Origin of the sequence: Snuella sedimenti (assembly GCF_016428595.1) — a bacterium.
GTDB classification, from domain to species: domain Bacteria; phylum Bacteroidota; class Bacteroidia; order Flavobacteriales; family Flavobacteriaceae; genus Snuella; species Snuella sedimenti.
This window is the reverse complement of the sequence record NZ_JAELVQ010000010.1, coordinates 1-57,671: the sequence shown is the minus strand read 5'-3', so window position 1 is coordinate 57,671 and position 57,671 is coordinate 1. Positions and strand designations below refer to the sequence as shown.

Sequence of the window (57,671 nt, the reverse complement as noted above, 5' to 3'; positions counted from 1 at the left end):
GATGGGTATAATAATGCAAACGCTAATAATGAAAATGCCCACAAACCAGCAGAAAGTTTTACTGATATAGATTTTGACGATATATAACCGACCCAAAATCAATGCAACCAACAAAAGCCGTTATCTTCTTGATAACGGCTTTTTTATTCATGTATATTTTATATTATCCTAGTACAAGCTTAAAAAAATGAAGACTTAGCCTTAAGAAACAGGTGTCCCATTTTTAACCCTATCTTCTGGGTTTAACAAAATAACATCTTTTCCATTAACTGCCCCCAATACCAAACAAGCACTCATAAAATTGGCTATTTGCTTTTTAGGGAAATTAACAATAGCTACTATTTGTCTATTTAATAATGCTTCTTTACTGTACAAAGTCGTTATTTGTGCCGATGTTTTTTTTACCCCTAAATCCCCAAAATCAATCGTTAGCTGGTAAGCAGGTTTTCTGGCTTTAGGAAAGTCATTTACATCTATTATAGTTCCTACCCGAAGGTCTACTTGTAAGCTCCCCTTAAAACCGAACTGTTTAAAAGTGTAAAAAAATATTAACTTTAAACAGTAATTATGAGAAAAAGTAAATTCAGTCCGCAGCAAATAGCCAAGATTTTAAAAGAGTTCGATAACGGGAAAAGTGTCGAACAGATAACCCGTGAACACGGGGTAAGCACTTCTGCCTTCTATAAATGGCGTGAGCGCTACGCTGGCATGAACGGTAAAGAACTCAAGCGCATCAAAGAGTTGGAGGAAGAAAACCGCAAACTCAAACAGATGTATGCCAATCTGGCCCTGGACCACCAAATGGCCAAAGAGATCATCGAAAAAAAGCTTTAAGGCCCTACCGTAAACGAGTAATAGCCCAAGAACTTATTCACTACGGTATCAGTAGGGCGTGCCGTGTTTTAAATATGAGTAAGAGCGTTTATTATTACACGCCATTGCCTAAAGAGGATAAAGAGATAGAGCGAGCATTGCTCCAAAAGGCAGAAGAACATCCAGAAGAAGGGTTTTGGAAGGCTTTTGACCGCTTAAAGGATGAAGGCAAGCCTTGGAACCACAAACGCGTTCACCGCGTATACAAAGCATTGGGATTACCGTTAAGGCGCAAAGCCAAGAAACGTTTACCGGCAAGAACAAAAGAACCTTTAGATGTTCCGCAAGCTCTTAATCATACTTGGAGCATGGATTTTGTAACGGATGTACTTGAAAACAAAAGACGTTTTAGAGCTTTCAATGTTATTGATGACTATAACAGGGAGGCCCTGCATATAGAAATAGATTTTTCCTTGACCAGCAACCGTATCGTTTGGGTTCTGAACCATTTAGTGAACAAAAGGGGCAAGCCCCAAAAGATACGCATGGACAATGGGCCTGAGTTCATAGCAAATATCACATCTGTGTGGAGTGAAATCCACGGCATAACGTTTCAATACATACAGCCTGGAAAGCCAACCCAAAATGCCTTTATAGAACGCTTTAATGGTTCTTTCAGGAGGGGCGTACTCAATCGATATATTTTTGAGAGCATTGACCAAGTCCGAGAACAAACCCAATTATGGATGCACGATTACAACCATTATAGGCCACATGATACATTGGGGAAAATGTCCCCGATAAAATATGCAGAAGTCAATTGTAATGGAGCTAGCTCCATTACAATTAAAAACAATAACTTTGTTGAAATTTTAGAAAATTAGACAGTTCTAATATGGGTGAGCCTACATACTTTAGTAAAATCTTCAAAAGATATTAAATCATTCATTTTTCAAAAATATAAATAATCACGAACTTTGCTAAAACAACATGGGTTCGACGTAATCCAACCGATATTCAAAAACTTATTTTCGATACTATTTTCTTCGAAAAATCACTCAAATTGACAGTTTTTGAATGGAAATTATGTCAGGTTGAGCGAAGTCAAATGATTTCCTTATATCGAACTTTGCTAAAATAATTTATTATGGCTCGTACTCCATCAAATATGTTGCCTCTGGGCACTATAGCTCCACCTTTCAAATTACCGGACACGGTAAGCGGCTCATTAATGTCCCTTGAATCCCTTAAAGGCAAACATGGCACTGTTATTATGTTTATTTGTAACCATTGTCCTTTTGTTATTCATGTTAATAAGGAATTGGTTGCAATTGCAAATAGCTATACAAAAAAAGGCATTCGCTTTATTGCCATTTCCAGCAACGACGTGAACCATTATCCCCAAGATGGTCCCGACAAAATGAAACAGCATGCGATAGCCGAAGGTTACCCTTTTCCATACCTGTACGATGAAAGCCAAGAAGTAGCAAAGGCCTACGACGCTGCTTGTACGCCTGACCTTTATGTATTTGACGCGAACTTAAAACTACGTTACAGGGGACAATTGGATGCATCAAGACCGGGTAACGGTATTCCGGTTACTGGTTCCGATTTAAGGCATGCATTGGACTGCTTATTAAAAGGAGAAGCCAACACAAGACCACAAAAGCCAAGTATTGGTTGTAATATAAAATGGAAACCTTAATCTAACTGTAATTGCCAAAAACCAACATCCAACCACTTGCCAAACTTTAAGCCCACTGCTTTAAAATGGGCTACCTTCTCAAAACCAAATTTTTCATGAAGCTTCACACTGGCCTCATTGGGTAGTGTTAAACTACCTAAAACCACATGGTAGTTACCTTGCCTTAATAAACGTAACAGCTCTGTATATAACTTAGAGCCTACCTGTTTACCCTGCGCATCTTGTCTAACATATACAGTAGACTCTACCGTGAAATTGTAAGCAGGTTTTTCGCGCCATTTACTGGCGTAAGCATAACCTAAAATTCTATCATTATCTTCAAAAACAATAAAGGGATAAGCTGCTGAGATGGCATGTACTTTTTCTTCGAACTCGGACAATGCAAAGGGCTTTAAATCAAACGTCACAATAGAATTTACAACGTAATAATTATAAATTCCCAAAAGCTGATCGCTATCCTCTGTACGTACAGGTCTAATCAACTCCATAATTTAAAGCCAATTATTACGCTTTAGTAAATTTTCAATATGTGCATAATGGTGATTGCTATGCCAAGCATAAACACCAATGTTTCTATTAAGTGGCACTTCCGTATTGGTTTCGGGGTGAATAAAACGCCTGCTCAAATCGTCTTCAGACAAATGCTTGAGCAAATACACCAATTTATAATGAATGACTTTTAAATGTAATAGCGACATAGTAATAGGTGCCTGTTTTGCATCTGGGAGTTCAGCCCACCGTTCTTCATAATAAGGTTTTATTACCGGTATATCCTCTGTTAATGTCCATTTAAAACGAATATAACTATTAAGGTGGCTGTCGGCTAAATGATGTACCACTTGCCGTACCGTCCAACCCTCAGGACGATATACAGTATCCAACTGTTCGTCCGTTAAATTACCTACAAGAGATTCCAACCTTTCTGGAAAATGTTCTAAAATAGCAATCCAATCCTTCACTTGGTTAGCTGTTATAGTGGTAGGGCATTCAAATTTACCAATGGGATACCTTAAATGTTCAAGTTCTAAGTTTGTCATGTATAAATATAAAAAAAGCACTTCAATCGAAGTGCTTTAGTTTATATAAAATGAACTGTTTATTTTACGTCCATCAATTCAACATCAAAGATTAGTGTTGCATCCGGCGGTATAACACCTCCGGCACCACGACTACCATATCCTAAACTACTAGGAATAACCAAACGTGCTTTATCGCCTACTTTCAGTAATTGGATACCTTCATCCCATCCAGAAATAACCTGCCCCATTCCTAAAGGAAAATCAATTGGTTGGTTGCGCTTGTATGAAGAATCGAATACCGTACCATCTGTTAATTGACCTTTATAATGTACCGATACGGTCTTTCCTTTTTCAGCTTTAGTTCCATTACCTTCTTGTATAATTTGGTAACGTAAACCACTATCCGTTTTGCTAAAACCAGCAGCTATTTTATCCAATTCAGCTTCTGCCTCTGCTTTAGCTTCTGCTAATCTTTTTTCTCTTGAACCTTCAAAAGTCCTAAACGCTTCAATAGCATTGTAAGCTTCAGCGTTAGTACCAACTCTTACTATCTCTATACTTTCAATAACATCACCTTGTCCTATAGCATCCACAACATCCTGACCTTCAGTAACACGTCCAAAGACGGTATGGTTATTATCTAACCATGGTGTTGCTACATGTGTGATAAAAAATTGACTTCCGTTGGTTCCTGGCCCAGCATTTGCCATAGATAATACACCAGGGCCATCATGCTTCAAATCAGGATGAAACTCATCGTCAAACTGATATCCTGGGTTTCCACTCCCTGTTCCCTGCGGACATCCACCTTGAATCATAAAATCAGGAATTACCCTATGAAATTTCAAACCATTGTAATAGGGTGTCCCTTGGGGTTTTGCTGAATTTTCTAAATTTCCTTCGGCCAAAGCAACAAAGTTACCTACCGTTCCTGGCGTTTTTTCATATTCTAAAGAAACGATAATTTCTCCTTTAGCTGTATTAAATTTTGCGTATAATCCGTCTTGCATAATGCTCTATTTTTTAAGAAAGTGCAAAGATAAGAAAGTCTATTAGAAGTTTGAAGCCCAGAGCAAGAAGTTTAAAGTATACCCCCAAGAGACCAACCCCAAAAATACGCTAGCCTACCACTGTATACTTTTTATTTTAAGATTGTAAAACTGAGTACCGAACACTGCATACCGAACACTGTATACTGAACACTGTATACTGAACACTGAACACTAATTCGCCACTTCACTAATAAATTTGATACGATACAGTCGAAGCTCCTCGTCATCATAATCACCATCAAATTCATCGATTGCAACATCTATACTATCTGAATCCGAATCCATAAAATAATCATGGATTTCTTCTTGTTGGTCTTCATCCAGTATTTCATCAATCCAATAACTAATATTCAGTTTTGTTCCGGAATAGACAATGGCTTCCATTTCTTTTATAAAATCCTTCATTTCCATTCCTTTCGAATCTGCAATATCATCTAGAGGCAATTTCCTGTCTATATTTTGAATGATATATAGTTTGAGTGCAGAATTACTTCCCGTAGACTTAACAACCAAATCATCAGGACGAATAATATCGTGTTCCTCTACATATTTTGCTATCAATTCCACAAAATCCTTTCCGTACTTTTTAGCTTTTCCATCGCCAACACCATGAACATTGGCTAGTTCTCCCATACTTATAGGATACTTAAGCGCCATATCTTCTAACGATGGATCCTGGAAAATCACAAATGGAGGTACTCCTAACTTTTTGGCGTTCTTCTTACGCAAATCCTTAAGCAAATTCATTAACAGTTGGTCGGCTACAGCCCCACCTCCTTTAGCAGACGTTACAATTGCCCCATCATCTTGTCCGTTTTCATAAACATGATCTTCGGTCATCATAAAAGATTCCGGTTTACCTATAAAATCAAGCCCTTCTTTGGTTAATTTAATAACCCCATAGGTTTCTATATCTTTTTTAAGGTAACCAGCTACCAAAACCTGTCTTAACAAAGCCATCCAATATTTTTTGTCCTGGTGCTTACCTAAACCAAAAAATGGCTGTTCATTTGTTTTGTGTGAATTTATGAGCGCATTTTCTTTACCCGTTATAACATTTACTAGATCCTTCGATTTATATTTTTCTTTTGTTTTCTTAATGGTTTCCAACAACAACTTTACATCATCTTTAGCTTCATGTTTCTTCTTTGGATGCCTCACATTATCATCCATGTCGCCCCCTTCGCCCGTTTCATTGTCGAACTCCTCTCCAAAATAGTGTAAAATAAACTTTCTTCTGGATATGGAAGTCTCTGCAAAAGCAACCATTTCTTGTAATAAAGCATGTCCTATTTCCTGTTCGGCTACTGGTTTTCCAGACATAAACTTCTCCAGTTTTTCGATGTCTTTATAAGAATAAAAAGCCAAACAATGGCCTTCTCCGCCATCGCGACCAGCACGACCTGTCTCCTGATAATAACTTTCAATACTCTTGGGTATGTCATGATGGATTACAAAACGTACATCTGGCTTATCGATTCCCATTCCAAAAGCAATAGTAGCCACAACCACATCGACATCTTCCATTAAAAACTTATCTTGGTAACTTGATCTGGACTTGGCGTCTAAACCAGCATGATAAGGCACCGCTTTTATACCGTTAACCTGGAGTACCTGAGCCAGTTCTTCAACACGTTTTCTGCTCAAACAATATACAATCCCCGATTTTCCTTCATGCTGTTTGACAAACCGTATAATATCGGCGTCTACGTTTTTTGTTTTCGGCCGCACTTCATAATATAAATTAGGGCGGTTAAAAGAAGCCTTAAAGGTTCTTGCATTACCTATACCTAAATTCTTAATAATATCTTCTTGCACCTTTGGAGTAGCCGTTGCCGTTAAACCTATAATGGGAATATTATCTCCAATACGGCCAATGATATGGCGTAAGTTTCTGTATTCTGGTCTAAAATCATGTCCCCATTCACTAATACAATGCGCTTCATCAATAGCCATAAAAGACACCTTTACCGATCGTAAGAACTCTACATTCTCTTCTTTGGTAAGCGATTCGGGAGCCACATACAACAATTTTGTAACACCATTAACAATATCTTCCTTAACGCGCTTAACTTCTGTTTTATTTAACGAAGAGTTTAACACATGGGCTATTCCTTCTTCATTAGAAACACCCCTTATAGCATCTACTTGATTCTTCATTAAAGCAATTAAAGGTGATACCACTATGGCCGTACCCTCTTGCATTAAAGCAGGTAATTGATAGCATAACGATTTCCCCCCTCCTGTTGGCATAATCACAAAAGTGTGATTTCCCGATATAATACTTTCTACTACATCCTCTTGAAGCCCTTTGAACTTATTAAACCCAAAGTATTTTTTTAGTGCTGAATGCAGGTCACTTTTTGCTATTAACATGAATTGTATAAAAAATTAATTTACTTATTAAAAACACAACAAATATTCAACATTCTATTAATTATTTTAGCTGTGTAATTAGAGAGCCCTCATTTTTTTTTCGTTAGTTTTGTAACGAATTTTCAAATTACACATGTGTGCAATTTGAGCAAGACTAAAGGTAACAAAATCTTTAAAAGCTTCAACTAAAAAAATTAATAAATTTTGAACAGCAAAAATACGATTATCAATACAGCTAAGCATACTATTGACATGGAAAGCAAAGCCATTTCAAACCTATCAAGTTTAGTAACTAATGATTTTGCCGAAGCTGTAGAACTCATATACAAGTCTAAAGGACGTGTTATTATTACGGGCATTGGTAAAAGTGCCATTATTGCCAACAAAATTGTAGCCACACTTAATTCTACTGGTACTCCAGCTATTTTTATGCATGCAGCCGATGCCATTCATGGTGACTTAGGACTTATTCTTAAGGACGACGTAGTGATTTGCATTTCGAAAAGTGGCAATACACCCGAAATAAAAGTATTGGTACCACTTATTAAAAGTGCCAATAATAAAATGATTGCCATTACAGGCAATACCGAATCGTTTTTAGGGCAACAAGCCGATTACATTCTAAACACCTTTGTAGAAAAAGAAGCCTGCCCTAACAACTTAGCGCCTACAACCAGCACAACGGCTCAATTGGTTATTGGTGATGCACTGGCAGTATGTTTATTGGAATTACGCGGATTTTCAAGCAATGATTTTGCCAAATACCACCCCGGTGGGGCTTTGGGAAAGAAATTATACCTAAGAGTTCACGATATTTCATCTGTTAACCAAAAACCAAAAGTAACTGCCAATACTAGTATTAAAGAGGTTATTATAGAAATCTCAGAAAAAATGCTCGGGGTAACTGCAGTAATCGAAAATGATAAAATTATTGGTATTATTACCGATGGCGATTTGCGAAGAATGCTTAGCAAGGTAGACAATTTTGCTTCCCTAACTGCCAAGGATATTATGAGTGCTAACCCTAAGCGCATAGCTGCCGATGCCATGGCTATAGATGCTATGGAACTTATGGAAAATAACGATATATCGCAATTGCTTGTAGAAGAAAATGGCCTTTATGCAGGCGTTGTTCATATTCATGATTTAATAAAAGAAGGAATTATATAATGGCGAAAAAACTACAAAAGAATATTAATGAGATGTCTTTTTTAGACCATCTTGAAGATTTACGGTGGCATTTAATTAGAATTGTATTAGGTATTGTAATCGTTGCCAGTTTGGCTTTTATTTTTAGCCGATTTATTTTTGATCAGATTATTTTTGCACCTAAGGAAATGAGTTTCCCCACCTACCATTATCTGTGTAAAATTGCGACGTTCATTAATTTAGAGACCAGTTTTTGCAATGACAAAATACCTTTGATTCTACAAAACAGAACCATGGCCGGACAGTTCTCTGCCGATATCTGGACAGCTATATTAGCTGGATTTGTTGTTTCTTTTCCCTATACTATTTATCAATTATGGAAATTTATTAGTCCCGGACTGCATGAAAATGAACGCAAACACTCTCGTGGTTTTATTATCATTTCATCCTTATTATTTTTTACTGGTGTTGTATTTGGCTATTACGTAATTACGCCTTTGTCTATAAACTTTTTAGCTAACTATAAAATTTCTGAAGCGGTAGATAACCAAATCGATATTGGTTCGTTTATAGGTTTAGTAAGATCATCTGTTTTGGCCTCTGGACTCATTTTTGAATTGCCTATTATTATTTATTTTTTAACTAAGGTAGGTTTGGTAACACCTGAGATTTTAAGGAAATACAGGAAATACGCTTTGGTTGTTGTATTGGTATTATCCGCTATTATAACACCCCCAGACATTGCCAGTCAGGTTATTGTTGCAATTCCTATTTTGATACTCTATCAAATAAGTATTTACATTTCAAAAATTGTTGTACGAAATGAAAAACGAAAAGCCAAGCAACATGCCTGATATTGTTTCCGAATTTAATGATTACCGTTCAAAAATGAACGATACAATTTTAGCCGATAACAATAAGGTTATAAAGCGCATCTTTAACTTAGACACCAATGCCTATGCCGAAGGTGCACTAGATGTTAAAACCAAAGAACTTTTAGGATTGGTTGCCTCAACGGTATTACGCTGCGACGATTGTATTAAGTACCATATGGAAACTTGCTACAAGCAAGGCATTCCTAAAGAACAAGTTGTAGAAGCCCTAAGCATCGCCACATTGGTTGGTGGCACTATTGTAATACCCCATTTACGACGTGCTTACGAATTTTGGGATGCCCTGGAACAACAACGTTAAACAAAACATAAATTTAATCTCCGCTACAATAGTCTATACGTTTTTACTATTTTTAGCGTTCATTACATAGCCTATGATCTTAAGAGCCGAAAATTTAATGAAGTCCTATAGCGGACGAAAAGTTGTAAAAGATGTTTCTTTGGAAGTTAACCAAGGGGAGATTGTTGGTTTACTAGGACCAAACGGTGCCGGAAAAACCACTTCCTTTTATATGATTGTTGGCTTAATTAAACCCAATGGTGGCACCATTTATTTAGACAACAAAAACATTACGAAGTACCCCATGTACAAACGCGCTCAAAATGGTATTGGCTACTTAGCGCAAGAAGCTTCCGTATTCAGAAAGTTAAGTATTGAAGATAATATTTTAAGTGTACTACAACTAACTAAACTCAGCAAAAAGGAGCAACATGATAAAATGGAATCTTTGATCGAAGAATTTGGACTGGGGCATATCCGCAAAAGTCGCGGTGATTTGTTGTCAGGTGGTGAACGCCGTCGTACTGAGATTGCACGTGCCTTGGCAACGGATCCTAATTTTATTTTATTGGACGAACCTTTTGCAGGGGTAGATCCAGTAGCCGTAGAAGACATTCAGCGTATCGTAGCCCAATTAACTAAGAAAAATATTGGCATACTAATTACCGATCATAACGTACAAGAAACCCTGGCTATTACAGACAGAACTTACTTAATGTTTGAAGGTAGCATTTTAAAAGCTGGAGAACCCGAAGAATTGGCCAACGATGCTATGGTTAGAAAAGTATATCTGGGACAAAACTTCGAACTACGTAAAAAGAAGATTCGGGATTAGGTTTCAGTTTCAATTATCCGTATGTAATAATTGCAGAACAATATTCTATTAGTCAATTATTTAACCCATTAAAACCTGCCACTTCTCTGTATTACACTACAACTACAGACAGGGTAAAATTCAATTCCGATTTCCTTTTTATAAGTCTTGTCATTCCTGCCTTGCTTCTTTGCTCAAGATAAACTGCGACAGGAATCCAATGGTTTAACAGAATAATCAATGTATAAAACCATGCATCAATACTATCTCTACATCTTAACCAAGAAAAGGCACTTTACAGATTGTCGTTACAAACAATTTAAAACGAAGAATATTTGAACACAAAAGTAAACTAATGGAAGGCTTTACCTAACTTAGTTAAAAGCCCTTAATATAAGCTCAACTCAAGAATGTGAATCACCCGATTCATCTATATTATTTCTTTTCTGCTCTGCCAGCAACTTCTTTTGGTAACGCCCTTGCACAATATCGGTAATCACCAAAATAGCGATCACAAAGTAAAAGGTTGTTTTGCTCATGTGTTCAATATGATTTCCAAAAAGTGTTAAATGCGCCAATTCGCCACCTTCGGTAACCAACATAACCCCCACTATAAACAAAATAAACAAGCCTAACACTTCATACATTCTATTTTTCGCCAAAAAACCAGACACTCTATCAGCTAGCCAAATCATTAGCAAACCACCAATAACAATGGCAGTCGCCATAACCCAAAACACATTGGTCAACGCCATAGCACTTAATATGGAGTCAAAAGAAAACACAACATTCATAACTACAATCATGCTAATAACCTTAGCTACCGAACTTTTTCTTTCCCCCTCAACGGCATGATCGACTTCTTTCGTTCCAATCATATGCCAAATCTCTTTCATGGCGGTATAAATAATAAATATGCCACCTCCCAACACAATAAAACTATGAATAGTAAACCGCCCTTCGGCAACACCTTCAAAAGCAAACTGCAATACAGGATCTTGGAAATAATCTATAAGTTCTATTAGTACGAACAGTAAAATAATACGCAAGACTATAGCCAATAAAATACCTACCTTTCTAACATAAGCCTGCTTTTCTTCTGGTGCGCGCTTACTCTCTAAAGAGATATACAACAAGTTGTCAAAACCTAAAACAGCTTGTAAAAGCACAAGCATTAACAGGGTGAAAATGTTTTCTAACATACATTAAATTATTTGGATATTACAGTGTCTAAAAGAGATATCCCTATATAAAGCAGAATAATTGCAGGAATGGCAGCAAATTGTAAAACAATCAAAAGCACGACACACAATATTACAAACACGTATCGAGACGCATTTGCCTTAAAGCTCCAATCCTTAAATTTTAATGCAAACAGCTTAATAGTTGAATTTAACAGATAGCAACTCAATAAAGTTAGCCCAATTAAAAACCAAGTATTCAAAATAACAGCATTCATAATGTCGCTATTTTGAAATTCTATAATAAGCGGCAAAGAAATAATCAATAAAGTATTTGCTGGAGTTGGTAAGCCTTTAAAGTAACTTTGTTGCGCTTCGTCTAAATTAAACTTTGCCAGACGATAAGCCGAAGCTAGGGTAATCAACAAACCCATAAAAGGCACGATAGATCCATTAAAGCCATCGCCATGCAATAGGGTGTTCCATTCGGCAGACTGGGCAGCTACCTCTGGTCTGTCGATCGTAACGCTCAATAACTTATACATAATAATCCCCGGCACCAAACCACTGGTAACCATATCGGCCAGTGAATCCAACTGCACTCCCAATGGCCCCTGTACACCTAACTTTCGAGCAGCAAAACCATCAAAAAAATCAAAAAAGATACCAGTAAATACAAACAGCGCCGCAATTGTAAAATTATTAGTAACAGCAAAAACAACTGCAATACTCCCGCATAATAAATTTAAAAGTGTAAGTGCATTAGGAATGTAACGCTTCATAAAGTCTATTTATAGTTTTTCGTTTTGTAAAAATAGTAAACTATATCAAATACTAGTTTCCTATTTTTGAATAAAGCAAATAGTAATTTATAAGGGGTTCATTGAGAGCGCAACGAAGTGAAGTGAAATGAAGAATCTCCTTCTTATTAACGATTTACAACGTACGATGTACGATTAATTATTGATGATTAATTCCCAATCAGGATGTATACTAAAAATTAAAAGACACTATCCCCAAAACCTTAAACCCTACACCCAAGACCTCTAAATTGACGATCTACGCATAACGATTTACGATTGCTCTTTGACAAACCAATATAAAAGATCTCTAAAAATCAAATGATACTATTTCCTTTATCCAAAACCCAAGAACCAAGAACCAAGACAATAGACACATAACTTTTTAACCTGTAACTTGAAACCTGTAACTTTTAATTTATCCCATAACCCAAGACCTTAGACCCTAGACCCTAGACCCTAGACAAAAGACAGATAACTTTTTAACTTGAAACTTGAAACCTGCAACTTTTAGCTTTTAACTTTGCCTCAATACCCAATACCCAACACCCAAAACCATAGACCCAACACCCAAAACCTCTAAATTGACGATTGATGAATAACGATTTACGATTGCTTATAACTACCCTCACCCATAACCCAATACCAAAGCCACATAACTTTCCAACTTCATAACTTGATAACTTGAAACTTGAAACTTGTAACTTGTAACTTTTAACTTTTAACTTTACCCCAAAACCCTACCCAAAACCCAAAACCCAATACCCAATACCCAACACCCAATACCCTAGACCAAAGCCACATAACTTTCCAACTTCATAACTTCATAACTTGATCACTTCATAACTTGATAACTTGATAACTTCATAAGAATAGAACACCTACAAACAATATCTCTTAACATTTCAAGTTTATAGCTTATAAATTATGTGCATATTTGTAAAAAAATATATTTGAGATTTTACTTAACCATACTGTTTTTTGTGCTTTCGCTAACCCTATTTGCACAAACTACCCGTAAATATTCCAATGAGTTTATGAATATTGGGGTGGATGCTGCTGCTTTGGGAATGAGCAGTGCCGTTACGTCACATACAAACGATGTAAATGCAGGATATTGGAATCCGGCAGGGCTATTGCATCTTGAAGACAATCAATTGGCTCTAATGCATTCCAGTTATTTTGCAAACATTGCAAACTACGATTATGCTGCGTTTGCCAAGCCGTTGGATGACCGCAGTGTTGTGGCACTCTCGCTTATTCGCTTTGCGGTAGATGATATTTTAAATACAACACAGCTCATAGACGATCAAGGCAATATTAATTACGATAGAATCAGTCTCTTCTCAACTGCCGATTACGGGTTAACATTTTCATATGCAAGAGACCTTCCCGTACAAGGACTTAGTTTTGGGGTCAACGCTAAAGTAATACGTCGTATCATTGGTGATTTTGCTTCCTCATGGGGCTTTGGTTTCGATGCTGGCATACAGTTTGAAACCGACAACGATTGGATGTTTGGTGTTATGGCACGAGATATTACGACTACATTTAATGCATGGAGTATTAATAAGGATGAATTTGCCAAGGTACAAAATGCCATAGAAGGTCAAAACCAAGAACTTCCAGAAACTACCGAAATTACCATCCCAAAATTACAGATAGGTATTTCCAAACTTATGACCTTCCATTACGATTACACACTACTAACCGCTATTAATTTAAATGTAAGGTTCGAAGAAAATAACGATATCATCTCATCCTCGTTTGCCAGTATCAATCCAGCATTAGGTCTTGAGTTTGGGTATATCGACATGATATACCTAAGAGCTGGTATGGGTAATTTCCAATACGAAAAACAAATAGGCAATTCAGAACAACTTAGCTTCCAGCCTAGCTTTGGCTTAGGCTTTAATCACAAAGGCATTCAAATAGATTATGCCTTTACAGATATTGGAGACCAGAGTATCGCCTTGTACTCTAATGTATTTTCTTTAAAACTCGATTTTAGTATCTTTAGATAATCTTATAGCACTATGTTTAAAAAGATTCTCCCTATTCTATTACTTTGCTTCTTTAACCTATTAAATGCGCAACAAATTGAGCTATCCCCAAAAGCTCAAATTAGTGTATTAACTGTGGATCCCGGTCCCTCGCTAAATGATGCATTTGGACATAATGCATTTCGGGTTAAAGATCCAACTCACAACATTGATCAAACATTCGATTATGGTCGCTTCGATTTTGAAGCTCCAAATTTTTATTTAAACTTTGCCAAAGGCAAGCTAAATTATTCTATAGGAGACACTGCTTTTTACGATTTCCTGAGACTCTATAGCTATTATAACAGGAGTGTTAAAGAACAAGTTTTAAATTTATCACAACCCGAAAAGCAAACCCTTTACAATTATTTATTAGAAAACAATAAGCCCGAAAACAGAAACTACCTTTATGATTTCTTTTATGATAATTGTGCCACAAAAATTAAGGATGTTGCTAATATAGCTGTAAATAACCAGTTGGAGTTTAATCTTCCCGAAGACTTTAAAGACGCGAGTTTTAGAACCCTAATCCAGAACAACCTAAACAAAAACTCTTGGGGAAGCTTAGGGATTGATGTGGCTTTAGGTGCTGTAATCGATAAAAAAGCAAGACCAGAAGACCATATGTTTTTACCAGAAAACATTTATAAATTCTTTCAGAATGCAACCATTAAAGGTCGTGGCCTACCTTTAGTAAAAGAAAGCCGTGTTTTATATGAGCAAAAACCCACATTACAATCAAATGCATTTTTCACAAGCCCTTTGTTTATTTTTGGCTTATTCGGGTTACTCATCATCTGGCTCACCTATAAAGATTATAAAACCAACAAGCCTCGTGTTTGGTTAAATGTTACACTATTTTCACTTACAGGTGCCATTGGTGTTTTTATCCTACTACTTTGGTTTGCCACCGACCATACTGGAACACACCAAAACTACAATCTGCTTTGGGCCTTTGCCCTTAACTTACTGGTAATCCCTCAACTTTATAAAAAACAGACAAACATTTGGTTTATAAAGTATTTAAAATTTTTAATTATACTACTATGCTTATTAACCCTGCACTGGATTGTAGGTGTCCAAGTTTTCGCCATAGGACTAATACCATTCCTAATCGCTCTAATGATTAGATATGTATTTTTGGTTCATTATTATAAATAGCGTTTGGTTGTTGGTTAAAATAAGCTATGAGAATTAATCCTAATCAACCCTCCTATTTTTACTCAAGTAAGTTGTTAACAGTTAGCAGTATCCAGTGTTCAGTATTCAGTATTCAGTATTCAGTAAAAAGTATACAGTTAGAGTCGGTAATCAGTGAGTTTCTAAACAGTAAATCCAAACACCCTAGACCCATTAACAGTTAGCAGTATTCAGTGTTCAGTGTTCAGTATTCAGTAAAGTATACAGTTAGAGTCGGTAATCAGTGAGTTTCTAAACAGTAAATCCAAACACCCTAGACCCATTAACAGTTAGCAGTATTCAGTGTTCAGTGTTCAGTGTTCAGTGTTCAGTATTCAGTAAAAAGTATACAGTTAAAGTCGGTAATCAGTGAGTTTCTAAACAGTAAATCCAAACACCCTAGACCCATTAACAGTTAGCAGTGTTCAGTGTTCAGTATTCAGTAAAAAGTATACAGTTAGAGTCGGTAATCAGTGAGTTTCTAAACAGTAAATCCAAAGACCCTAGACCCATTAACAGTTAGCAGTATTCAGTGTTCAGTATTCAGTATTCAGTATTCAGTAAAAAGCATACATTTAGAGTCAGTAATCAGTGAGTTTCTAAACAGTAAATCCAAACACCCTACACCCTAGACCTAAAACCTCATAACTTTTTAACTTGAAACTTGAAACCTGCAACTTTTCACTTTTAGCTTTTCACTTTTAGCTTTTAACTTCCCCTATTGCCCCCTAAAAAAGATCATGGTAGTAATGGTTTTTATTAGAATGTTTACGTCCAGAAAAAAGCTCCTATGTTTTATATAATACAAATCATATTGTAATTTAAGCAAGCTGTCATCTACCGACGACCCGTACCTGGTATTTACTTGCGCCCAACCTGTAGCACCCGGCTTTACAATATGCCGTGTTTCATAAAAAGGCAAAAGCTGTGATAGTTCTTTTACAAAATAAGGACGTTCTGGCCTGGGACCAATTAAACTCATATCCCCTTTAAGAATATTAAAGAATTGTGGAAGCTCGTCCAAACGGGTATTCCGTAAAAACTTACCAAACAAGGTTATCCTCTGGTCATCCTTCTTCGCCCAAACCGCTCCAGAAGGCTCAGCATTCTCGATCATCGTTCTAAATTTGATGATTTTAAAAGTTTCCCCGTTTTTACCAACACGCACCTGTGTATATAAAAGTGGACCCCGGTTGGCTATCAAATTACCTAAAAGGATAAATGGCACCAAAGCTATTGTAAACACAGTGCCTATTAAGGATATAACAATATCAAAAAACCGATGAAAGAACAAATACAGCTTATTTTGATTACTTCTACTAAACGGGAAGTACTTGTAAAAATCCTTACCAACAAACTGTACCGGCACCCTATATGTCATATCCTCATATACTTGCGTATACTCGCGTATAGGAAAACCCGTTTCTAAAAGCGAAATCAAAATGCGGTAAATACTAGGAGTTATGGTTTCAGAGTTATAACTAGCCACTACAATCTCCGATATATTTTCTTTCTTAACAACGCCGTCAATCTCATAGGGACTATACTCTTTTATACCTAAAAATTTAACACCATCATCCCGTTCCATTTCACAATTAACAAACCCTACAATTTTATAATTTGGATCTGCCACATTAAAAGCATGCACAATTGCTTCCATATTAGAAATCTCTCCGACCAACAAGACCTTTTTATAAAATCGAGGAGACACAATAAAAGCCAAGTAAAGCATACGCCAAGCAAATAAAGCGAAAAGAATAGCAAAATAAAAATAGAGTATCTGAAGTCTGTTATCCGGTAAAAAAGGCGTATAAAAAGGGGTTAAAAAATAAAACAATACCGTAATAGATACAGTTAAAACAATATTTGCCGACACTCTTTCCAACTTACTGGATTTTTGGAGATCGTACAATTCAAACACCGTCCCAAAAATGGAAATATACAACACCAATACCAACACCCATGTCCAACTGGCCTTAGTTATAATAAAATAATCAAAATCAAATATATTTCCAACTAAGTAGAGCACACCAAGAATACATAAAATATCGAATACCCTCAATAAAATTTTACGTTCAGAAATGTTAAAATGAATATTTTGATTGGGCATGTTAAGAAGAGATTAATAGCAATTATAAATATAATAAGTTAATTTGATTGTAGCATTATATTATCGATCTCATTTATATTTTTTGGATTAAACCAGTTTCAAAATATCAGTTCGAGCATTTTCTGTCAGACTGAGTGCAGTCGAAATCAAAGAAAACCGTATCGAAAACTATTTTCAAAGACTAAGATCTTATTCTCTATAGTTCTGCTGAGTCTATCGAAGTACAAATTTTACTCATTTCAATCGTAAAATGCACAACGGGTAGGATTTAACCATGGACTAATAATAGCGTGAACAATGGATAAGGAATTTATGTCAGTTTGAGTGCTAAATTCTTCCAAAAATTCACTCCGAAGTGACATCAGAACTCTTAAACATTATTCACGTTAATAATAAGCCATTTTTGAATTACTGACTAAAAAACAGCAAACTTAGGACAAAGAGTGGTCATTTACCCAATTTAAAAAAGTTTAACGCGTTCACTGTAAAACATTACGCCACAGCTGTCTTACCTGCTTCCAATCTATCTTTTCAACAACCATACGAGCCTGCTTAGCCATTTGCAAAGCATTTTGTGGTCTTGAATAGATAGCCAATAAAGCATTGGTAAAGGCTTTTTCATCATTAGGAGGCACTAAAATGCCGTTAACTTTATTATCAATTAAAAATGGCATACCTCCTACATTAGTAGATACCACTGGAAGCCCTAAAGCCATAGCTTCCATAACACTAACAGGCATATTATCAAAATTGGACGTATTGATAAACACATTGTAATCCTCAGACAAAGCAATCCATGCTTCCTTGGTCAGTTTTCCCGTAACACGTACATTTACACCAAGCGTTTCAGCTAAGGTTTGTGTTACCTGCAAACTCCTGTCACCACTATCTGGCCCAACCATACACAGCGATGCTTTAACACCCTGTTCTTGTATATTTTTCAATATTTTTACGGCTAACTCCGGATGGTATATCCTAGCGAACGAACGTACCCACAACAAATTAATTTGCTCAAAGCCTCTATCTTTAAAAGGATACATCGCAAGTGACAATGTATTAGGAATATGTCCTACATTGGTGTAACCATGTGTTTCAAAGGCCTTTTTTAAATAAGCCGACGGTGCAACGTACTTATACGCATAACAAAATAGCAAGCGGCTTAAATATGGATTGGTTTCCAAACGCTTTGGCAAGTTACCCCCATGAAGTATCGGTATATATTTTAATTTAAGTAACCGGCATAATTGCGACACGCAAAGCGCATACCAGAAATTCAAAGTACTATAAGTATCGATCAACACCATATGGACTGTATGCCTATAGCGCCAGCAGGCCCAAAGCATATCCAGTAATCGCCCTATTTTATTCAGTTTAGAAGAAGCATAATATACCCTATAACCTTCTCCTTCCAACAATGGACCCAAACAATCTATGGCTGATGCATTACGCTCTTCACTTGCTAATTTATTTCCTATATAAAGGATATGTGTCATAGAGTTAGGATTGGGTCTTAGGTGTTGGGTTCGATGAATTTAAGCTAGGTTATTTTTATAACACTGCAAAGGAAACAAATAGTAATAACTTTTCTTTGCCAGATATAGCCAAAAATGAATGACAAAAATAGGAAGGTAGGGCTGAAATTTATCTAAATACCAATCGTAAGTATTATTACGGTAATTACATATTAAAAATGGCATCCGTTCGGTATGTAGATAATAATCTTTAATCAACTTATAATCAATAGGATTTGAGCTTAGGAAGGACCTGAAAACAATCCGTTTCTTCTCTTTATTATTTTCGAACAGTTCTAATACCGACAAGGGCTCTTCAGAGTCTTCCTCATAAAACATTAAAGACTTAGCGACATCTATTAACACCCACTTATTATGCTTGTCTGAATAAAATTCGTTTACTGCATGTCCGCCAAATTTGTTCTTATACGGTAACGATGTGATACCCCACTCTCGTACCTTAATATCGTTTAGCACGCAAAAGTTATTGAATACCTGGGCAATGTCGCTACACACCCCCCCTTCCCCCTTAAGCATCTTTTTAAGTGCTTTTTCAGAGGACAAACTAAGCCCCGATCCTCCTTTAATATGCATGCGTAACCACTTTGCCAGATACAGCGTCTTATCAAAATCACTCAAAAACTGAGTTTCTTCAAATATCTTTAAATTAATAGTTTTGAAATAGGTCGGAAGGTTTTCTCTTTGGTTAATGGTATTGTAACTATAATCCCAAGCTTCGTCGGCAGCTGCCTTTTTTGACAATAATTTAAACCTTGTATAATACAAATAAGGATGCCGTTTAACGATCCAGCGTATTTTTTGTATCGGTTTTAGCATAACTTTCTGTAGGGTGTCTTTAAAAATAAGAAAAAAAAACAACTATCCTTGAATGTTTTGCTACAGATACTTAAAATTTAGCTAAGCACTATTTTAACTTTCTGTTCGTACCACTTTTCCTTATGGTTTTCAAATAATACCCCTCGGGCACCACATTCAGCAAGGCAAAAGCATACAATAGTCCAGGCGCAGCAATACGCATGCCCGAATGGTTAATGGTGGCAAACCAAAAGGCCAAAAAAGCATAAAAAAAGTAATTGCGTTTATTACCTGTTCTATACCCTATAGGTTTAATTATTAAGATCATAATGATAATGATCCCTAAAAGACCATGCTCTGATAATAAACGTCCTATCTCATTATGTGAAGGCAAAGAAGTTCCACTGGTTTCCACCCGGATATCCTTGACCCGACTGGCACCAATTCCTAAAAAAGGACTACTTAAAAAGCCATCTATTTCTTCCATAAACAAGTCGATACGTCCGGTAGTAATATCTCCTTTTTTTATACCTTGCGCATTTTCATTGGCATAACGCTTATCTATCAGGCCATGCGTTTGGCTCGAGCTAACCACCCAACTCACCATAAGGGTCAATCCCAATAGCAGAAAAGAGATTACAATTTGGTTTTTCATTTTATGTGAGGAACGATAAAACAAACTTCCCAAAAAAGCTGCAATTACAATAACGGCTGCAAACACACCTCCACGACTAAAGGTAACAATAGCTCGAAAGGTCATAGCACCAAGAATGACTATATTCAAAATTTTCAAGAACAGATTAGGTGATTTCAAAAACAAGCGTACCACCATAGCAAACATACCCAATCCCAAAGCCGTTGCTACCTGATTAGGCCCAAAACCTCCAGACGCTGCTGCATTGGAAGCCGTTCCCGAAAGCGTATCTTTAATACTGGGATTATATAAAAACAAGTAAGTAGTCATGCTTATAGAAGGTAATGCCAGACACATTATAATATCTAGCACTTGCCGATTGGTCACCATTCGATTATAGCAAAACAAAGCGGCAATCCCCAGACACACAGGACCACTTAACACAAAAGCAATGTTGGTTCTAAAATTGGCAAAAAAACTAAGCGTAGAAGAAGCCACTAATATGGAGGGAACCAGTAAAATCAAGTACAAAAAGTAAGGATATCCTTTACCATTAACCCCTTTAAAAAACATTCCTATCAACATAAACAGAATAACCAGATATTTAGAAGCCTCATATGCAATAGCTCCATCGGTCATACGCAACAACACCTCTGCCCCCGCAAAATAAGCACAAGCTAAAAATACCTGTTGGGCCTTTTTAGAAGCCGGAGACAATATGATACGAAACATAAAATACCCCAACAAAACAAAAAAATAAATTTTTGATAAGGGTTCGAAAGCATACAACACAATCCCTATACCTATATGTGCGAATACCAAGGGTATATAATGATCGTGGTATGTACGTACGCGGGGACTCAAACCGATAGTATTTTTTTAATTTGTTCGTTGTAATGGGCGTAGGTAAACTTTAAAACGAGTGTATCAAAAGTAGTCAACATCTTTTTATATACCGAAGGTTCTAAATATAAAGCACGCTGCAAACACCCCATTAGGTTCTCTATAGTAACCGGATCCAACAAAAACCCGTTCTCGTCATTTTTAATATAATGACCAATGGCAGATAGCTTTGATACTACTGGCAAACATCCAAAATTCATGGCCTCGACAATTACTTTCGGGAAACCTTCCGAAGCCGTTGTAGGCAACACAAATACCTCACACGATCTATATATATCAAATACATCCATCCTCGACAAAGCACCATGAAATATGTATTTAATCGAACCCTTAGCTGCCAAAGCTTTAAAATACGGCATTTCAGTTCCTTCACCAACCAAATGTACAGTTCCCACCCGTAAACTATCCGCCTCCGACAAACCATTAAACGCTTTAATAATACGCTCTACACCTTTCTCTTCTTCCAATCGTCCCACAAAGCAAAAGTTCAAGGCACCTGTATACTTTTTTTGCGATCTTATACGCTTTCCAATGGCAATGTCTTCCATGGTCAAGCATGGATTTTCAAAACTTATATGATGATCTGGCTGGTCAGGCCATTTACCATTAATAGTGACTTTCCTACCTTGTAACTTCAACATCCAACGTTGCAAGGCGTACCCCAAGGGCGCCTGTTTTTGGCTCCAGTTTCCGGCATACTTGTACCAACCCGGTTTTTTTACAAACCAACTTAAATAAGGAATCAAATAAACTCCCATGCCCGTTGGTGTACGCAACTGAAAACAATCCACATCCTTTAACACGCTGTTAATTATCTTTACAACAGTTGGTGCTTTTACTAAGGTATCCAGCTTACTTTTCAGGGTACGCCCTCCAGTAGTCGGCACAGGCACAAAAACGATTTTATCAGAAACATAGGGCGATGCACTTGGTGGTGCTGTATCGGTATGTAGCATGGCCACGTGGTAAATGGTGTCGAATACCTCCAACAAATGATTGATTTCATTCACCGTTGCCCCCCAACCTACCAAAGTCCCAGTATCGGTCGTATAATGCTCCGTATGTGAAATAATTGCTAACTTCATCTATTGTCTGTTGTATTAAAACAAAGGTGCTATTTTTATTTAAACTTAAAAATTATTTTAGATTTAAACTTATTATATCTATTCTGATTTGAATTTACTCAAAAGAAAGTATCAAGATAAAATGAACAGGCATGAATGTGAGCTTACTTTTTTGCATTGCCCAAAAAAGTAACAAAAAAGTCTAGCCTAGCAATCTTCGGCGGTCTTACAGGGTCTCGGAGCCTAAAATAAATGAACTCCTCCCGCTGGTCGTTAGACAGCATTTCTTTTTACGGCACCTTCACTCGCCTGCCAGATTACAATGGCAATTTATACTGCTAATTTAAAACACAACCTCATAACCCATAACCTAAGACCCATAACCTTGAAACTTGAAACCTTCAATTTACAATTGATTATTGCCTATTGATTATTATAAATACCCATCATACCAATTAAAACAACCACTCCAACCCCCATTACCCTAGACCTTAGACCTATTAACAGTATCAGTATTCAGTAAAAGTATACAGTGAGAGTTGGTAATCAGTGCATTTCTAAACAGTAAATTCCCAACACCCTAGACAAAAGACGCAAAAATCTTCTAACCTTCTAATTAACATCCGTCTTCCCTCTTCCAACTTTTCCCTTTTAACTTTTTGCTTTTTGCCTTTGACCTCTAATTTCATGACTTGACAACTGCATAACCCTACAACTACATAACTAGATAACCTCATAACTACATAACTAGATAACTACATAACCCCAAAAAACCTAAAACCCCTCTGGTATGTTTTACGAATTTATACGTTCTTTGCAAAAAAGACATTGTGAATTACTTAACGGTTGAGAACATATCGAAATCTTATGGAGAGCTTACACTCTTTCAGGATATTTCCTTTAGCGTCCATAAAGATCAAAAAATAGCCTTTGTAGCAAAAAATGGCTCAGGTAAAACCTCTATATTAAATATTATTTCTGGAGAGGACGAACCCGACGCTGGATCGGTGACCTACAGAAAAGACATTGCAATATCCTTTTTATCACAGGACCCTAAGTTTGATCCCAGCCTTACCGTAGAAGAAGCTATTTTTATAAGTGACAATCCTATTTTAAAAGTCATCGCCAATTACGAAAAGGCGCTATTAAACCCAGAAGACACCGAAGCCTACCAACATGCCTTCGACCAAATGGAACAGCATCAAGCCTGGGACTTCGAAACGCTCTACAAACAGATACTCTTTAAACTAAAACTAGACCAACTAGACCAAAAGATAAGCACCCTTTCGGGCGGTCAAAAAAAACGGTTAGCTCTGGCCAATGCCCTAATTAATAAACCAGACCTGTTAATTCTGGATGAGCCTACCAACCATTTGGACCTGGAAATGATCGAGTGGCTGGAAGCTTTTTTTGCTAAAGAAAACATCACCCTGTTTATGGTAACGCACGACCGCTATTTTTTAGAACGTGTGTGCAATGAAATTATCGAACTCGACGAAGGCAAGCTTTATAGCTATAAAGGCAACTACTCTTATTATCTAGAAAAACGAGAAGCTCGCATTGAACGAGAAGCTATCGAAACAGGCAAAGCCAAACAGCTTTTTAAAAAAGAATTGGATTGGATGCGACGCCAGCCCAAAGCCAGAACTACCAAATCGAAGTCCAGAATAGACGATTTTAAGGATATTAAACATAGGGCACACCAACGCAGAAATGACCATGAAGTACAATTGGAGTTAAACATGGAGCGCCTAGGCAGCAAAATACTGGAATTTCACAAAGTATCGAAAGCATTTAAAGAAAAGATCATACTCAACGGCTTCGACTATACCTTTAAAAAAGGGGAACGTGTAGGTATTATTGGAAAAAATGGCACCGGAAAAACCTCATTTTTAAATATTCTCACACAAACCGCCAAACCCGATTCTGGAAAAGTTATTAAAGGAGATACCGTTAAATTTGGCTACTATACCCAAAATGGCATCAACATAAAACCTGAACAAAAAGTTATTGATGTTATCAGGGCGTTTGGTGACTACATTCCGCTAAAAAAAGGACGTCAAATTAGTGCGCAACAGCTTTTGGAGCGCTTCCTGTTCAGTAGAAAAAAACAATACGACTTTGTAGAAAAATTAAGTGGTGGCGAACGCAAACGCCTGTACTTATGTACCGTACTTATACAAAACCCTAATTTTTTGATCCTTGATGAGCCAACAAACGATCTGGACATCGTTACCCTTAACGTTCTTGAGAGTTTCTTACTGGATTTTCCAGGTTGCATCATTGTAGTGTCACACGATCGGTACTTTATGGACAAAGTAGTTGATCACCTCTTTGTTTTTAAGGGTGAAGGCGTTATTGAGGATTTCCCTGGGAATTACACCGACTACAGAGTTTACGAGGACAGCCAACCAATCGTTCCATCAGTTTCGGAAACAAAAAAAGACAACCATGCTATAAAGCAAAATGAAGCGAATAAGCTGTCTTACAACGAAGAAAAGGAACTTAAAAACATTGAAAGCAAACTCAATTCCCTGGCCTACGATAAAAAAGCACTGGAAGCCCGTTTTAATGATCCCGACCTGACCCAGGAAGAGATCAACACCTTATCCCTTGAACTTCAGGAGTTAATAGAGATCATGGAAGCCAAAGAAGAACGCTGGTTTGAACTGTCGGCTAAGTTGGAGGGGTAATGGGTAGTGGTTGTTGGTTGTTGGTTGTTGGTTGTTGGGTATTAGGTATTGGTTATTGATTATTGATTATTGACTATTGATTATTGGTTATTGGTTATTTAGCTTCTAACTTTTCGCTTTTCATTTTTAAAACTTATTACTCAAAACCTTAAAACTTTTTAACTTGAAACCTGAAACTCCATAAACTTTTTAACTTTACAACTTAAGTGCTTTATCAAATACAACAATACCTGAAATTTTTATTACGATCCACCAACCAACATGGCGTTCACTCTCCTTTTGTATACCAATTGGTAACCCAATGTTTTTACGACAAAACAAAATATAGTGCCTACCAAACTATAAAAAACTACAAATCAGCACTCTCAAAAAACAAACAGCGCATTACGGTAACCGATCTGGGAGCCGGATCCCATGTTGATAAACACCCTGAACGCAGTATCGCTTCCATAGCCAAATATGCAGGTACGAGTACAAAACGTGCAAGATTACTGTACCGCCTTGCAAAACACCTAGACTGCTCAAATATTCTCGAGTTGGGAACATCTTTAGGTATTGCCACCCAAGCTTTAAGCCTAGCCAACCCCAAAGCATGTATAACCAGTATTGAAGGGTGCCCATCTATAGCTAATTTCAGTAAAAAGCAATTACAGAATGTCGGCAATATTAAAATAATACAAGAAGACTTTAGCAAGCAACTTCAAGATTTACCTCCCCATACATTTGATCTGGTGTTTTTTGATGGCAACCATCAAAAAGATGCTACATTGTCTTATTTTGAAAACCTATTACCGACAGCCCATAACGACAGTCTTTTTATTTTTGATGATATCTATTGGTCCGAAGATATGACCGAAGCATGGAACACCATTAAACAACATCCTAAAGTAACCGTGTCCATAGATACTTTTTACTGGGGCCTCGTCTTTTTTAGAAAAGAACAGGCTAAAGAGCATTTTAACATCAGGATTTAACGATTGGGTATTAGGTTATTGGTTACTGGTTATTGGTTATTGGTTACTGGTTATTGGTTACTGGTTATGGGTTATGGGTTATGTGTTATGGAAAACTACTATTTAGAAGCATACTAATTACAGAGTACCAAACACTACCAACTATTAACTACTTCCATTGCAAACCCCAATACCTAAACAACTTTCAACTTTACACTTTTAACTTTTAACTTTTCATTTTTAACTTTTAACTTTTAACTTGCACGATCTATGAAGATTTACACAAAAACAGGTGACAAAGGCACCACAGCTTTATTTGGAGGCACACGCGTGCCCAAACACCATATCCGCATTGAAAGCTATGGTACTATAGACGAATTGAACTCACATATCGGATTGATTCGCGATCAGGACATTAACACACACTATAAAGAGGTCTTGATTCATATTCAGGACCGTTTATTTACCATAGGCGCTATTTTAGCGACCGATCCTGAAAAGGCCATTTTAAAAAGTGGCAAGGCGCGATTAAATATTCCAAAAGTAGCTTTGGAAGACATTGAACGTTTAGAACAAGAAATGGACAACATGAACGATGCCTTACCCCCTATGACACATTTTGTCCTTCCCGGCGGGCACCAAACCGTGTCATTCTGTCACATAGCCCGCTGTGTTTGCCGTCGTACCGAGCGTTTAGCAACGGCCCTTCATGATATTAGTCCTTTAGATGCTAATACTTTAATCTACTTAAACCGTCTTTCTGACTATCTTTTTGTATTGGCACGAAAGTTGTCACACGACTTACAAGCAGATGAAATTAAGTGGATACCCGAAAAGCAATAGGCTTGTTTTTTGAAATACACATCCATCACAATCTTAATTTTTATTAATAATAGTAGGGGTAAATTTCAATTGTTTAAATTTCGAAAGAAAATACGTTCTTTAATTTAATAATTAAATAATTCATTTTTTTCTTGCCTGTTTAAACTAAAAATTTATTTTTGCAAAAAATTAAACACAAAGAACAATGTATTGGACATTAGAATTAGCATCTTATTTAAGTGATGCACCTTGGCCAGCAACAAAAGACGAGTTAATAGATTACGCTATTAGAACGGGAGCACCTTTGGAAGTTGTTGAAAATTTACAGTCAATTGAAGATGAAGGAGATGCATACGACTCAATTGAAGAAATTTGGTCAGACTATCCAACGGACGAAGATTACCTCTGGAACGAGGACGAATATTAATAAAAGCATAAAGAATAGTTAAAAGTCTCGTATCGAGGCTTTTTTTTTTGCTAATCTTTACAAAACAACATAACATAATGTATCTTTGAAAGCCCTTTTTGTGGGTTTTAAGATAATAAAACAAATAGACAACGCACTACGTACTTCGCAGTGCATATAAAATTTATAGACCACATGACCTTTTTAGACTCGATACTAAAAGTATTTGTTGGCGACAAGTCAAAACAAGACGTTAAAGCCATTACCCCAATAGTCAACGAAATCAAAAGCTTTGAAGCCGCTTTAGAAGCCTTGTCACATGACGCATTAAGAGCCAAGACCGTTGCATTTAAAGAGCGTATCACGGCAGCCACAAAAGACATAGACGACCGTATTGCTAGCTTACTTGAAGAAGCTGAGAATACGGAAGATATTGATAAGCGCGAAGATATCTATCTGGATATCGACAAACTTAAAGACGATGCCTACGATGCTACCGAAGCGGTTTTAAATGAAATTTTACCAGAAGCCTTTGCTGTTGTAAAGGAAACAGCAAAACGCTTTGCCAACAATACAACATTAACCGTTACAGCAACTGCATACGACCGCGAACTATCCGGATCCAATGATTATATTACCTTAGACAACGACAAAGCTACTTGGTCCAACTCTTGGGATGCTGCTGGTAAACCTATAACCTGGGATATGGTACATTACGATGTACAGCTTATTGGTGGGGTTGCCATGCACCAAGGAAAAATAGCAGAGATGCAAACAGGTGAAGGTAAAACCTTGGTTGCTACATTACCAATGTATCTCAATGCACTATCTGGAAGAGGCGTGCATTTAGTTACCGTAAACGACTACTTAGCGAAACGTGACAGTGCGTGGATGGCTCCAATTTTTCAATTCCATGGATTAAGTGTTGATTGTATTGACTACCACCAACCGAATTCCGAAGCACGTAAAAAAGCTTATAATGCCGATATTACCTACGGTACCAACAACGAATTTGGATTTGATTATTTGCGTGATAACATGGCACATGCACCAAACGATCTTGTACAGCGTCCGCACAATTACGCCATAGTGGATGAGGTGGATTCTGTATTAGTCGATGATGCACGTACACCATTAATTATCTCCGGGCCTATTCCACAAGGTGAACGTCATGAGTTTGTTGAATTAAAACCTAAGGTAGACGATATTGTAGGGGTACAACGTAAATATTTAACAGGTGTCTTGGCCGAAGCCAAAAAGTTGATCACATCGGGCGACACCAAAGAAGGTGGTTTTCAATTATTAAGGGTTTACCGAGGTATGCCAAAAAACAAGGCACTTATTAAGTTTTTAAGTGAAGAAGGTGTTAAACAGCTACTTCAAAAAACCGAAAACTTTTACATGCAGGACAACAACCGTGAAATGCCAAAGGTTGATGCCGAGCTGTATTATGTTATTGAAGAAAAGAACAATCAAATAGAACTTACCGATAAGGGAATTGAATACTTGTCTGGAAAGAACAATCCAGATTTCTTTGTTATGCCTGAAATTGGTCTTGAGATTGCAAAAATAGAGCAACAAGGCCTTTCGGCTGAAGAAGAAGCCAATCTAAAAGAAGCCTTATATAAAGATTTTGCTGTAAAATCGGAGCGCATCCATACACTTAACCAATTGTTAAAAGCATATGCTTTGTTTGAAAAAGACACCCAGTATGTGGTAATTGACAACAAAGTAATGATTGTTGATGAACAAACTGGTCGTATTATGGATGGACGTCGCTATAGTGACGGATTGCACCAAGCGATTGAAGCCAAAGAAAATGTAAAGATTGAGGATGCAACGCAAACCTTTGCAACCGTTACACTTCAAAATTACTTTAGAATGTACCGTAAGCTTTCGGGTATGACGGGTACAGCAGTAACCGAAGCTGGGGAATTTTGGGAAATCTATAAATTGGATGTTGTAGAAATTCCAACTAACAGACCTATTGCACGTGACGACCGTGACGATTTGGTTTACAAAACAAAACGCGAAAAGTACAATGCCGTTATTGAAGAGGTAACTAAGTTATCGCAAGCTGGCAGACCTGTACTTATTGGTACTACTTCGGTAGAAATTAGTGAATTGCTTGGAAAAATGCTTAGTATTCGAAAAATACCACACAATGTACTGAACGCGAAACTCCACAAAAAAGAAGCCGATATTGTTGCAGAGGCCGGTCAACCTGGGCAGGTAACTATAGCTACCAACATGGCAGGTCGTGGTACCGATATTAAATTAACCGAAGCTGTTAAAGCTGCCGGAGGTTTAGCCATTATAGGTACCGAACGTCATGATTCACGTCGTGTAGACCGTCAGTTACGAGGACGCGCCGGTCGTCAGGGAGATCCGGGAAGTTCGCAGTTTTACGTTTCTCTCGAAGACAACTTAATGCGTTTATTTGGTAGTGAGCGTATCGCTAAAATGATGGACCGTATGGGGCTAAAAGAGGGGGAAGTTATCCAGCATTCCATGATTTCCAAATCTATTGAACGTGCCCAGAAGAAAGTAGAAGAAAACAACTTTGGTGTTCGTAAACGTTTATTAGAGTACGACGATGTTATGAATGCACAACGTGAGGTTATTTATAAACGTCGTCACCATGCCTTATTTGGAGAACGTCTTCGTGTAGATTTAGCAAACATGATCTTTGACACCTCTGAAGGTATTTCTGAATCTAATAAAGCTGCTAACGATTATAAAAATTTCGAGTTCGAACTAATCCGCTTTTTCTCAATGAGTTCTCCTGTTACGGAAGCTGAATTCGGAAATTTATCAGCTCAGGAGATAACTTCAAAAATATACAAGGCTGCTTTCGAGCATTATAAAGAAAAAATGACTCGTAATGCAGAAATTGCATTTCCGGTTATTAAAAACGTTTACGAAACACAACGTGATAAATTCAAGCGCATTGTAGTACCTTTTACAGACGGCATTAAAAGTTTACAAGTTGTAACCGATCTTGAAAAAGCTTATGAAACAAAAGGAAAACAATTAATTACCGATTTTGAAAAAAACATTACGCTGGCTATTATTGATGATGCCTGGAAAACCCATTTGCGTAAAATGGACGAACTAAAACAATCGGTACAGCTTGCTGTTCATGAACAAAAAGACCCTTTATTGATTTATAAATTTGAGGCTTTCGAATTATTTAAAGCGATGATAGATCAAGTTAACAAGGATGTTATTTCGTTCCTATTTAAAGGTGAGCTACCTCAAGAAACTCAAGATACCATTCAAGAAGCCCGTACACGAAAGCAAGAAAAACTAAATGTCCAAAAGGATGAAATCCCTAATTTAGATGAACGTTCGGCACAAGCTAGGGCTGCCGGTAATACCCAACGTAGACAGGAAGTGGTAGAAACTATTGTTCGAGACAGGCCTAAAATTGGCCGTAACGACCGGGTTACCATCAAACACGTTATTAATGGTGAAAATAAAACCCTAAAGTATAAGCAAGCTGAACACCTATTAGCCAGTGGTGATTGGATTTTAGTTGACGAAGATTAACCCTAGACTTTAATACCCATTCTAATGGTTAATAATAAAGTCTCTAATAAGAATAAAGATAAGAGGTCTGAAAAGTAATTTATTTTGTCCATTCAGAGCCTTTCGGCTGTGGCTCAAGACAGGCTGAAGCGAAGAATCTTAACACATTAAAAACTAATGATTTAGATTTTAAGAGATTCTTCATTTCATTCAGAATGACGCTTTTCAGACCTCTTTTTTTTACAGGTACCATTACCTGAATCTTGTTTAAGAGCAATACACTTGACACAAAGCAGTCCTTGGCCTTTTTGAATTCTTTGCGCAACAATCCAATATCTCATTTACCTTGATTGTGCTTTTGTATGACATGGCCATAAGTTAACGCTCTTAAAAGCTCACAATGAAATTAATTTAGTGTAAGCATATATCTTCTAGGAAAATGAATTAAATCTAATGTTATAGTATAATTCCCAGCTGTTGAAATAGTAATATTACTTCCACCAGACTCCAACGTACCATCGGCACCATTATCACCCAAATTAACATCCCAACCATCATTAAATCTAAATTTCATTTCTCCCGCAACCAAATCAACAGTTACGGACCAAACCTTATTCACTTCATCATAAGCCATATCGGTATCCGGTGCATCCCAACCATTAGGGGTGGCATCACCTATTATAGCCCAATTCCCTAAGGTATAAGTTTTATTTTCCACGTCTAAATCTATTTGATAGCTCCCTGCTGTTACAACTATATTTTCTCCTCCAGATTCCAAAGAACCATCTGCACTGTTATCACCTAGGTTAACATCCCAACCATTATTAGCTCTAAATTTCAACTGACCATCTGTTAAATTGGTTGTCACTGTCCATACATTTCTTTCAAAATCATAGGACATATCGGTATCGGGATCATCCCATCCATTAGGCGTGGCATCTCCAATAATAGCCCATGTATTAGCAGACCAAGTATTATTGATTAAATCGACATGTATTTCGTAATCCAATCGCCCTGCTAACGTAACATTATTTCCGGGAACGGCTATTATGCCTGAACTACCATCTCCTGAATCACCATATATACCATTGTCCCAATTAGGAGCATCGGTAAACTTAAATTCGTTTGTTGTTTCCGTTAAGCGTACATGTCCAGAATACAAGCCGTCCAAATTAGGCGTATTCACCGATGTTAAAAATGGAGCCGAAGCAGGATCCCAACCTTGATAATTCCCCGGTAAGTACAACATATCTGGAAATGCAGTTTGTTCTTCATCGGTATAAGCCCAAATGGCATACCCACTAGCAGGTGCTTTTACAGTAACCATGCCTGAAGCATCCGATTTTTGAAAAACAAAGAACTCCTCTGTATAATCCTTTACATTAGCATCAACCCAATGTGTTTGGATATCTCTAGACACTTCTTCATTACTAATATTGATATACACTACCAACCCGGGTTTTTCGCCATCGCCTGTCCGCGTTGCAATAAACTCATCAGTATCAACATAATTAACAATCCAATCACCAGCTGCTAGTTCTTGTCTTATCTTAATAAGTTGCTGTATTTTTTGCTTTTGGGCATCACCACTATCCTCATAATGCGAATAAAATACGGATGGATAGCCTGGAGCACTCATAATAAAAGCATAGGCATGCGGTTCCCATTTATCTGGAAATTCGTTACCACCATCGCGCGCTTCTGTATCATGATTTCCAACAAAAGTAACAGCTTTATTAGGCATGCTTGCAAATAAACTAGATCCTGTAAGGCTTGTTAAATTACCATTTTCGAATGCATTGCGCATATTGAAAAAGTTAGGGAAATCGAAAGCACTAGCTCCAGATTTTTCTACCCAGGGCTGAACAACACCTGCTAAGTTTCCATCAAAGTTTTCTCCTATGGCATAACCGCCAACAGTTTCTACCCATTCCTTAACTAATTCTGGAGCATATCCCTTTACAAAATCAAAACGCCAACCATCTATTTTCAATACATTAGAGTAATAGTTTGCTACGGACTCTTCCGATTTCCACATCCAATCTTGTACATAAGGGTTTAAAAGATCTAAATCGGGAAAACCACCAAACTTACCTTCATCATATAAATGCTGTGCATTAGGGTGAAAATCGTACTGCGAACGGCTAAACATGCCTGAAGCTGGTTTAAAAGACGTATAAGATTCCAACTGCCTAAATTCATTATATTCCAAATCGCCACCACTATTGTGGTTTATAACCATATCTGCAATTACAGCAATGTTGTTTTCATGAGCCTTGGCTATCATACTCTCTAATTCGGCCCTGTTACCAAATCGTGTTTGCTTGGAGCCTTGCTGCTCATAATCACCAAAATCGAAATAATCAAAAGGATCATAACCCATAGAAAAACCGCCTGATTGCCCTTTTGAAATTGGCGGTATCCAAATAGCATCAATACCATTTTCGGCCCATCCGTCCAACTTCGATTTTACATTGTCCCACCAAATACCGCCTTCGGTAACGTCCCAGTAAAAAGCCTGCATAAGCACACCACTACCAGGCACCAAAGCATCTGGTCTTACCTGCGCAGCACCAGTTGCATAATCCGATTCATTTCTGTTCTCTTCAATAACAATGCGCTCGAATGTATCATTTGTACAAGAAGCCAAAAGCAGTATTGAAAAAACACTCAATATTTTTAAATATATTTTAGACATCATTTTAATGTTTTAGTTGATAGTATACGTTGGGTTGTTCTCATCCGAAAAATCAAGGCGGATGTTATACGTACCTGCACTTACAGCAATATTAGCTCCATCTTGATCCAAGGTACCATCAACGCCGTCATCACCATAATTTAACCCCCAATCGTCATTGGTCCTAAACTTTATTTCGCCATCGGCAAGTGTAACGCCATTAAGAACCCACACCCCTTCATTGGCATAATCTGGCGTAAAACGCACGTCGGGACCATCCCAACCATTTGGTGCTGCACTGCCCACAACGCCCCAAATATCAATGGATTCAATGGTATACTCTAAATTGTTAAAATCTACAGTAACCAAATAGTTGCCACTCGCTACAACAATATTATCACCGCCTTCTTCAAGAGTTCCATCGGCTCCTGTATCTCCATAATTTAAAGCCCAGTCATTATTGTTTCTTATTTTCACTTCACCACTAGCAAGCGTAACCACGGCACGCCATTTATCGGATGTTGCATCGTAAGTAAGTGGCATATCGGGGCCATCCCAACCATTAGTTGTTGCAGAGCCTACCAAGCCCCAGGAATACACTTCAATGGTATAAGAAAAGTCATTTAGACTAAAGGTAATTTTATAAGTACCTGCTGTAACCATTATATTATCGCCACCTTCTTCAAGAGTTCCATCGGCACCAGTGTCTCCATAATTTAGAGTCCAATCGTTATTTTCCCTGATTTTAATCTCTCCATCAACTAACGTAACATACGTAACGAATACATTTCCTGTACTGGTTTTATAAAATGGCACATCGGGTCCGTCCCAACCATTAGGTGTTGCAGAACCTACCAGACCCCAGGTAGAGGATAAATCTAAAATAGTTGAGTAACTTGTTGCCGTAATGGTTTTTGCATTAGACTCTGCTACTGAAGTTTCCCCCAATAAGGCTTGTACTTTAATACTTATCTGGTTTTCTATTCCGGCAACTGCTCCCGCTTGATTCAAAATTGTGTTTAGCTCTTTAACCGTAAATGCTTTTTCCAGAGTGTTGCCCACATTAACTTGTTTTGGAGATACTTCGGTAGCGCCACTTACGGTAAATACCAAGCTGTAAGATGGCACCGCGCCTTCGAATCCAAAATCTGGACGGGACCAGGACAACGTCAAAGCCGTTTCACTTTCCATGTCTTCGGTTAAAACCAAAGCATCTTCACTAGACAACTGTAAGGTCGTTTCGGCATTATCATCTACCATTACAAGCTCTTTTTCACTACAATTGTGAAATACAATACTTAAAACAGCTATAAATAAATAGCTTAATATCTTATTTGTTTTCATCTGTAAATACATTTTAATTAGGGTATTCCGGATTTTGTTCTAACAAGGGATTCGCCTGCAAAGCTTCTAATGGAAACGGGAACACATTGTAATGAGAAGGAATAGAAGTTCCTTCAGCAACATTACCCTTCCACGGCCAAACATAATCACCACCAGTAAATAAGCCAAAACGTATTAAATCTTGTCTTCGGTGTCCTTCATAATACAGCTCTCTTGCTCTTTCATCTATAATAAAATCCAAGGTAAGCTCACCACTATCAATATTTCCACTTGCATTACCATAGGCACGCTCTCGTAAAGCATTTATATAACCTAATGCCTTATCTATAGTACCACCGCCTCCTTGTAAATGTGCTTCGGCATACATAAGGTATGCATCCGACAGTCTAAATAGTGGAATATCGGTATCAGAAAACCGACTCTCTACAGAAGATCCTGAAGCATAGGCATTTTGAAATTTGGTTGTTGGATAGCCATCTTCCCAAACTTTATAATCGGCCATTTCATAGTTATGACCCGATGTCCAAAATATAGCCCTACTATCGGCCGTAGTACTTAAATCTCCAAACAAACTATAAAGTGCGGGTGTACATCGGTTACCAAACCACCCTTCAGAATTCCCAAAATCACCAATAGGCATTGTAGTATCACCCAAACTAGCATTTGTTAAATAAGTAGAGTTACCAAAAGACTGTACATTACTTCTATCGCCTATAAGCGGAAATATAATTTCGGAAGCCATATAATTATCTCCCTGAAAGATAGACTGATAGTCTGCATCTAATGAAAAACTAGATTCCGTAATTACTTTTTCACTATATGTTAAGGCTTTATCGTATTGCGGCGAACCTGTATACACCTCAGCATTCAAATAAATTTTGGCCAAGGCCATGTGCACTGCTGCTCTATTGGCTCGCCCGTAATCATTGTTTGCAGGGATAATACTTTCTATTGCCAACAATTCTTCTTCAATAAACTTAAAAATATCAGCTCGTTTTTCTTTTGCCTTAAGCACTCCTGTAACCCCATCGGCTTCGGTCACCTTTACAACACCACCAAACATATCCATTAAATAGTAATAAGTAATGGCTCTTATAAAACGTGCTTCGGCCACAAACTGATCGGCATTCTCGATACCTGCTTTTTGTACATCCAAAACAAAATTATTTACTTGGGCTATATTAAAATAGCTTCGGTTATAGATATAACCAAAAAACTTATTGGTGGGTACCCATCCTGTAGCTGTTGTTAAAGGATCCAATCCACCATCACCCCAACGGTTTTTAACGATATCCGTAGTGAGTTCCTGCATGTTCCACATACTTCTAAACCATACGGTTTCTCCAGGATCGTCCCCTGCAATATCGGCTTCTTGATCTCCCGACCCTGGTACTCCTGTACCGTGAAGCACAAAACCACCATAAAGCCTGGCTAAAATACCCAAGGCAGCATCAGGATCTGAGGCCAACAAATTTTCTAAACTCTGCTCAATAACAGGTTCGGTATTCAAATCGTCTGTACAAGAATAAATTCCTGTAGCGATCAAAACAATTATTAATAATTTCTTTATCATGATATTTTTATTTAAAAATCTAAGTTTACACCAAACGTATAGGTTCTTGGTCTTGCATATGGCGATTGCTCGATGCCATCAAAATTCTCAGGATCTAAACCTTTATAGTCGGTAATAACAAAAACATTATTAACCGATGCGTACAATCGTAGACTGAGATTCTTGGAAATAAAGTTTTCTAACTTATAGCCTAGCGTAATATTATCTAACCGAAGGAATGTCGCATCGGACAAATAGAAATCTGACAAGGCCTGGAGGTCTGATTGTTTTTCCTGAAACCCATTGTAGTTCGTTCCATCAAATAAGTTAAGGGCATTTTTAATATAACCGGTATCGTTGGTAGGTATGGCAACATCGGAATAGCCTCTGTTCAATAGGTTCGCATCATAAATATGCCCTCCCAATTGCCCTCTAAAATTTGCACTAAAATCTAAATTCTTATAGAAAATACTGGTTCCGAAACCATAGGTCCATTTGGGATCTACTGGGGTGAATACTCTATCGGAATCCGATATAACACCATCCCCATTCTGATCTACAAAAGCGTCTGCAATAGGGGCACCGTTGCTATTGTATACCTGCTCATATAACCAAAATGAGCGGCCACGTTGCCCTACTGCTGTTTGAAGGATATTAACACCAGTACCACGACCTATACCTCCGCCACTGGAATATTGTTCAATATTTTCAAGATTGGTAACATAGGTTTCGTTAAAGGCCAGATTTCCATTAATTTCTAAAGAAAAATCGTCTGTAGTAATAGGTTTTAGCTGTAAAGCCAATTCTACACCTTCACTTTCGGTATTACCTACATTACTAACAAAACGGTTTTTAAGAGCGCCTTCTGGCTGTGGAACCTCAGCTAAGAGATCTTCTGTCTCCCTTATATAGTAATCTATATTACCTGAAAGAACATTTTCGAAAAGGTCAAAATCTACACCAACATTAAGTGTTTTTGTTTTTTCCCATGTTAGATTAGGGTTATATACATTGGCCCTATACGTTGTGTAAACCTGGTTACCAAAAATATAGCTTACCGTTGGATCGCCATCAACATAAAGTGCCGTATACGGGTAATACCCAGCGGTTCCAGTAATATCCTGTTGCCCGGTAAGTCCCCAGCCTATTCTCATTTTTAAGGTATTAACCCAATTAGAATCAGACAAAAAGCCTTCTTCATCCAGTTTCCATGCAAAAGCGAAAGCAGGGAAATAACCCCATCGATTATCTTCACTAAACAAAGAAGAACCGTCTGCTCTTAAAGAAGCTGTAAAAAGATACTTGTCCTTAAGATCTAAATTTAAACGTCCGAAAAACGATTGTAAGTTTAATTCATTGGCATACCTAACAATTTCTGAAAGCTGTCTAAAACCATTATCCGTATTGGTTGGGTGCTTAATCCCTTCAGAATAAAAGTTTTGGTACGCGTATCCTGCCTGGGCATCTACTTTAGTCACAAAACCTTCCAATCGCTTAGTGTATGATAAATAACCATCTAAGGTATGGTCTCTTTTTATCTGCGTTTCTTCATAATTGGGGCTAAAGTTGTTAAATATCTCCAAGCCTTCAAATACAGTATAAGCATCGATGGCTTTCTGCAAATAAAATTCATTGATATCCGATTCAGAATAATCCAATCCCATATTTACGATAGCACGTAATTCTGGCAACCAGTGAAACTTGTAATTCAATTCCAAATTACCTAGAAGCCTGTCCGCATCCTCATTTCGCTCCCGTTGCTTTAATTTAGCCAAAGCATTTGTTGGCCCCACATTACCATCAGCATCGGTAAGTTGATAGTATCCGTCAAATTTACCTCCATTGGGATCGAACACTGGTTGTGTTGGGTTTAACTCCAAAGCACTACCAATGGCACCTTCATCCGGCTGATCTTTTTCTGTAGCAATCCCTTTTGCATTAATGGTTACTTTTAAATGATTATCGAAAAATTCCGGCGCCATATTTAACGATGCCGTATACCTATTTAACTGAGACTCTTTTAATATCCCCGTAATACCCGAATGTCCAAAAGAAGCACGAAAAGGTACTTTTCCAAACAAATTAGCCCTCGCACTAAAATTATTATCAACACTCATAGATGTTCTATAAATTTCCTCTTGCCAATCGGTATTATAAACGGTTCCGTTTACCCCTAACAAACTACTACTATCCGGATACAAGGCATTGATGAAATCGCTATATTCACTAGCATTAAATACCGTTATTTTATCGGACAAGGTACCCACCTGAACACTAGACGATAAATTAAACTTTGGAGCCCCTTTACTTCCCGATTTAGTAGTAATGATAATAACACCATTAGAAGCTCTGGAACCATAAATAGCCGTAGACGATGCATCTTTAAGAATGGAAAACGACTCAATATCGTTTGGATTCACTAAAGTTAAAGGGTTAGCCTGACCTGCTGGACTAATATTAGACAAAGGAATACCGTCTATTACAATTAGAGGACTATTATTACCTGACAATGAAGAGCCTCCCCTAATTCTGATATTAGGGTTGGCATCTGGTTGACCGCCACTATTTACAATCCTTACACCAGTAGATTTACCGTTTATCATCTGATCTGCAGACACAATAGCACCCTTGTTTAAATCTTCAGCCTTTAATAATTCTACCGCACCCGTTGCATCCTTCTTTGTCGTAGATCCATAACCTATTACAACAACTTCATCCAATTGCGCAGCATCTTCTTGCATAACAACATTCAATTCGGTTTGTCCAGAATACGTTATCTCCTGCGATTGATATCCAATAAAAGAAAACAACAAAACGTCGCCATTATTTACTTCAATTTTATATTCACCATCAAAATCGGTAGCCGTACCAGCGGTTGTACCCTTAACAAGTACATTAACCCCAGGAAGCGGTAATGATGTTGACTGTTCTGTTACTATTCCAGAAAGCGTTGTTTGCCCAAGCATACAAGCAGGCGCAAAAAGCAGAAGAAACAGTAATCCATTTGCAATTGTTTTCATACAATTATATTTAATTAATGTGTTTGTTTAGTTCAATTATATTTTCACTTCTCGGGTTAAAACTATGTAAAGAAATTGTAAACAAACAATTAGAAATTACGAAATTCTTAGCGAAAACGTTTTCGTGTTGAAAACTTTATATAATATACGTCTTTTTAGTAAGAAAAACAACAATTGAATGGTGATGAAAACAAATAATATGGTATCTTTAAAACGCCAATTTACATTCACAAAAATCATTTTGATTTTATTAGTTTATGAGGAAAAAAATAACATTAAAGCAAATTGCCCGAGAATTAGACGTATCGGTTTCAACGGTTTCTAAAGCTTTAAGCGGAAGCAAGGAAATTAGTGAAGATACCACGCAAAAAATTCAGGCTTTTGCTAAACTTTATAATTACAGGCCCAATAATATTGCGCTTAGTTTAAAAAATCGAAAGACAAAAACAATAGGCATCCTAATCCCCGAAATAGTTCATCATTTTTTTTCTACTGTAATTAGAGGCATTGAACTTATAGCTAACAGACGGGGGTATAATGTTATTGTTGGGCTATCTAACGAGTCCTTTTCTAAGGAAATTATTAACATGGAAATGCTTGCCAATGGTAGTATTGATGGTTTTATATTATCAATTTCTAAAGAAACACTGTTAAAACAGGATTACCATCATTTTAATGCAACAATCAATCAAGGCATCCCAATAGTTATGTTCGACAGGGTAGTAAATGAAGTAAACTGCGATAAGGTTATTGTAGATGATTTTAATGGCTCTGTAAAAGCCGTAAAAAAACTTATAGAAAATAATTGTAAAAACATTGCCCTTATAACTACTATGGACTACGTTAGCGTAGGTAGATTAAGAACCCAAGGTTATATTGAAGCACTTGAAGAACATAAAATATTTGCAGATTCCAATTTAATATTGAAAATTGACGATAGCCTGGATGTCGAAAATCATCTAGAAGTATTAGAAAATGAAATAGAACGGTTCTTTAAGACGAATAATACTATTGATGGTGTTTTTGCGGTTAATGAGCTTTATGCCGTAACCGCTATGAAAGTTGCTAGAAAATTAGGGCTTAGCATTCCTGAGGATATTCAGGTAATTGGGTTTACAGACGGCGTACTTTCCAAGCATGCTACACCTAGCCTAACTACAGTAAGTCAACATGGTCAAAAAATGGGCGAACAAGCCGCTAATTTATTAATAGACCGACTGGAAGCAATAGACTCAGAAAGTGATCAATATATAGTAAATGACAACCCAAAACATGACTTTATAAAAATAGTTATTGAGACCGAATTGATTGAAAGAGAATCAACTAAATAATTTTTTTTATTAGGAAAATCTAAATTCTTTTATATCTTTGTCCGAAATCAAAACTTATATTTTCACTTCTCACAGTAAGTTTTGATAAGTAATATCGCTTATCAAATAGTATTAATTTAAACATACTATTTAATGGAAAAGCGTAGATTAAGTTTCTGGGAAATATGGAACATGAGTTTCGGTTTCTTGGGAATCCAAATGGGGTTCGCCCTGCAAAATGCCAACGCAAGTAGAATACTTCAAATTTTTGGTGCCGATGTTCACGAACTATCTTGGTTTTGGATCGTTGCTCCCCTAATGGGGCTTATTGTTCAACCAATTATTGGTTATTACAGCGACAAAACCTGGAACCAGAGATTAGGAAGAAGAAAACCCTACTTTTTAGTTGGAGCCATCCTTGCTTCTGTTGGTTTAATACTATTACCACAAGCAGATCTATTTATTGCATTTCTTCCAGCTATATGGGTTGGAGCAGGTATGCTTATGATTATGGATGCTTCTTTTAACATTGCTATGGAACCCTTTAGGGCACTGGTAGGTGATAACCTTAGAACCGATCAACGCACTTTAGGTTTCAGCGTACAAACAGCGCTTATTGGGTTTGGAGCTGTTATTGGCTCGTGGTTACCCTACGCATTGGCAAACTGGTTTGGTGTTTCCAACGCAGCAACCGAAGGTACTGTGCCCCTTAGTTTAATAGTGTCTTTTATTATCGGAGCCGTTATACTCGTTGCTTCAATATTAGTAACCGTTTTAACAACTAAGGAATACACCCCGGAAGAACTGGCAAGCTTTGAAGCAGCATACACTAGCGAAGACACGACAAGTGAAACCAACGAAAAGCCATCAAGCCTTTTGGATATTTTTGAAGATTTCAAAAAGATGCCAGCTACCATGCGACAACTTAGTTGGGTGCAATTTTTCTCCTGGTTTGGTTTGTTCGGGTTATGGGTTTTTGCTACACCTGCTATAGCACAACATGTTTATGGCTTAGAACACACAGACAATAGCAGTGCATCCTTCCAAAATGCTGGTGATTGGGTAGGTATTCTGTTTGGCGTTTACAACTTAGTATCGGCTTTTTATGCTTTTGCCCTACCATACATTGCTAAAAAAATTGGTAGAAAACGTACCCACGCATTTTCTTTAGTCATTGGTGGTCTAGGCTTGCTTTCCATTTATATAATGCCCGATAAAAACTGGTTAATACTATCCATGATAGGTGTAGGTATTGCATGGGCCAGTATACTGGCTATGCCCTATGCTATTTTGGCAGGATCCATTTCCCCAAAAAAGATGGGCGTATACATGGGCATCTTTAACTTCTTTATTGTTATGCCCCAAATCATTAATGCCTTAATAGGCGGTCCATTGGTTAAGTATGCCTATAACAACCAGGCCATTTTCGCTTTACTTATTAGCGGAATAAGTTTTTTAATCGCTGCAGCATTGGTATCTAAAGTAAAAGATATCGATGATGTAATACAATCGTAACATAATGAAAACTAAAGGATTTATATTCGACCTCGATGGGGTCATAGTAGATACTGCTAAATACCATTATCTGGCATGGAAAGCCTTAGCTAAAAGCATTGGTATTGATTTTACGGTTCATCAAAATGAACAATTAAAAGGCATTAGCAGGGAAAGCTCTTTAAATAAAATTCTGGAATGGGGTAATAAAACACTTCCTAAAGACAAATTTATGGAGCTTATGAAAGAAAAGAACAATCAGTACCTAAGTTACATTACCACTATGGATGAAAACGAAATTCTTCCGGGTGTAACCCAAATACTTGATTACATATCACAACGAAAACACCCTATCGCATTGGGGTCGGCAAGCAAAAACTCTAAAATTATACTCCAAAAAGTAAACTTATTGGATTGGTTTGACGCCATAGTAGATGGTAACAACGTTACAAAAGCAAAACCAGATCCCGAAGTGTTTTTAAAAGCTGCCAAAGCTATTAATACACCAGCAAACCAATGCATCGTTTTTGAAGATTCGGTTGCCGGTATTCAAGCTGCCAATGTCGCCAATATGATTTCTATTGGCATTGGTGATTCCACAATATTAAATGAAGCAGATTTTGTTTTTAAAGACTTTACCGAAATCCACGTGGATTTTTTAGAAAGACTTATAAAAACTAAAAAAGAAGAATTAAAAAAAGTATAAGAGCAATATAAACTAACTCGGGGCAAGCCCACAGAACCCTTAAATCCTACCTGCATCAAGCAGGCTCGATGTTCGAGTAAAACTCTTATTAATACCATTAAAAATGAATCAAGATTATATAAAACCAGATAACTGGTCCATTATAGAAGAAGGCTTTAATGTAGATCATGTAAAATCTTCAGAAAGTATATTTAGCATAGGCAATGGCGCTATGGGACAACGCGCCAATTTTGAAGAATACTATTCCGGCCCTACATTTCAAGGCAGTTATATTGCCGGGGTATACTACCCTGATAAAACCAGGGTAGGATGGTGGAAAAACGGATATCCGGAATATTTTGCCAAAGTTCTTAATGCTCCCAACTGGATTGGTATTAACGTTACCATAAATGGTGAGCAACTCGATTTGTTTAATTGTAAAGCGGTTACAGATTTTAAACGGGAACTCAACATGAAAGAAGGCTGGCTATCCAGATACTTTACGGCAACACTACAAAATGACATCCAAATTCAAGTTAAAACAAAACGTTTTCTAAGTTTGACCATAGATGAAATTGGTGCTATTAAATACGAAATCATGCCACTAAACAGTGATGCTGATATCGTATTGGAACCGTATTTAGACAGTGGCATTACTAATGAAGACACCAATTGGGATGATAAATTTTGGGATACCCTAGAAGTAAACCACGAAGGAAAACAAGCCTTTATTGTGTCGAAAACCATGAAAACAGATTTCCATACCTGTACCTTTATGGAATCTAATATCTTTTTAAATGAAGCACCTGTTTCCATTACACCAAAGCGTGTTACAGATTCTAATTACATATCACTTAGCTATAAGGCTCAGGTTAATAAAGGCGATTCCTATACTATTCACAAGTTTGGAGGTTATACTGTTGATAGAAACCATCCCAAGGACAAACTTGTTTCAGCCGCACAAAACGTCCTCAAAAAAGCAACAACATTAGGCTTTGATGGTTTACTAGACACCCAAAAACAAGCATGGTCTCATATTTGGGACATGGCAGATATAACGATTGGCGGCGATATAAAAGCACAACAAGGTATTCGCTTTAATATCTTTCAGCTTAACCAAACCTACCTTGGTAAAGATTCACGTTTAAATATAGGCCCTAAAGGTTTTACAGGTGAAAAATACGGTGGCAGTACTTATTGGGATACCGAAGCCTACTGCATTCCCTTTTACATGGCTACCAAAGATCAGCAAGTCGCCAGAAGCCTTCTGGAATACCGCTATAACCATTTGGAAAAGGCCATTGAAAATGCCGAAAAACTGGGATTCAATAATGGTGCAGCCTTGTACCCCATGGTAACCATGAACGGTGAAGAATGCCACAACGAATGGGAGATCACCTTCGAGGAAATACACCGTAATGGCGCCATTGCTTTTGCTATCTACAATTACCACCGCTACACTGGCGATTACAGTTACATACCAGAAAAAGGCCTAGAAGTCTTAATTGGTATTGCCCGATTCTGGCAGCAACGCGCAACCTTTTCGAAAGATAAAAACAAGTACGTTATCCTTGGGGTAACCGGACCTAATGAATATGAGAATAACGTTAACAATAACTGGTACACAAATTATTTAGCGCAATGGTGTATTAATTATACATTAGAAACTATTGAAAAAGTAGAAACCGAATATCCTAATGATTATTCCCGTATCGCAGACAAAATACAATTACAAAAGGAAGAACTCGAACAATGGGAGCGTGTTACAAAAAACATATATTTACCGTTTTCAGAAAAATATAATATCTACCTACAACAAGACGGCTTTTTGGACAAGGAGTTAATAACGGTATCCGATTTGGATACATCGCAACGCCCCATCAACCAAAAATGGTCCTGGGACAGAATTCTGCGTTCACCTTACATAAAACAGGCGGATACCCTCCAAGGTTTTTACTTTTTTGAAGACCGGTTTACCCAAGAAGAACTAGAACGCCATTTCGATTTTTACGAACCCTTTACGGTTCACGAAAGCTCATTATCACCCTGTGTTCATAGTATACAAGCTGCAAAACTAGACCGTATGGAACAAGCATACACCTTTTATTTGCGTACCTCCCGACTGGATTTAGATGATTATAATAAAGAAGTACACGAAGGCCTGCACATTACCTCTATGGCAGGTACCTGGATGAGTATTGTTGAAGGCTTTGGGGGTATGCGTGTTAAGAACAATAGCTTACATTTCGAACCCAAAATACCTAAACAATGGGAAAACTATTCCTTTAAGGTGAATTTTAGAAACCGTATCCTAAAAGTAAACGTTACCCAAAAGCAAACACAATTTGAAATGATAAGCGGAGAGCCGTTAGAATTTTTTGTAAACAACAGTCCTTTGTTACTACAAAAAGAACAATTACTAGCTTTAAACTAGAACTAAGACAAAAACATAAACCCTTTGTGCATTTTTGAAACAAACACAATTAATGTCAGTTCGAATGGTTTTGAGGAACAAAAAATCGTATCGAGAACTTTTTTATGTACAAAATTCGCAACAGGTAAAACATTATAAAAAATGAAGAAGTCACTCATAACAACCCTGGCCCTTTTACTCTTAGCCTTTAATTTTACCATTGCACAAGAGCTAAAATCACCAAATGGAACATTGGTAATGCAATTTTCAATTGAAAATAACGGAATCCCTACCTATCAATTATCCTATAAGAACCAAACTGTGATACAAACAAGCCAGTTAGGCTTAGAACTTAAAGATGACAAAAAATCCTTGCTGGATGATTTTACAGTTTCAAAAACCGAACGCACTACCTTCGATGAAACCTGGCAACCAGTTTGGGGAGAAGTTAAAGATATTCGCAATCATTACAACGAATTGGCAGTAACCTTAACCCAAAATGAAACCAACAGAATTGTTGTTATCCGTTTTCGTTTATTCGATGAAGGCTTAGGGTTTCGCTACGAATTCCCTGTACAAAACAACTTGGTATACTTTGTAATCAAAGAAGAAAAAACACAATTTGCCATGACGGGCGACCATACCGCGTTTTGGATTCCGGGCGATTACGACACCCAGGAATACGATTATACAGAATCTAAACTTTCAGAAATCAGAGGCCTATCGGAAAAAGCCATGACCGAGAATTTATCACAAAAATCATTTTCATCTACAGGCGTACAAACCGCTTTAATCATGAAAACGGCCGAAGGCCTGTATCTTAATCTACATGAAGCAGCACTAATTGATTACTCCTGCATGCATTTAAATTTAGATGACAAAAATATGGTTTTTGAATCGTGGCTAACGCCCGATGCCAATGGCGATAAAGGATACATGCAAGCCCCTTCACAATCACCGTGGAGAACTATTATGGTAAGTGATGATGCCCGCGATATCTTAGCATCAAAAATAACCTTAAACCTAAACGATCCCTGTAAAATAGAAGACACCTCATGGATCAAGCCCGTAAAATACATTGGTGTCTGGTGGGAAATGATTACCGGAAAAAGTTCATGGTCCTATACCGATGAATTGCCCGCAGTGCAATTGGGCATTACCGATTTCACAAAAGTAACCCCTAACAGTACCCACGCAGCAAACAACGCAAAAGTAAAACACTACATTGATTTTGCTGCCGAACATGGTTTTGATGCCGTTCTGGTAGAGGGTTGGAACCAAGGCTGGGAAGATTGGTATGGGCATTCTAAAGACTATGTATTTGACTTTGTAACCCCCTACCCCGACTTTAATGTAGAAGCCATTCACAAATACGCGGCATCCAAAGGCGTTAAAATGATTATGCACCACGAAACCTCTGGCTCTGTTCGCAATTACGAACGGCATATGGATCAAGCCTATCAATTTATGAAAGACCATGGCTACGATGCCGTTAAAAGCGGTTATGTGGGCGCCATTTTGCCACGGGGCGAAAACCACTATAACCAATGGATCGTAAACCATTATCAATACGCTTTGGAAAAGGCAGCCAACTATAAAATTATGATCAATGCCCATGAAGCAGTAAGGCCAACAGGCATTTGCCGCACCTATCCTAATCTAATAGGAAACGAATCGGCCAGAGGCACCGAATACCAAGCTTTTGGAGGTTCTAAACCCAACCATGTTACCATATTACCGTTTACACGTTTAATTGGTGGCCCTATGGACTATACTCCAGGGATTTTTGAAATGGACATTAGCAAACTCAACCCAAACAACAATTCCCATGTAAACAGCACACTGGCCAATCAATTGGCCCTATACGTTACCATGTATAGTCCCTTGCAAATGGCCGCAGATTTACCAGAACATTACGAACAATTTATGGATGCATTCCAGTTTATAAAAGAGGTAGCCATCGATTGGGATAAAAGTATCTATTTGGAAGCAGAACCAGGGCACTTTATTACCGTGGCCCGTAAAGAAAAGAAGGCAAACAACTGGTTTGTTGGCAACGTAAATGGTAACAATGCCAGAACCTCAACAATTACACTCGACTTTTTAGAAAAAGGCAAACAATACATTGCCACCATCTATGCCGATGCCAAAGACGCACACTATAAAACCAATCCGCAAGCCTATACTATTACAACAAAAAAGGTGACCAGCAAATCAAAATTATCACAATGGTCTGCGCCAGGTGGTGGTTTTGCCATTAGTATTAAAGAAGTACAATAAAATAACACACCTATCTATGGTTAACTATTTAGTAAAACAAAAACGTAATAAACTTATATTCTTACTAGGGCTATGTTTATCCCTAATAGTCCTGAATGTATCTTGTAAAAAACAAAATAACATTGCTCCGGTAATAGAACCTTCAACACCTGCAATTGTTAAACACCATACAATTGAGCGTGTTGAACCACCCAATTGGTGGGTTGGTTTTAAAAACAACACATTACAATTATTGGTAAAACACCCTAATATTTCGGAAGCAGCTCCTTATATTTCATATCAGGGTGTTGCTATCAAAAAGATACATTCAGCAGACAGTCCTAATTATTTATTTATTGATTTAAGCATAGACAAAAACACAAATCCAGGTCAATTTAACATAAACTTTAAACTTAAAGATGGAAAGGAGTTAATACATACTTACGAGTTAAAACCCAGACGAAAATCGGCCGACGAATATGTGGGGTTCGATAGTTCTGATGCAATATATTTAATCACCCCCGATCGGTTTGCAAACGGTGATCCATCAAATGATATTAATAATAACCTACTAGAACAAACCATAGATAGAACCAATGATTATGCACGGCATGGCGGAGACATTGCTGGGATTACCAAACATTTGGACTATATTGAAAGTATGGGCTTTACAGCTATTTGGCCTTGTCCGCTATTAACCAACGATATGCCAAATGGCTCTTATCACGGTTATGCTATGACCAATTTTTATGAGATTGATCCGCGCTTCGGAACCTTAGACGACTATCTGGAACTGTCGTCTAAAATGTCTAATAAAGGAATGAAATTAATAATGGACCAAGTGGCCAACCATTGCGGCTTAGAACACTGGTGGATGAAAGATTTGCCCTTTAAGGATTGGATTAACCACCAAGAAGATTACGAAGCAAATAAAGACCATTGGGATAACAAATTTACAGTACACTCCAACCATAAAAGGACATCCAATCAAGATATATACGCTTCAAAAAAAGACAAACAAGGAATGACAGACGGTTGGTTTGTATCCAGTATGCCAGACCTCAACCAACGTAACCCGTATATGGCGACATATATCATTCAAAACAGTATTTGGTGGATTGAAACCGCTAAGCTCGCAGGTATCCGTCAAGACACATATCCATACCCCGATAAAGATTTTATGAGCGCTTGGGCTGGAGCCATTATGAACGAATACCCAAACTTTAGTATTGTAGGTGAAGAATGGAGCACAAACCCACTACTCATTGCCTATTGGCAAGAAGGTCACAAAAACCTTGATGGTTACGATTCCAATTTAAAATCACCAATGGATTTTGCCATGCAAAGCCTTATTGTCCAAGGTTTAAACGAAGAAGAATCATGGGGCACTGGTCTTATTAAACTTTATGAAGGACTGGCTAACGATTTTAGCTATAGTTCACCTAAAGACCTTATGGTCTTTCCAGACAACCATGATATGAGCCGCATTTTCACCCAGTTAAAAAGCGATGTTACAAATACAAAAATGGCATTAAGCTATTTACTAACCTTACCAAGAATCCCACAAATTTACTACGGAACAGAAATATTAATGAATGACTCGGCTAAACCCGGTGACCACGGGTTAATTAGAACCGATTTCCCTGGTGGTTGGGATGGCGATTTGGTAAATGCATTTGCGGGAACAGGACTGACCGATACCCAAAAAGACATGCAAAACTTCCTAAAAAACATATTGCATTATAGAAAACATAGTAAAGCCATTCACGAAGGTAAAACCATTCATTTTGCACCCGAACACAATGTTTATGTATTGTTTAGAATGCTAAATGATGAAATTATTGTACACATCATGAACAAAAATAACGCTCCCTTCGATTTAGATTTAAGCCGTTTTAAAGAAATAGGATTGCATGGTAAAACATTAAAAAACATCATTTCGGATAAAAACCTTATTTGGGAAGACACACTAACCCTTTCCAAAAAAGGAAGCACCTTATTAACCACAAAATTCTAATTAACATGAGTTATATAAGAAAATCATTTGATTTCAACCTAAAGTCCCTTCGGAATTCCATGTAATCTGATATAATTTTCATTCAAAAACTGTCAATTTGAGTGATTTTTCGAAGAAAAATAGTATCGAAAATAAATTTTTGAATATTGGTTGGATCACGTCAAACTCACGTTAATTATAAAACGATATAATTACCTTAGTACAATAATACTAATTTATAAAGCCTAAAAGTTCAGATGAAACGAACATTAATAAATTTTAAGCATTTTTTCACAAAAGGGAATGTTTAAAATTTTTAATGTGAGAGCGTAGTGGTTGCATACGTTCTCAATTTTATAATTAATTTACTATTAAATAATTACTGAAATTTAAACGTATGAAACACCTAATCCCATTCTTAATCTTAACACTATTGGTTTGTTCTTGTAAATTAGAAACAAAAAAAACTACTCTTGGCGTTTTTAAACAGGACGTTAAAGCACTTCCTCCTATAACAGACACGGTATTGGAAACTGCAGTTATTTACGAGGCCAACATTCGACAATATTCACAAGAAGGCTCTTTTAATGCCTTTACCAAGGACATTCCCCAATTAAAACAACTCGGTGTAAAAATTATTTGGCTTATGCCCGTTTTCCCAATTTCGGAAACCAAACGTAAAGCCACTGGAGGCGATTTTGCCAGTTTGATTGAAGACGAAACAGAACGCAAAAAAATGTTGGGAAGCTATTACGCCGTTTCAGATTACACAAAGATCAACCCTGAATTTGGCACCATCCAAGACTTTCGCGAATTAGTAAAAACAGCGCACCAAAATGGCATGTACGTTATTTTAGACTGGGTTCCCAACCATACCGGATGGGATCATGTGTGGCTAAAAACAAACCCCGAATTTTATATGAAAAATGCCAAAGGTGAGATCACCGATCCTCTAAATGCAGATGGCACTTCAAAAGGCTGGGGTGATGTTGCCCAATTAGACTATACCAACATGGACATGCAAAAAGCAATGATAAAGGATATGGTGTACTGGGTAGAAAATGAAGACGTAGACGGTTTTAGATGTGACCATGTAGAGCCTACCCCCATTACTTTCTGGAAAAAGGCCATTGCCGAACTAAGTGCAAAGAAAGCACTCTTTATGCTTGCCGAAAATGACGACCCTAAATTCATGAAGGCCAATTTATTTGATATGGAATATGGTTGGAAAGCACACCATTTAATTAAGGAAATAGTGCATAATAAAAAGACCTTAAAAGACTTTGATGCCCTTATGGAATACATTGACACCACCTACGAAAGCGATGACATTCTCATGAATTTTGTAACCAATCACGACGAAAATTCCTGGGCCGGTACTGTACAAGAACGTTTGGGCGATGCCTCAGAACTTGCTACGGCATTAACCTATGTCATGCCCGGAATGCCACTTATTTATTCCGGCCAGGAATATAACCTAAACCACCGTTTAAAGTTTTTCGAAAAAGACACCATTCCCAAAACAAAAAGCAACATGTGGCTCCTTTTGGAAAAATTGGGCACCTTAAAAGCTACAAGCAAAGCACTACACGGCAGCAAGGCCAAGGCCAGTTACAAACGGCTCCATTCGGGTAATGACCAAGTTCTAGCATTTAAGCGCTACAAAGAGGACAAAGCACTAATCTTTATTGGTAACTTTTCAGATACCGTGCAAACATGTCGTGTTCCCGTTTCAGGAAACTTTATAGATTATATAGACAATAACAATATCTATTTTCACAAAAATAATACACTCTCTTTACAACCTTGGGAATACAAGATACTCGTAGAATAACTTGTAGTTTGTATGTTTAAAGCAAAAGATAGTACTTTGTCTTTCCAACCAAAGGAGAAATCTCATAGGCGATCTTATATAATTCAAAGATTCTTCACTTCCCTTGCTCTGCGAAGTTTAAAACTTCGCATTATTACACTTTAGCACTAAAAATGCTTACGATCCACTTTTGTTGTTTTATTCAATTTTCTACTCAGTTCCATTATGCTTTGAAGTTGCGTACTTCAAGGTCATGGATATCCCTTAATTATATTTAGTAATTATTTTTTTGTAAGAAAAAAATACGATATATTTAATGTTTAAACATATAAACATTTATAACTCTAATTAAAAACAAATGAAAACATTATTAAAAGAAGGAGGAACTACAAACAGGAAAAAGAAAATACCTTTACTATTCTTTTTAGGAACGCTTTCAGCATTTATTTCATGTAGCAACCCTACAGATGAGGAATCAGAAATGCTTTCAGAAGACCTTACAGATAAAGGAAAACCCAGCCCTACGTTCAATCTAGTTTATGATGAAGAATTCAATGGTAATGCTTACGACACCAATTATTGGACCAGTTATCAGACCCAAAGCTGGTCATCCGCCTGGAACCATTATGTTGTGCCAAATGATCCTATTTTGGCAGAAGTAAAGGATGGGCACTTATATATGAGAGCCCGTTGGAATACAGAGACCGATCTCCCCGAAACAGGCGCTATACAAACGCTGGATAAGTTCAGTTTTACCTATGGAAAGATTGAAGTAAAAGCCAAATTTACCAGTTCGGGTCAAGGCGGTTGGCCAGCCATATGGCTCATGCCCCAAACGCCCGTTTTTTCCGGCTGGCCAGATGGTGGTGAGATAGATATCATGGAACACCTAAACACCGATAGTTTTATATATCAGGTTGTTCATCAATCAGACAGTGGAGGCAATCATCTTTCGGCTTCACAAACAACAAGTATCGCTTTAAATGATTATAACACCTATGGTATTGTAAAAACGCCTGGTAAAATCGAATTTTATGTAAACGATAACTTGACTATGACCCACAGAGCCTCTGGGAAAGACTCTAAAAAGTGGCCTTTCGATACCGATTTTTACATTATTCTAAATTATGCCTGTGCAGACAAAGGGCAATCCGGCATGTACTTTTGGCCCGGTAATGTTACCTCAACAGATGGCTTCCCATACGAAATGGCTATTGACTACTTGAAAGTATGGGAGTTAGTAGAATAATAATTCCAAACAATAATTTTAAGCATAAAAAAGCTTTTACATTAGTTTGTAAAGGCTTTTGCACTATAAACTAAGCATGGATCCATAAATCATAATTCTTTGTCGTATGCTGATAAATTGCTTTCAGATTACTATTTTAGTAGACAATTCGCAGGGCCCCCTCTGATGGCTTCACCTGATAACTTGTTGTGAATTGCTTTCAGATTACTATTTTAGTAGACAATTCGCAGGAGCTTAAATTAAAATTATATGGGAACCACAGTTGTGAATTGCTTTCAGATTACTATTTTAGTAGACAATTCGCAGGAAGGCGATATAGCAGTGTTTTGGCGCGAAAGTTGTGAATTGCTTTCAGATTACTATTTTAGTAGACAATTCGCAGGGGAACTCCGACAAGTGTTAAATTATCTTGAGTTGTGAATTGCTTTCAGATTACTATTTTAGTAGACAATTCGCAGGAAAGTAGCTAACGGCGCTGAAATCAATGTGTTGTGAATTGCTTTCAGATTACTATTTTAGTAGACAATTCGCAGGGGTAACGTAATTGTGTATGGGCTGAAATTTGTTGTGAATTGCTTTCAGATTACTATTTTAGTAGACAATTCGCAGGGGAACTCCGACAAGTGTTAAATTATCTTGAGTTGTGAATTGCTTTCAGATTACTATTTTAGTAGACAATTCGCAGGAAAGTAGCTAACGGCGCTGAAATCAATGTGTTGTGAATTGCTTTCAGATTACTATTTTAGTAGACAATTCGCAGGAAGTCCTAATGCCCCCCATACCCAACAAAGTTGTGAATTGCTTTCAGATTACTATTTTAGTAGACAATTCGCAGGATACCAGCCATAAAAACCTGGTATCCTGTTTTTTAAACCCAATATCAGGATAATAAAATAGAGCATAAAATTCACGTTTTAGGTTTCAAACACTAAGCTTTTTTCAATCCTAAAACAATTCCAATTGCTGACTAACAGGCTTAGGTGCTACTTCCTTCTTTCCGTAAAACAACTCCATCATGCCAAACTGCTTATCCGTAATTTGCATAATACACACCTTGCCCTTTTTGGGCAAATTCATCTTTGTGCGCTTAATATGTACAGCAGCATTCTCCCTACTGGCACAAAACCGCATATAAATACTAAATTGAAACATGGTAAAACCATCATCCAGTAACTGTTTCCGAAAACGAGTAGCTACTTTACGCTCCGTTAAGGTTTCTGTTGGTAAATCGAAAAACACAAGAACCCACATACTTCTATATTGATTTAATCTTGAAAACTTGTCAATTTTCACACGTTTAAATTTTAGTTAATTACATGATTATATGTTAATTAAAAAATTGAGAACGTGTGCAACCGCTTCGCTCTCACATTAAAAATTTTAAACATTCCCTTTTGTGAAAAAATGCTTAAAATTTATTAATGTTCGTTTCATCTGTTTATATTTATTGCCTTTTGTGGGTCAGATGCAATTCCCCAATAAAATCTCGATGAGTATCAAGATTTGTTATGGGCCATTTCATAGTTTCAATATTACAAAGCAACCAATTCAATACAATTAACACCATACAAAATCTGGATAGAGCACCTTTCTGCTTATCCCCGCAAAGCACTCGTACAAACTATTGGTAGTTCGGCTCATGGCCACCATTAAAGGGCTCTGCTTTCCATCAATTACCACATCCATAGCAGGAATACTTAATAATTCCGCTTTAATAGACCGTGTCAGCTCATTAATATTACAGCCCGTTTCAATAATATCCCATACAACAGCATCAACAAATGGGCGATAAGGTTCCATAACATCATCTGCCAAACAAAAAGCATTGTATTTATTACTGTGAAAAATACCAACCGAAGGCAACAACCCACTACTTACCAAGGCCCGGGCTGCAACAGCCCTTAAAATAGCATATCCGTAGTTAAGTAAGTTATTGGGAGGTATACCCTTTTGATTACGACTAAAACCTTCCAGCCCTTCAAACAGGTTCTGAAAATAATAAGCTGCCGCAATAGCTTCAATATTCCCTGGATCACCACTCTTTACACCTTTAGCCCAACGTTTTAATTTTAAAGCATTGCCTCCCTGTTTTAGCAAATGGTTAGCTTGGTTCTCTACTTTGGCGGTTACGGTCTGCTGCCACAACTGCTTCTTTAAGGGCATACTCGCATTTAATTGATACCGCATGCGTTCAGTCTGCTCGCTATGCCCCACCAATGGCTGTAAAAAACTACAGGGCAAATGTTGCTTATCGCAGGTAATAACTGCGGTTTTATTTTGCACCAACTTCATCAATAATCCATTGGTTATCGTTATCTGTGGATCTTCCAACACCACATAACCCAAATCTTCAATCGGAATAGTAGCCTCTTTTTTATCCTCCTCAGGGAAATTAACCACCAATTGTTCATGCCGAGTACTTAAATACGCAGGATTGCCAAAAAAAAGAGTGCGTTTTATCATAACCTTACCTAATATGTAAAACCAAATATGTTTTTAAATCCTTTGGTTTTTTTGTTATTTTACTTTCAATCGATTCCTGTCAATGCTGGTGATTAGCTATGACAATATTTAAAATTCTCCATGTCACCAAACAGCCCTATAACCTTTTCTAACATCATCCTATCGTAATTATGCAAAATAATGTTCCCATAAGAGGAATATCTCCAACAATCAGGATTGTCCACCAAACCCGCCACTACAGGATTTAAATGGATATAGTGGATTAATTTTCGCAAATAACTTTCGTCCGTTACAAGCTTTCGCTTAAAGGGATGCATAAACAAACTGCCCTTTCTGCTTTGTTCTTTGTTAAGAGCCTGAGCATATGCATTAAATAAATGTGAAAATTGCTGAGTTAGAAACTTGGATACCACCTCTCTTTTTTCCAACCCCCCAAGGGTTTGAAACCCTTGGAGGGTTCTAGAATTAAACTTCAATCTAAAAATAGCCTCCTCAATGTCCCTAGCCTCTTTCACCCTTAACAAAAAATGAAAATGGTTAGGCATCAAACAATAACAATAAACATCTACCAAACTCCCCAAACGCTGTTCGAACAACCTTAAAAAATAGCGATAATTACCTTCATTATAAAAAAGCCGCTCACGACCATTTGCCCTATTATAAATATGATAGGTGCTATCTGGCACTAATACAGCCTTTTTACCTTCCATTAGTTTGATTCTTATTTATCTTCAAGAGTTTATTATGATTAACCTTTAGAAATATTTCCTAAACGATCAACTTTAAGTTTAATACAAACCTCTTTAATTTGTTTACCATTTAGACTTGCAGTTTTAGTATCAAATGATCCAGTAATTTTGTTTTTCTTTCCATTAAAGTTCATATCAACTTCTTTCTCTCTTATAGCCTTTGCAAGCCTATTTGGTGTAAAATAACAAGTTGAAGAAAAATCATTAACATTATATAAGTTTTTCTTCTGTTCAGTAGTCAAATTTTCAAAACTCAATGACTCTATATCCTCATCATTACTTGGAACATACACCAAATCATTAGGTGATAGACTAAATAAAAACTCAACCTCAACTTCTGTTCCTCTATATTCTAATGTATTTTTTAAACTTATAGGAGTTCTTGCTTCTTTGTCAATCTTATGCTCGTGCTGTATCTTTTGATGTTCAATAACTTCATTCAAAGGAACTGTATCGAAGATACGTTCATTTATATCCTTTCTTTGGTACACTACAAAAAATAAATTTGGAGCACCTTGAACATATTTACTCTTTTTATTGCCTTTTGTACCTAAAACAAATCTTCCTTTCCCTTTTTCGTACGTACGAACTTTAAAAAAGGGGTGATGAAATTTGCCATCATTAAATTGAGAAATGTTTTTGTTCATATCCTCAATTCCTTCAGGAGAAAAAGCCAATTCTGGATTGTTGCCTTTACTTTTAAGATAGTTAATTAGAATTTTTTGAATACCCGTATCTGTAATTTTACTGATCTTGCTTTCAGCTTTATCTTTCGTTTTTACGTCTTTAAACATTGACACTAAATCATTTCTTTCTCGTGTGGCAGTTATAATTTCTCCTTTGCCAAGTTTTATCCACGGCAAATTAATAATTCCAGATACCGTTTCCTCGTGCATGGATTTCCTTATCGCCCAATTCATACCTTTTTGTTCAACCTTTGTCTTTTTACCGTTTACGATTTTTTCGTAATGATTGGTTGCTTTGTTAATCACTCGTAGGTTTTGCTTAAAACTAACAACGATTTTTCCCAATTCATTTTTGGCATCAACCGTAAAATTATCCCAAGGCTTTTTAAATTCAATAAACTTATTTCTTACTTTACCATCTTTCTCTTGCCATTTTTTTGTATGGCGTAGCTTGTATTGCAAATCATACCTTTCGCTTTTTGACTTTGCATGTTTGTTATTCAATAAATTAACATGATCTCGCGTGGCACATGCAATAACTAAAGCATCCAATGCATGGTGGCGATGATCAATACGTTTCTTTTGAAAACCTTTTGAAAGCTCTAACGGAACGGTAGGTAAATACTTCTGATGTTTTTCATTCCAGGAAGTAAAATCATTACTCTTTGTCAGCTCATTCATTCGCTCAAAACGAGGTAAAATCAAATCGTTCCAAACATCATTTAATCCCCAGTCTTGTTTTAATCTTCCTGTTATTTTTCCATTAACAGGAATGATGTTTTTAGAGTTTACACCTTCATCACTTTTATCAGCCCGAACGATATTAGATAACAGGTTAGACACAAATTTGCTAATGTAACGCGTATCGTTCAATTGCCGTTCAATCATTTTATCGGGAATATCTGGCAACAACAACTTGTTTTTCTTTTCTCTGTTTTTGTCGTACTGCTCTTTTACAAAACTTGTATATGCTTCTTCCGATAAAATTTCTACTTCTCCCGAACTTGTGGAAACTTTTTGTCCGTAATGATTTTTAATAAACTCCAATCCTAGCTGTTTGTCTTTTAAACTATTTACTTCAGCTTCACAAATTACTTTATCGACTTAGGCGTTTTGTAAATATTAATAATATGAGTAAATTCAAGGGATAAATACATAAACTTATGGAGCAAAGATTCAAAAGCCTATCCTTATTCGAATTTCAAGAGCGTTTTT

General features: G+C 37.1%; 41 protein-coding genes, 1 pseudogene and 1 CRISPR repeat array (1 of these 43 running past the window's edge). Of the genes and pseudogenes, 22 read left to right on the top strand and 20 right to left on the bottom strand.

The window, feature by feature from the left end; genetic code table 11:
• Positions 1–87: the end of a PUR family DNA/RNA-binding protein gene (locus JF259_RS09410; RefSeq protein ID WP_199115062.1), read on the top strand. The gene continues 312 nt to the left of window position 1, outside the view; the window shows 87 of its 399 coding nt (coding positions 313–399); the start codon falls outside the window, past its left edge; it ends in the stop codon at positions 85–87.
• A gap of 114 nt (positions 88–201) precedes the next feature.
• Here the strand turns inward: JF259_RS09410 and JF259_RS09405 are convergent, their stop codons facing one another.
• Positions 202–549 carry a tRNA-binding protein gene (locus JF259_RS09405; RefSeq protein WP_199115137.1) on the bottom strand — a complete coding sequence of 116 codons (348 nt, stop codon included), beginning with the start codon at positions 547–549 and terminating at the stop codon, positions 202–204.
• An 18-nt stretch (positions 550–567) separates the two neighbouring features.
• Here JF259_RS09405 and JF259_RS09400 point away from each other — a divergent pair.
• Both JF259_RS09400 and JF259_RS09395 read left to right on the top strand, forming a co-directional pair.
• A protein-coding gene (locus JF259_RS09400; protein ID WP_199115061.1) for an IS3 family transposase occupies positions 568–1,697 on the top strand; the annotation gives its coding sequence in 2 pieces (ribosomal slippage) (positions 568–829 and positions 829–1,697; 1,131 coding nt in all).
• Between the two features lie 263 nt (positions 1,698–1,960).
• Positions 1,961–2,518 (top strand): thioredoxin family protein, encoded by a 558-nt coding sequence (locus JF259_RS09395; RefSeq protein ID WP_199115060.1) that lies wholly within the window; start codon positions 1,961–1,963, stop codon positions 2,516–2,518.
• Here JF259_RS09395 and JF259_RS09390 read toward each other — a convergent pair.
• From JF259_RS09390 to JF259_RS09375, 4 genes are all read right to left on the bottom strand, one after another.
• Entirely contained in the window at positions 2,515–3,006 is a 492-nt protein-coding gene (locus JF259_RS09390; RefSeq protein ID WP_233164197.1) for a GNAT family N-acetyltransferase, read from the bottom strand. The genes JF259_RS09395 and JF259_RS09390 overlap by 4 nt on opposite strands.
• Positions 3,007–3,009: 3 nt before the next feature.
• Positions 3,010–3,555 carry a YfiT family bacillithiol transferase gene (locus tag JF259_RS09385; RefSeq protein WP_199115059.1) on the bottom strand — a complete coding sequence of 182 codons (546 nt, stop codon included), beginning with the start codon at positions 3,553–3,555 and terminating at the stop codon, positions 3,010–3,012.
• A 59-nt stretch (positions 3,556–3,614) separates the two neighbouring features.
• Positions 3,615–4,547: a peptidylprolyl isomerase gene (locus JF259_RS09380; RefSeq protein WP_199115058.1), complete on the bottom strand. Its 933-nt coding sequence runs from the start codon at positions 4,545–4,547 to the stop codon at positions 3,615–3,617.
• Positions 4,548–4,760: 213 nt separating this feature from the next.
• Entirely contained in the window at positions 4,761–6,965 is a 2,205-nt protein-coding gene (locus JF259_RS09375) for a RecQ family ATP-dependent DNA helicase (RefSeq protein WP_199115057.1), read from the bottom strand.
• A 252-nt stretch (positions 6,966–7,217) separates the two neighbouring features.
• Between JF259_RS09375 and JF259_RS09370 the strand changes: the two genes are divergently transcribed.
• The 4 genes from JF259_RS09370 (at position 7,218) to lptB (ending at position 10,122) form a co-directional block, all read left to right on the top strand.
• Positions 7,218–8,135, top strand: a complete 918-nt coding sequence (locus JF259_RS09370; RefSeq protein WP_394370594.1) for a KpsF/GutQ family sugar-phosphate isomerase — start codon at positions 7,218–7,220, stop codon at positions 8,133–8,135.
• Positions 8,135–8,968, top strand: a complete 834-nt coding sequence (gene tatC, locus JF259_RS09365; protein WP_199115055.1) for a twin-arginine translocase subunit TatC — start codon at positions 8,135–8,137, stop codon at positions 8,966–8,968. The genes JF259_RS09370 and tatC overlap by 1 nt, the downstream gene beginning before the upstream one ends.
• The gene (locus JF259_RS09360; protein WP_199115135.1) at positions 8,961–9,308 is read left to right on the top strand and encodes a carboxymuconolactone decarboxylase family protein; all 348 of its coding nucleotides are present in this window, start codon (positions 8,961–8,963) and stop codon (positions 9,306–9,308) included. The genes tatC and JF259_RS09360 overlap by 8 nt, the downstream gene beginning before the upstream one ends.
• A 73-nt stretch (positions 9,309–9,381) precedes the next feature.
• Positions 9,382–10,122, top strand: a complete 741-nt coding sequence (gene lptB, locus JF259_RS09355; protein WP_199115054.1) for an LPS export ABC transporter ATP-binding protein — start codon at positions 9,382–9,384, stop codon at positions 10,120–10,122.
• A 383-nt stretch (positions 10,123–10,505) separates the two neighbouring features.
• On the opposite strand, the gene JF259_RS09350 is transcribed toward lptB, so the two are convergent.
• Both JF259_RS09350 and JF259_RS09345 read right to left on the bottom strand, forming a co-directional pair.
• Positions 10,506–11,303 carry a TerC family protein gene (locus JF259_RS09350; RefSeq protein ID WP_199115053.1) on the bottom strand — a complete coding sequence of 266 codons (798 nt, stop codon included), beginning with the start codon at positions 11,301–11,303 and terminating at the stop codon, positions 10,506–10,508.
• A gap of 8 nt (positions 11,304–11,311) precedes the next feature.
• Entirely contained in the window at positions 11,312–12,064 is a 753-nt protein-coding gene (locus JF259_RS09345; RefSeq protein ID WP_199115052.1) for a CDP-alcohol phosphatidyltransferase family protein, read from the bottom strand.
• A 971-nt stretch (positions 12,065–13,035) separates the two neighbouring features.
• Between JF259_RS09345 and JF259_RS09340 the strand changes: the two genes are divergently transcribed.
• On the top strand, positions 13,036–14,106 hold the full coding sequence (locus JF259_RS09340; protein ID WP_449618956.1) for a putative type IX sorting system protein PorV2: 1,071 nt from the start codon (positions 13,036–13,038) through the stop codon (positions 14,104–14,106).
• 12 nt (positions 14,107–14,118) lie between these two features.
• On the top strand, positions 14,119–15,285 hold the full coding sequence (locus tag JF259_RS09335; protein WP_199115051.1) for a lipoprotein N-acyltransferase Lnb domain-containing protein: 1,167 nt from the start codon (positions 14,119–14,121) through the stop codon (positions 15,283–15,285).
• A gap of 736 nt (positions 15,286–16,021) precedes the next feature.
• Here JF259_RS09335 and JF259_RS09330 read toward each other — a convergent pair.
• From JF259_RS09330 to JF259_RS09310, 5 genes are all read right to left on the bottom strand, one after another.
• Positions 16,022–17,413: a sugar transferase gene (locus tag JF259_RS09330; protein ID WP_199115050.1), complete on the bottom strand. Its 1,392-nt coding sequence runs from the start codon at positions 17,411–17,413 to the stop codon at positions 16,022–16,024.
• A gap of 479 nt (positions 17,414–17,892) precedes the next feature.
• Positions 17,893–18,906, bottom strand: a complete 1,014-nt coding sequence (locus tag JF259_RS09325; protein ID WP_199115049.1) for a glycosyltransferase family 4 protein — start codon at positions 18,904–18,906, stop codon at positions 17,893–17,895.
• Between the two features lie 39 nt (positions 18,907–18,945).
• Positions 18,946–19,761, bottom strand: coding sequence for a transglutaminase domain-containing protein (locus JF259_RS09320; protein WP_199115048.1), 816 nt, complete (start codon positions 19,759–19,761; stop codon positions 18,946–18,948).
• An 88-nt stretch (positions 19,762–19,849) separates the two neighbouring features.
• A complete protein-coding gene (locus JF259_RS09315) occupies positions 19,850–21,238 on the bottom strand; it encodes an O-antigen ligase family protein (RefSeq protein ID WP_233164195.1) in 1,389 nt (462 codons plus the stop codon).
• On the bottom strand, positions 21,235–22,362 hold the full coding sequence (locus tag JF259_RS09310) for a glycosyltransferase (protein ID WP_199115047.1): 1,128 nt from the start codon (positions 22,360–22,362) through the stop codon (positions 21,235–21,237). The genes JF259_RS09315 and JF259_RS09310 overlap by 4 nt, the downstream gene beginning before the upstream one ends.
• Before the next feature lie 809 nt (positions 22,363–23,171).
• Between JF259_RS09310 and JF259_RS09305 the strand changes: the two genes are divergently transcribed.
• From JF259_RS09305 to secA, 5 genes are all read left to right on the top strand, one after another.
• Positions 23,172–25,034, top strand: a complete 1,863-nt coding sequence (locus JF259_RS09305; protein ID WP_199115046.1) for an ABC-F family ATP-binding cassette domain-containing protein — start codon at positions 23,172–23,174, stop codon at positions 25,032–25,034.
• 206 nt (positions 25,035–25,240) lie between these two features.
• Positions 25,241–26,008 carry an O-methyltransferase gene (locus JF259_RS09300; RefSeq protein WP_199115045.1) on the top strand — a complete coding sequence of 256 codons (768 nt, stop codon included), beginning with the start codon at positions 25,241–25,243 and terminating at the stop codon, positions 26,006–26,008.
• Positions 26,009–26,257: 249 nt separating this feature from the next.
• Positions 26,258–26,830, top strand: a complete 573-nt coding sequence (locus tag JF259_RS09295) for a cob(I)yrinic acid a,c-diamide adenosyltransferase (RefSeq protein ID WP_199115044.1) — start codon at positions 26,258–26,260, stop codon at positions 26,828–26,830.
• 184 nt (positions 26,831–27,014) lie between these two features.
• Positions 27,015–27,236 carry a DUF2795 domain-containing protein gene (locus JF259_RS09290; RefSeq protein ID WP_027136925.1) on the top strand — a complete coding sequence of 74 codons (222 nt, stop codon included), beginning with the start codon at positions 27,015–27,017 and terminating at the stop codon, positions 27,234–27,236.
• 174 nt (positions 27,237–27,410) lie between these two features.
• The gene (gene secA / locus JF259_RS09285) at positions 27,411–30,767 is read left to right on the top strand and encodes a preprotein translocase subunit SecA (RefSeq protein WP_199115043.1); all 3,357 of its coding nucleotides are present in this window, start codon (positions 27,411–27,413) and stop codon (positions 30,765–30,767) included.
• 385 nt (positions 30,768–31,152) lie between these two features.
• Here the strand turns inward: secA and JF259_RS09280 are convergent, their stop codons facing one another.
• Genes JF259_RS09280 through JF259_RS09265 form a run of 4 tightly spaced genes read right to left on the bottom strand, consistent with a single transcriptional unit; the run spans position 31,153 to position 39,339 of the window.
• A complete protein-coding gene (locus JF259_RS09280; protein ID WP_199115042.1) occupies positions 31,153–33,447 on the bottom strand; it encodes an alpha-amylase domain-containing protein in 2,295 nt (764 codons plus the stop codon).
• A gap of 9 nt (positions 33,448–33,456) precedes the next feature.
• Positions 33,457–34,767: a SusE domain-containing protein gene (locus JF259_RS09275; RefSeq protein WP_199115041.1), complete on the bottom strand. Its 1,311-nt coding sequence runs from the start codon at positions 34,765–34,767 to the stop codon at positions 33,457–33,459.
• 13 nt (positions 34,768–34,780) lie between these two features.
• Entirely contained in the window at positions 34,781–36,340 is a 1,560-nt protein-coding gene (locus JF259_RS09270; protein WP_199115040.1) for a RagB/SusD family nutrient uptake outer membrane protein, read from the bottom strand.
• 11 nt (positions 36,341–36,351) lie between these two features.
• On the bottom strand, positions 36,352–39,339 hold the full coding sequence (locus JF259_RS09265) for a SusC/RagA family TonB-linked outer membrane protein (RefSeq protein ID WP_199115039.1): 2,988 nt from the start codon (positions 39,337–39,339) through the stop codon (positions 36,352–36,354).
• 257 nt (positions 39,340–39,596) lie between these two features.
• Between JF259_RS09265 and JF259_RS09260 the strand changes: the two genes are divergently transcribed.
• The 8 genes from JF259_RS09260 (at position 39,597) to JF259_RS09225 (ending at position 52,558) form a co-directional block, all read left to right on the top strand.
• Entirely contained in the window at positions 39,597–40,670 is a 1,074-nt protein-coding gene (locus JF259_RS09260) for a LacI family DNA-binding transcriptional regulator (protein WP_199115038.1), read from the top strand.
• 132 nt (positions 40,671–40,802) lie between these two features.
• The gene (locus tag JF259_RS09255) at positions 40,803–42,164 is read left to right on the top strand and encodes an MFS transporter (protein WP_199115037.1); all 1,362 of its coding nucleotides are present in this window, start codon (positions 40,803–40,805) and stop codon (positions 42,162–42,164) included.
• Positions 42,165–42,168: 4 nt separating this feature from the next.
• The gene (gene pgmB, locus JF259_RS09250) at positions 42,169–42,849 is read left to right on the top strand and encodes a beta-phosphoglucomutase (RefSeq protein ID WP_199115036.1); all 681 of its coding nucleotides are present in this window, start codon (positions 42,169–42,171) and stop codon (positions 42,847–42,849) included.
• A 103-nt stretch (positions 42,850–42,952) separates the two neighbouring features.
• Entirely contained in the window at positions 42,953–45,262 is a 2,310-nt protein-coding gene (locus tag JF259_RS09245) for a glycoside hydrolase family 65 protein (protein ID WP_199115035.1), read from the top strand.
• A gap of 141 nt (positions 45,263–45,403) precedes the next feature.
• Positions 45,404–47,521, top strand: a complete 2,118-nt coding sequence (locus JF259_RS09240; protein WP_199115034.1) for a glycoside hydrolase family 97 protein — start codon at positions 45,404–45,406, stop codon at positions 47,519–47,521.
• A 16-nt stretch (positions 47,522–47,537) separates the two neighbouring features.
• On the top strand, positions 47,538–49,517 hold the full coding sequence (locus JF259_RS09235) for a glycoside hydrolase family 13 protein (RefSeq protein WP_199115033.1): 1,980 nt from the start codon (positions 47,538–47,540) through the stop codon (positions 49,515–49,517).
• 376 nt (positions 49,518–49,893) lie between these two features.
• Positions 49,894–51,330, top strand: coding sequence for an alpha-amylase family glycosyl hydrolase (locus tag JF259_RS09230; protein WP_199115032.1), 1,437 nt, complete (start codon positions 49,894–49,896; stop codon positions 51,328–51,330).
• 337 nt (positions 51,331–51,667) lie between these two features.
• Complete coding sequence (locus JF259_RS09225; protein WP_199115031.1) at positions 51,668–52,558, top strand: glycoside hydrolase family 16 protein; 891 nt, start codon at positions 51,668–51,670, stop codon at positions 52,556–52,558.
• Between the two features lie 109 nt (positions 52,559–52,667).
• Positions 52,668–53,394: a CRISPR direct-repeat array (repeat unit 46 nt; unit sequence GTTGTGAATTGCTTTCAGATTACTATTTTAGTAGACAATTCGCAGG).
• Positions 53,395–53,503: 109 nt separating this feature from the next.
• On the opposite strand, the gene cas2 is transcribed toward JF259_RS09225, so the two are convergent.
• The 4 genes and pseudogenes from cas2 to cas9 form a co-directional block, all read right to left on the bottom strand.
• Positions 53,504–53,809 (bottom strand): CRISPR-associated endonuclease Cas2, encoded by a 306-nt coding sequence (cas2, locus tag JF259_RS09220; RefSeq protein WP_199115132.1) that lies wholly within the window; start codon positions 53,807–53,809, stop codon positions 53,504–53,506.
• A 306-nt stretch (positions 53,810–54,115) separates the two neighbouring features.
• Positions 54,116–55,021 carry a type II CRISPR-associated endonuclease Cas1 gene (gene cas1 / locus JF259_RS09215; protein ID WP_199115030.1) on the bottom strand — a complete coding sequence of 302 codons (906 nt, stop codon included), beginning with the start codon at positions 55,019–55,021 and terminating at the stop codon, positions 54,116–54,118.
• Positions 55,022–55,113: 92 nt separating this feature from the next.
• Positions 55,114–55,731: a transposase gene (locus tag JF259_RS09210; protein ID WP_233164193.1), complete on the bottom strand. Its 618-nt coding sequence runs from the start codon at positions 55,729–55,731 to the stop codon at positions 55,114–55,116.
• A gap of 38 nt (positions 55,732–55,769) precedes the next feature.
• Positions 55,770–57,557 (bottom strand): annotated as a pseudogene (gene cas9 / locus JF259_RS09205) (type II CRISPR RNA-guided endonuclease Cas9); the annotation flags it as partial.
• Between the last annotated feature and the right edge of the window lie 114 nt (positions 57,558–57,671).

Excerpts from the sequence above, each read along its gene's own strand:
- JF259_RS09395 (WP_199115060.1), top strand. The coding sequence starts at position 1,961 with ATGGCTCGTACTCCATCAAATATGTTGCCTCTGGGCACTATAGCTCCA.
- JF259_RS09390 (WP_233164197.1), bottom strand. The coding sequence starts at position 3,006 with ATGGAGTTGATTAGACCTGTACGTACAGAGGATAGCGATCAGCTTTTG.
- JF259_RS09385 (WP_199115059.1), bottom strand. The coding sequence starts at position 3,555 with ATGACAAACTTAGAACTTGAACATTTAAGGTATCCCATTGGTAAATTT.
- JF259_RS09380 (WP_199115058.1), bottom strand. The coding sequence starts at position 4,547 with ATGCAAGACGGATTATACGCAAAATTTAATACAGCTAAAGGAGAAATT.
- JF259_RS09375 (WP_199115057.1), bottom strand. The coding sequence starts at position 6,965 with ATGTTAATAGCAAAAAGTGACCTGCATTCAGCACTAAAAAAATACTTT.
- JF259_RS09370 (WP_394370594.1), top strand. The coding sequence starts at position 7,218 with ATGGAAAGCAAAGCCATTTCAAACCTATCAAGTTTAGTAACTAATGAT.
- tatC (WP_199115055.1), top strand. The coding sequence starts at position 8,135 with ATGGCGAAAAAACTACAAAAGAATATTAATGAGATGTCTTTTTTAGAC.
- JF259_RS09360 (WP_199115135.1), top strand. The coding sequence starts at position 8,961 with ATGCCTGATATTGTTTCCGAATTTAATGATTACCGTTCAAAAATGAAC.
- lptB (WP_199115054.1), top strand. The coding sequence starts at position 9,382 with ATGATCTTAAGAGCCGAAAATTTAATGAAGTCCTATAGCGGACGAAAA.
- JF259_RS09350 (WP_199115053.1), bottom strand. The coding sequence starts at position 11,303 with ATGTTAGAAAACATTTTCACCCTGTTAATGCTTGTGCTTTTACAAGCT.
- JF259_RS09345 (WP_199115052.1), bottom strand. The coding sequence starts at position 12,064 with ATGAAGCGTTACATTCCTAATGCACTTACACTTTTAAATTTATTATGC.
- JF259_RS09335 (WP_199115051.1), top strand. The coding sequence starts at position 14,119 with ATGTTTAAAAAGATTCTCCCTATTCTATTACTTTGCTTCTTTAACCTA.
- JF259_RS09330 (WP_199115050.1), bottom strand. The coding sequence starts at position 17,413 with ATGCCCAATCAAAATATTCATTTTAACATTTCTGAACGTAAAATTTTA.
- JF259_RS09325 (WP_199115049.1), bottom strand. The coding sequence starts at position 18,906 with ATGACACATATCCTTTATATAGGAAATAAATTAGCAAGTGAAGAGCGT.
- JF259_RS09320 (WP_199115048.1), bottom strand. The coding sequence starts at position 19,761 with ATGCTAAAACCGATACAAAAAATACGCTGGATCGTTAAACGGCATCCT.
- JF259_RS09310 (WP_199115047.1), bottom strand. The coding sequence starts at position 22,362 with ATGAAGTTAGCAATTATTTCACATACGGAGCATTATACGACCGATACT.
- JF259_RS09295 (WP_199115044.1), top strand. The coding sequence starts at position 26,258 with ATGAAGATTTACACAAAAACAGGTGACAAAGGCACCACAGCTTTATTT.
- JF259_RS09290 (WP_027136925.1), top strand. The coding sequence starts at position 27,015 with ATGTATTGGACATTAGAATTAGCATCTTATTTAAGTGATGCACCTTGG.
- secA (WP_199115043.1), top strand. The coding sequence starts at position 27,411 with ATGACCTTTTTAGACTCGATACTAAAAGTATTTGTTGGCGACAAGTCA.
- JF259_RS09280 (WP_199115042.1), bottom strand. The coding sequence starts at position 33,447 with ATGATGTCTAAAATATATTTAAAAATATTGAGTGTTTTTTCAATACTG.
- JF259_RS09275 (WP_199115041.1), bottom strand. The coding sequence starts at position 34,767 with ATGAAAACAAATAAGATATTAAGCTATTTATTTATAGCTGTTTTAAGT.
- JF259_RS09270 (WP_199115040.1), bottom strand. The coding sequence starts at position 36,340 with ATGATAAAGAAATTATTAATAATTGTTTTGATCGCTACAGGAATTTAT.
- JF259_RS09265 (WP_199115039.1), bottom strand. The coding sequence starts at position 39,339 with ATGAAAACAATTGCAAATGGATTACTGTTTCTTCTGCTTTTTGCGCCT.
- JF259_RS09260 (WP_199115038.1), top strand. The coding sequence starts at position 39,597 with ATGAGGAAAAAAATAACATTAAAGCAAATTGCCCGAGAATTAGACGTA.
- JF259_RS09255 (WP_199115037.1), top strand. The coding sequence starts at position 40,803 with ATGGAAAAGCGTAGATTAAGTTTCTGGGAAATATGGAACATGAGTTTC.
- pgmB (WP_199115036.1), top strand. The coding sequence starts at position 42,169 with ATGAAAACTAAAGGATTTATATTCGACCTCGATGGGGTCATAGTAGAT.
- JF259_RS09245 (WP_199115035.1), top strand. The coding sequence starts at position 42,953 with ATGAATCAAGATTATATAAAACCAGATAACTGGTCCATTATAGAAGAA.
- JF259_RS09240 (WP_199115034.1), top strand. The coding sequence starts at position 45,404 with ATGAAGAAGTCACTCATAACAACCCTGGCCCTTTTACTCTTAGCCTTT.
- JF259_RS09235 (WP_199115033.1), top strand. The coding sequence starts at position 47,538 with ATGGTTAACTATTTAGTAAAACAAAAACGTAATAAACTTATATTCTTA.
- JF259_RS09230 (WP_199115032.1), top strand. The coding sequence starts at position 49,894 with ATGAAACACCTAATCCCATTCTTAATCTTAACACTATTGGTTTGTTCT.
- JF259_RS09225 (WP_199115031.1), top strand. The coding sequence starts at position 51,668 with ATGAAAACATTATTAAAAGAAGGAGGAACTACAAACAGGAAAAAGAAA.
- cas2 (WP_199115132.1), bottom strand. The coding sequence starts at position 53,809 with ATGTGGGTTCTTGTGTTTTTCGATTTACCAACAGAAACCTTAACGGAG.
- cas1 (WP_199115030.1), bottom strand. The coding sequence starts at position 55,021 with ATGATAAAACGCACTCTTTTTTTTGGCAATCCTGCGTATTTAAGTACT.
- JF259_RS09210 (WP_233164193.1), bottom strand. The coding sequence starts at position 55,731 with ATGGAAGGTAAAAAGGCTGTATTAGTGCCAGATAGCACCTATCATATT.